Consider the following 57,671-nt stretch of genomic DNA (forward strand, 5'->3'; position numbering starts at 1 on the left):
CAACGGCCAATGATACGGTTATGCAAAGCAAGGGTGTTTGGTCGTCTATGTTTGACCAGATAAATGGCGACAACAGCAAGGTGATTAAAGAAGTGAGCGAATACCAGGCCAAGCTGGACAATGATGTTAACCCTAATTTAAGTGCCCGCAAAAAAATTGTAGGCGACGACCCTGATGTGCAGGACGGCAAACCGTATGGCAATAACGTTTTAAAAAATCCTGATGCTTCGCATGGTACCGGCGTGGCCGGGCTTATAGGCGCTGTCCGCGGTAACGGCTATGGCATTGACGGCGTGGCCGACAACGTACGCATCATGAGCATTAAAGCAGTACCCAACGGCGATGAGTATGATAAGGATATTGCTAACGCGATACGCTACGCGGTTGATAACGGCGCCCGGATCATTAACATGAGCTTTGGCAAAAAGATCTCGCCGCATAAAGACTGGGTAGACGCCGCCTTTAAATATGCTGCTGCTAAAGATGTGTTGCTGGTGCAGGCATCCGGCAATGATAATGAGGATATGGATGTTAAGCCGCAATACCCTAACGATACCTTTGCCGACGGCTCAGCTACCGACGCGGATAACGTGGTATGCGTAGGTGCATCAGGATCGAAAGTTGACGAAAACCTGGCTGCTACCTTCAGCAACTATGGTAAAAAGAATGTGGACGTTTTTGCACCAGGTGCAAAAGTAACCTCAATTGATGCCGACGCCGAGTTTAACACGGCGGATGGTACCAGCTTTGCATCGCCGATTACGGCCGGCATTGCCGCGCTGGTACTGGAGTATTATCCAAACCTGAGCGCCAAACAATTAAAACAGGTTATCCTGGCATCGGCCACGCCGCTAACCGGCACCATGGTTTTAAAACCGGGCAGCAAAACAGATAAAGTTGATTTTACTACGCTATGCAAAACCGGCGGTATTGTAAATGCCTATAAAGCGGTGCAGTTGGCGTCGAAGTTAAAGGGGGAGCGAAAATAGTATTAAAGGTAAGACTGGTAAAGCGGGCCCAGGCCCGCTTTTTTGTTAATGCCGGTTACCGTACAGCCGCAGTTGTGCCCATGTCCGGTAAAAGCGATGTTTTTTCTCCGGGCTTAAACCCGGCCGGGATAGAAAAGTCTTTAGGGCCGGGTGCTTTGGCGCTGAATTTATAGTCCGAAAATGAGATTTTGCGCGTCAGCTGGGTAGTGCCCGACTTTGATGTCGCTGCTTGGTCTGACGCCAGGCCAAGTATCATATTGTCGGCTTTGCTTACAAAAACATATATCCTGTCATACAATTTCTTTGAGCTATTTCCCCACTCAACAAATAATTGATAACAGTCGACGTTGTTGATCGTGGTGTCCGAAAGTATTTGTGTCGTATATCGCGTCTCGTTGATCTTTCTGTTTAACTCGTTTACCAAAGAGTTTAACGGGTCGGCATAGGTCTTATTGGCCTCCCTGGGCTTCATAACATATATACCGTCTTTCAAATAAAGTTCAAGTTGCTGCTTACTATTGCCCACATACTTAAACTTACCATAACTGGCATCACAATCAATCATATAGCTTTCATAGTTATTATCACCCAGCCGGTTGCATAGCGCTACTTTCATTTCGGCGCGCTGATCACTTCCGCCGGAAGGGTCATTGTTTATTTCAGAAACTTTATAACTGATACCCGGGCTATTAGTTATCTTATCTATAGAACTTTGAAGGATTTGCTGCTGGGCTTTAGCTGTAAAAGCAAGTAGTAGGCAAAAGGCTAGTGCGAAGTTTTTAGCTGTTAATATCATCATGAATAAGGTAGTGGCGGTGCAAACATACCATGTTTTGCGGTTTTATTTAAAAGTATTTACCAATTATTATGTAAAAAACCTGATCGGTATACGAAGCAAATTGCATTAGTGTTATATTTGCGTGCAAAAAAAATCATTTAATTAATAAGATGAGAGAAATACAGTTCAGAGAAGCACTTCGCGAAGCAATGCAGGAAGAAATGCGCAACGACGAAACGATATACCTGATGGGCGAAGAGGTTGCCGAATATAACGGTGCCTACAAAGTTAGCCAGGGTATGTTAGACGAGTTTGGCGCTAAACGGGTTATTGATACCCCCATCTCTGAATTGGGCTTTGCCGGGATAGGCATAGGTTCGGCCATGAACGGGTTAAAACCTATTATTGAGTTCATGACGTTTAACTTCTCGTTAGTGGCTATTGACCAGGTGATCAACGGCGCTGCCAAGATCATGTCAATGAGCGGCGGCCAGTTCTCTGTACCTATTGTTTTCCGCGGCCCTACGGGTAATGCGGGTATGCTAAGTTCACAACATAGCCAGTGTTTTGAAAACTGGTATGCCAACTGCCCGGGCTTAAAGGTGGTTGTACCATCAAACCCTGCAGATGCCAAAGGTTTATTAAAATCATGTATTATTGATCCCGATCCTTGTATTTTCATGGAGTCGGAGTTAATGTATGGCGATAAAGGCATGGTTCCTGAAGAAACTTATTATATCCCGATTGGCAAAGCTGCCGTAACCAAAGAAGGTACTGATGTAACTTTGGTAGGTTTTGGCAAGATCATGAAAGTTGTTAACGCAGCCGCTGCCGACCTGGAGAAAGAAGGCATCAGCGCTGAAGTGATCGACTTACGCACCGTGCGCCCTATTGATTACGAAACAGTGATCAACTCGGTTAAAAAAACAAACCGCCTGGTATTGGTTGAAGAAAGCTGGCCATTAGGCTCGATAGCTACCGAGATCGCCTTTAAGGTACAGAAAGATGCATTTGATTATTTAGATGCACCTATCCTACGCATTATGGGTGGCGATGTTCCGTTGCCTTACGCACCAACTTTAATACAAGAGTACCTGCCAAACGCTGATAAAGTTGTTAAAGCTGTTAAAGAAGTAATGTACGTTACCAAATAACGATCAATGAATATTTTAAAAGCCTGTTATTTTTATAGCAGGCTTTTTTTATGCAATATTGTGTACCAATTATTACGCCATGAACATTAAAAAAATTACCGGCTTTTTGATGGCTGCCTTATTGTTAAGCAGCTTTACCCTGTTTGAGCAAAAGCGTGACATCAATATCGTATTTATTGGCGACAGCATTACCTATGGCGCCGGATTGCCTGATCGTGCTACGCAGGCGCCGCCGGCTATCTGTGCCAATTATTTAAAAACGCAGGCAAATATTGGCGCGGTTGAATTTTCAAACCAGGGTCATAGCGGTTATACAACGCTCGACTGGCTGCCGGGCACGCGTGCCTTAAACGATGCCGAGGCCGCCGCAAAAGTATTTGCCAATCAACAGGCGCAACTATTGTTCGCTATCAAGATCGGTACCAATGACAGTGCGGTAAAAGGCACCCATGGCGCCCCGGTGTCGGTAGAAGATTACCGTACAAACCTTAAGATCATCATTGACCGGCTACTGAAAGATTTCCCCGGCTGTAAAATAGTGATCCAGCATCCCATCTGGTACAGCCCCAACACTTACAATGGTTCCATGTACCTGCAGGAGGGCCTTACCCGCCTGCAAACCTATATCCCGGTAATAGATGAACTGGTTAAAACCTACAAAACCGGCAACCCGGAACAGGTTTTTGTTGGTGATACCAAAGGCTTTAAATATTTCGAAAAAAATTACCTGACAGATTTCCAGCCGGAAGATGGCCACCAGGGGATTTTTTATTTGCACCCCAATCCTAAAGGCGCCATAGCGCTGGGCGAATTTTGGGGAAAAGCCATTGCCAGGGTTGTGAAGTAAGAAGGGGTTGCGCTAGAGATTCTTTAACAATGCGTCCAAAAACTGCCCCGCTACTTCAATATGCGGGATATGCTTGCAGTTGTCAAACTCAACCAATTTGCAATCCGGGATCTTCCTGGCAGTCGCCGGGCCTAAAATTTTGTATTGCCCGTGTTTCATCTTTTCCTCCGGGCTTAATAATGCTTTGCCGATAATTGTATTATCCTCCTGGCCAATAAACAAAACCACAGGCACTTTTATCGCCCCAAACTCATAGCAAACCGGCTGCTCATAGATCATGGTATAGGTTAGCGCGGCAACTTTGGCATAACGCGGAAAGTTGGCGCTTTTTGCCGGTCCGGCTGCAATTTTAACCAGGTAATCATAATCAGGGCTCCATTTGGTAAAGTACGATTCGGTGTAATATTTCTTCACGCTTTCGTAGGTGGTTTTTAGCTCGGTTTGATATTCTTCATCAATAGTAACATAAGGCACAAAGGTGCGGTAGTCTTCCAGGCCTATCGGGTCCTCCAGTAAAAGTTTGCTTACCACATCCGGATACATCAGCGTAAACCGCGTGGCCAGCATGCCGCCCATCGAATGGCCCAATAGCGTAACTTTAGCTATCCCCAACCTGTCCAACAACGCTTTATTAAATCGCGCCAGCAAATTAAAGCTGTAGTGAATCAACGCTTTGTCTGATTTACCGAAGCCCGCCTGGTCGGGTACCACTACGCGGTATCCTTTTGCGCCGAGGGCTTTGATAACGCCGCCCCAGTAATAGCCGCCAAAGTTTTTGCCATGAAAAAGCATCACCGTTTTACCGTTAGGGTTGGCTGGCATAACATCCATATAAGCCATTTGGATAGTTTGGCCCCCGGTTTTAACCGGAAAAAATTTAACCGGGTAAGGATATTTTACTTCATTAAGGGTGATGGATAAACTATCTTGCGCCGACGCTTTTAGCAGGCTTATAAAAAGCATGGCTGTTAATAAAATTCTTCGCTTCATATTTCAATTACAGTCAGCACAATTAAAAGTTTGTAACTTGCGCCAAATAACAAACAATGGACGAGTTAACAGTAAAAGACAGTAACGGGAACCAGCTGCATGACGGCGACTCGGTAACGGTTATAAAGAGTTTGAAAGTAAAAGGAGGCGGCACTACCATAAAACAAGGTACAACGGTTAAGAAGATCCGCCTTACAGCTAACAACGAAGAGGTTGATTGCAAGATTGATGGCATGAGCATTGTATTACGTACGGAATTTTTAAGAAAGAAATAATGGCAGGTAAAATGGACGCGTTTGATCAGGCGATCAAACAAATAGGTATAGATAATTCAAGCGAGATCAATGGTGATTTAAAGGATTACTTCCTGGTTTCGAAAAGAGCAGATGGTAGTAATAAGATACAGTGGCAAAAGAATATCTCTACTCACATTCGCCATAAAGTTACAAAACTGGTTAAGCAATATTACGCGACCGAGCCTGTTAAAGTAATGCCTGAGCCCGTTAAGGAACTGGCTAAACCTGTTGAGGTTGAGGCAGCATCTAAGCCTGTTAAGAAGGTTACTAAAGCTGCTAAAGATGTGATTGAGCCTGTTAAGAAGGCTACTAAACCTGCTAAGGATGTGATTGAGCCTGTTAAGAAGGCTGCTAAACCTGCTAAGGATGTGATTGAGCCTGTTAAGAAGGCTGCTAAACCTGCTAAAGATGTGGTTGATGCTGTTAAGAATAAGGTAACTAAACCTGTTAAAGTATAAGTGCCAAATATGCTGGTGGTGGTTATGTTGGTTCCTAAGTTAACTTCGGTAACCATAAAGTGCGTTGTGGTGAGTGATTTGTATATTTTAAAGCCGTGTGACTGCGGTATTACGCTCGTGCCTTTGTAAGTAAATTCTGTAAGATCCCAGATGCCTGCCAGTTTGTTAGTATTAGTTTGAGCTTTTACAAAAAAGCTACTGCAGGTAATTAATAAGACTATAAAATATTTCATGATCAAGGTTTTTTTGGTGACGTAATTGCAGGATTTAAAACCAGGGTTTCAAAAAGTTGGCTAAAATTGGCCGTCAGTACTAAGCTTTACCTATATTTGAAATATAAAGCTGATATCTTCGTTGCTATTGTATAACTACCGATATCGCTTTTAACTACGTTTATCGCCTCGGTAAGGCTTCATATAGTATCTTACATCTTCTTTTTTAATGAAAATTGCAATTTGGTTACGTATAAAATTAAAACGATCTTTTGATAGGATTAAGAATGAAAATTTAAAGAAAAACGCATTACAGGCAATCCCTTTCTGGATAGCTTCAATAATTGCAGGCCTTGCGGCAGTATTGTATACAAAGCTATTTGTTGCCGCCGAGCATCTTACCACCTATGCTTTTAACCAACATTCCTGGTATCTTTTTATACTGTCTCCAATTTGTTTTGTTTTAGCCTGGTGGCTGGTTCATCGTTTTGCACCATATTCAAGGGGGAGCGGTATCCCGCAAGTTATGGCGGCTATTAAAATATCATCGCCACGTTCCAGCAAAGCAGTTGATAAACTTTTAGGGTTACGTATTATTTTCATTAAAGTGTTGTCAAGCCTGGTTATGGCAATTGGCGGCGGGGCAATTGGCCGTGAGGGCCCAACCATACAGATCTCTGCATCAATATATAAATTCGTGTACCAGATTTTACCAAATTGGTGGCCCAAAGTAGCTAAGAAAAATATGATTGTTACGGGGGCCGCGGCCGGTCTTGCTGCTGCATTTAATACCCCGTTGGGGGGGATTGTGTTTGCGATAGAAGAGTTAACAAAAACCCATTTTAGCTACTACAAAACAGCTATATTTTCTTCGGTTATCATAGCCGGGTTATCTGCCCAGGCGCTATTGGGTCCATATTTATACCTGGGTTATCCCAAACTGGACGGATTATCCAATTCCATATTTTTTGGGGTAGCGGTTGTTGCGGTAATTTCCGGCTTGCTGGGCGGCGCAATGTCAAAAATGATTTTAATAATTTTTGAATGGAAAGCCAAATTTAAATTCTCCTATCATCATGTACTATTTGTAGTAGGCTGCTCATTGATACTGGTTACTTTGGCCTGTTTGGTTAGCCAGGATGTATTAGGCTCTGGTAAAGATATTATGCAAAAAACCTTGTTCACATCAGATAAATATGTGAGCTGGTACACACCCATACTTAGAATAATAGGCCCCTTACTCTCGTTTACAACCGGGGCTGCCGGCGGTATATTTGCGCCGGCGTTGGGCGCGGGTGCAAGTGTAGGCTCTTTAGTAGCCAGTTGGTTTAAAGTATCAGATATTGATACTAATATGCTAATTTTATCGGGCATGGTTGGCTTTTTAACAGGAGTAACCCGGTCGCCGTTTACATCGGTTATATTGGTGCTTGAAATGACTAATCGCCATAACGTAATCTTTCACCTGATACTTGCGGGCATGGTTGCCAGTTTGGTGGCAATTATTATTGACAAACATTCTTTATACGATCATCTTAAACTACAATATATTAAAGAGCTAAATATGCCAGAACAAACTGAAATGACAGAGCAGGTGGATCAAGCTGCAAATAAACCAATTTGATATAGATATGCCAGGGGAAGGTTATTTATCAATTAAAAAGCATTATACAGTTTTTAAACACCAGTTGCGGTGGACAGTAATAATAGTACCAGTTGCAGTTGTTATTGGCAGCATGGTTGCTTTTTTTTTATCGCTGTTAAGCTGGGCCATACATTTCCGCTTTGCTCATCCCTGGCTTTTATACCTGTTGCCGGTGGCCGGTACAGCAATTTATTTTTCATACCAGCTTTACGGTAAAAATTCTGAAAAAGGAAATAACCTGATCATAGACGAGATTCATGAACCCGGCGGCGGTGTGCCAAAAAGGATGACCCCTTTGGTATTGCTGACCACCGTTATTACGCACTTATTTGGCGGCTCGGCAGGCAGAGAGGGCACAGCTGTACAAATGGGTGGCAGCATAGCGCAATTTTTTGGTTTGTGGTTTAAATTAAATGCTGTTGATACCGGCATTATACTCACGGCAGGCATAGCGGCAGGTTTTGGCGCCGTATTTGGCACACCGTTAGCCGGTGCGATATTCGCGATAGAAGTTTTAACACAGGGTCGGATCCAATACGCTGCCCTAATACCTTGCCTGGTTGCAGGCATAGTGGCCGATATCACTGTTTCTGCCTGGGGCATTCATCATACGGCTTATCATATTGGTGTTGTACCCGCCGGCTCTGCGTTGTTTACACCCTATATGCATATTGATGTTTTATTGCTAATAAAGGTTGTTATAGCGTCTGTTGCTTTTGGGTTGGCCAGTATGTTGTTTGCAGAAACAGTACATGGGGTTAAAAATATCTTCAATAAATATATTTTTCCTAAATGGGCCATACCCGCATTAGGGGGCCTCATAATTATTGCATTAACCTTTATTATAGGTAAACCCGACTATCTGAGCCTTGGGGTGGATGCAGAATATAGCGGGGCCGTAACTATACCGTCAGCCTTTAACGCCGGTGGCGCCGATACCTGGAGCTGGCTCTGGAAAACTGTTTATACAACTATAACATTAGGCTCGGGTTTTAAGGGTGGAGAGGTTACGCCATTGTTTTTTATCGGTTCCACATTGGGTAATACTTTATCATCCTTATTAAATGCGCCGGTAAGCTTGTTTGCCGCTTTAGGTTTTATAGCGGTTTTTGCGGGGGCTACCAATACGCCGCTGGCCAGTACCTTTATGGGTATTGAACTTTTTGGCAGCGAATATGCCTTGTTTTTTGCGGTAGCCTGTTTTACCGCTTATTTTTTTAGTGGCGACTCGGGCATCTACAGTTCGCAACGTATTGCGGTACCCAAGATCTTTGATGATGCTTCATCAATTGAAAGCATAGCCGAAGCCGAACAAAAAAGGCAGAACTACATGCGCCGCAGGATAGCCAGGTACAAAATAGCCAAAAAGAAATAGTGGTATTGCCGGATCAGAACGTAATTGCTTTTTTACAAAACCCTTGCATTTATATACTATAATTGTGCATTAGTACAGTAAATTTACAAATTATGATATTGGTCATAAATCATAATTAAACCTGGTATTATCTTTACAAAAATTATCACCATGATTGCCTTCATTATTATAAACGTTATTTTCTGCCTGTCGTTTTTAGTGTTTGCCTACCTGAACCTTAATGATATTGACTGGTACTTATGGGTGCCCATATATGTTGCAGTGGCCGCCTGTTGCGGTTTGGCCTGCTTCGGGATGTATTACCCTAAAGTATATTTAGGGCTAACCGCCTTTTACCTGGTCTACGCCGTTAAGCTGTTCTTTGAAAAAGATGGCGTGCGCGACTGGATTGTTAAGTACCGCGCGCCGAGCCTGGTTGAAACCATGCAGGCCGAGAAGCCTTTCATTGAAAATACCCGCGAGTTTTTTGGTTTGCTGATCATATCTGCCGCGCTGATCATTGATTATGTTGTGGTGATACATATTTAATTACAAGGTGGACCAGATCAAATCGATATTAAAAGAAATTTTACAGGTTAATGTTGCCCCCGACGTATTTACCTGGCTGGAAGAAAAACGTCCCCTGAATACCGCGTTTGCCTTGCTGCCGCGTAAAACAGGGAAAGCCGTTGTAAATGTTACTGCCGGCCAATCCGGGCAGCTGGATGCGATCATCCCAGGTTTTACGGTTGATGGCTGGACGATCGACCGCCTGGGTCGTGCTTATCTGTTATTAAATTTAGATACTGCCGATAAAGACGCATACTTCCGCGTAATAGAAAACCTGTTCCTGGCTGCCGAGATGGGCGAGCTGGTTGCCTTATATTCGGCCTTACCGTTACTGGCTTACCCGGAGATCTGGGTTAAACGGTGCTCGGAAGGTATCCGCAGTAATATCGGCAGCGTGTTAGAGGCCATTATGTATTCTAATCCTTATCCCGCCCAAAACCTGGATCAAAGCGCGTGGAATCAGTTGGTTTTAAAAGCATTTTTTACCGATAAGGACATCAACAAAATCATTGGCATTGATACCCGTGCCAATAAAGAACTGGCCTATATCCTGAGCGATTACGCGCACGAGCGCTGGGCCGCCGGCCGCGAAGTCAACCCTAAATCATGGCGCCTGGTTGGTCCGTTTATTGACGACAAGCTTTTTGAAGATATTAAACGTTTATTTGAGGAAGGTAACCTGGCCGACCGCAGGGCCGGTGCATTGGCTGTATCGGCATCAAACTACCAGCCGGCAAGAACGTTATTAAACAAATACCCCGAGCTGGTAACAGCTATTGAAAACAAGAACTTAAGCTGGGATACTTTAACCGGCAACTAAATACAGAAAGCTATGTGTTGTACCCACTCGTTTGAAGAAGTAAAGTCTGAACCACTGTCGCCGCCGGTTAGCCTGGACGGCATAAAAGGGATGAAGTTTTTTGACCCGCATGTGCACATGACATCGCGCACTACGGACGATTACCAGGCCATGGCCGACGCCGGCGTTGTGGCCCTAATTGAGCCCGCTTTTTGGCTGGGCCAGCCGCGTACCGGTATTGATACTTTCAGAGATTATTACAGCAGCCTGATAGGCTGGGAGCGTTTCCGTTCGTCGCAGTTTGGTATTAAGCATTATTGTACCATCGGCTTAAACTCGCGCGAGGCAAATAACGAAGCGCTGGCCGAGCAGGTGATGGAGATATTGCCATTATTTATTTACAAAGAAGGTGTGGTAGGCATTGGCGAGATTGGTTTTGACGACCAAACCCCCGCCGAAGAGAAATATTACCGCGCACAGCTTGAACTGGCAAAAGAAGCCGGCCTGCCGGTGCAGATCCATACCCCGCACCGCGATAAAAAAGGCGGCACCACGCGCAGTATGGATATTGCCATCGAGCATGGCCTTGATCCCCGCATGGTTATCGTCGATCATAACAATGAGGAAACTGTGAAAGAAGTGCTCGACCGTGGTTTCTGGGCGGCATTCACCATTTATCCGTTCACTAAAATGGGGAATGAGCGCATGGTTGATATAGCCAAACAATATGGCCCCGAACGGATCATGGTTAACTCGGCTGCCGACTGGGGCATCAGCGACCCGTTAGCGGTACCAAAAACCGCGGCGCTGATGAAGATCCGCGGGATAAGTGATGCCGATATTGAGTTAATTACCTATCGCAACGCTATCACCGCCTTTGCACAAAGCGGGCAGATTGACGAGAAAGATTTTGCTACTGCCGGCAGCGCTATAGATCAAAGCCAGAAATTTGAAGGCAACACCATTTTACGTGGCGGACAGCAACCGCGCATTGATAAATCATCCATCATCATCAGCTAATTATGGCAGGTAAACTAACCCTATATTTAAGGCTGATGCGCCCGGCCAATATTGTAACCTCGGTTGCCGATGTGCTGGCGGGTATCGCTATATCCGGTTATTTTTACCACCTTACGTTTACTACCGGCAGCTTTTATCCCGTTGTGCTGCTTTGCCTGTCAACCATCGGCTTATACAGCGGCGGCATTGTATTTAACGACGTGTTTGATGCGGAGCTTGACAAAGTTGAACGCCCCGAACGCGCCATCCCCGCCGGACTGGTCAGCTTAAAAGAGGCATCGTTTTTAGGGATTTTCCTTTTATTATGGGGCATTGGTTTTGCTTTCTCCTACAGCAACCATGCCGGCGCATTAGCCGTTGCGATAGCCTTTTTTGCCTTATTATATAATAAGATCAGTAAGCATATTAAATTTATTGGCCCGCTTAATATGGGCTTATGCCGGGGGTTAAACCTGTTATTGGGTATCAGTATTTCGGTACCGATGCTCACGCATTTTTATTACCTGGCTGCGGTGCCCGTCATCTACATTTTCTCTATCACCATGATAAGCCAGGGCGAGGTGCATGGCGGCAATAAGCGTAACCTGTATATTGGCGGGGTGCTGTATGCCATTGTGATAGCAGCTATACTTTACTTTGCTATAAGCCAGCAGCAATCCATAACCATTGGGTTTGTTTTGCCTTTTGCCTGGATGATCTTCCGGCCGCTTTTAAGCGCTATTAAAGACCCGGTTGGTAAAAATATCGGCCTGGCGGTTAAAGCCGGGGTCATCTCTTTAATACTGATGGATGCCGCCTGGGCAGCCGCCTTCGGCGCTATATGGGCCGGCATATTTATTGCCTGCCTGCTGCCGGTTTCTATGTGGTTTGCCAAACGGTTTGCGGTAACGTAAGTTCATCCTGTTAAGCCTTTACGCGCTTGGCTTGCCCCGCTCCTGGCTGCGGAGGCTCATTACTTTTTCCTTGATGAAAAAGTAACAAAAAATCAAGTCAGCAAATAGGCTTCTCTGCGCTCAGGGCCTTTGCCCGGCAGTCCAGGTAAAACCTCGGGCCGCGCCGCTTTTGCGCTGCTATCGCTCGCACTTACCCCACGCTTCAGCAAAATCTGCGAATGCCCTTGCCACCGCACAACCGAACATTGTTTTACCTTCCCTCACCCGAAACTTTTTTGCTGACACTTCGCACAATACCAACATTCTGCTAACGTTACAGATTGGATGCAATGCTCAATTGGGGATTAAACCTTGTTTCATAACTAAAACCGTCAGACGGGCAGCTTCGGGCGAAAGCCGGTAAAACAAACTGGGTGGTGCGGTAGCAAGGGCATTGGTAATTTTGCCTGAAGCGTGGCCTGTGGGTGCGATAGCGGAGGCAAAAGGACCGGGCCCTCGGTTTTACCGGCTTTGCAGCGCATAAGGCCTGTGCGTCAAAGAAGCATCCTGTCTGACTTGATTTTTGGTTACTTTGTATCAAGACAAAGTAACAGCCACCGCGGCAATTGAGCGGGGCAAGCCAGGAGCACATAGGCAATCCCGCGATAGGTTAAAAAATAGGTAGTCGTGACACCTTATAAATTAATCTCCTTTTAATCCTACCTCAATATTTCCGTCAAATTTTAGATATATAGGCGATATTAATTTTATGTTTTAGATATTCGCTTTTAGTTATGGAATATTTGCAGCAGTCGTTTAGTGTAAAGTTTGAGTACAAGGTGTTTTTTACTACGGGGCTTTTTGATTTAACCAATACCGGGTTTGACGCATTTTTGGCGGCAGATTCAACATCCGCCTCGCTAAAAAAAATACTTTTTGTGGTAGATCAGGATGTGCTTAACGCTAACCCTGCGCTGGCTGATAAAATAAGGCGCTATTTCGCTATCCATAAGGCAGCGCAGCTAATCCCCGAAATTATATTGATGCCCGGTGGCGAGGTTGTTAAGAACGACGAAAGCCACTTTAGCAGGTTATTGGATATTATTAACCAATACGGCATCGACCGTCATAGCTACGTTGCGGCTATTGGCGGGGGCTCATTGCTGGATATGGCAGGTTATGCCGCCGCGGTGGCCCATCGCGGGGTAAAGCATATCCGGATACCTACTACCGTGTTATCACAAAATGATTCGGGCGTAGGGGTTAAAAACAGCATTAATTATTTCGGCAAAAAAAATTTCCTGGGCACATTTGTACCGCCGGTAGCAGTTTTTAATGACGACCAGTTTTTATTAACACTTACCGCTCGGGATTACCGCTCGGGCATTGCCGAAGCCATCAAGGTATCGTTAATCAAAGATGCTTCATTTTTTGAATGGCTGGAAAATAACGCGGCCGCCCTGGTGGCCCGCGATATGGACACCATGAAATATTTAATAAAACGCTGTGCCGAATTGCATCTTAATCATATTGCGGGGCTTGACCCGTTTGAAAAAGGGTCGTCCCGGCCGTTGGATTTCGGGCATTGGAGCGCGCATAAGCTGGAGCAGTTAACCAACTTTAAAGTTTTACACGGAGAAGCGGTGGCACTGGGGATAGCACTGGATACGGTTTATTCTAACCTGTCAGGCAGGTTATCGGCGGACGAAACACACCGTGTAATCAACCTGATCAAAAAAATCGGGTTTGAAATAACGCACCCGCTGCTGGAAGTAAGCGGCGAAGACAGCCCGATATTGATAGGCCTGCAGGAGTTTAGGGAACACCTGGGCGGCGAGCTAACCATCATGCTGCTTACCCAAATTGGCGTGGGTATCGAGGTGCATGAGATGGATGCCGGGCTGGTGAAGAAAGCCGGTGAAATATTAAAGAATGAATATGCTGCGTTAAGTGCAGTATAGCTGAATAACCAAATAATCCCCTCCTTGGGAGGGGTGTGTTGGACTGCGCACAGGCAGGCAGGGGGTTTAACGCCAGATCAAACCCCTGCCTCCTCCTTCCCCTCGGGAAGGAATTGCACAATCCCGCGCGTTTATAAGACTACCTAATTTTCAGACATAATGCGAGTAGCTACCGGACATTTAACTTACTGCACTAATATCCACCCCGGCGAAAACTGGCCGTCGCATTTTGCTGCCTTAAAAAATAATTTTTCAAGTATAAAGGCCCGGGTTTCGGCCGGTGGTGCCATGGGCATTGGGTTGCGCCTGTCAAACGTGGCGAGCATCGAATTAGAGAATCCTGCAAGTTTAGCCGGTTTTAAGCAGTGGCTCGCTGATAATGATGCCTATGTTTTTACCATGAATGGTTTTCCTTACGGCGAATTTCATGATACTGCGGTTAAAGACCAGGTACACGCGCCCGACTGGACAACCAGGCTCCGCGTTGACTATACGCTGAGGATGTTCCGCATCCTGGCAGACTTGCTGCCCAAAGGAATGGATGGGGGTATATCAACATCGCCCTTAAGCTATAAACACTGGTATAAAACTACGGGGCAATTAGAACAGGCAAAAATCAGCGCTACCGCCAACATCTTGCTGGTTGCCGAAGAATTAATAAAGACAGGGCTTGAAAAGGGCGTAATTATGCACCTGGACATTGAGCCCGAGCCCGACGGCGTACTGGAAACCGGCGAAGAGTTTATAAATTGGTATGAGAATGTTTTATTGCCGCAGGGCACAGAAAATATCGCCAGAAAATTCAATGTTTCTGCCGGAGAAGCGGCAGAATTAATCAAACAGCACATCACTTTATGTTATGATGTTTGCCACTTTGCCATTGGTTATGAACCGCACCGTCAGGTTATTGACGAGCTGGCTGCCAGGGGGCTTAAGGTTGGCAAAATACAGATCAGCGCTGCGCTTAATGCTTTATTGTCTGAAGATACCGACCTGCGCGAGGATGTGAAAAATGCTTTCGCCAGGTTTGATGAGTCGACTTACCTGCACCAGGTGGTTGCTAAAAAGATAAACGGAAAGCTAATACGCTATCCCGACCTGCCCGAAGCGCTGGCGGATATTGAAAACCCACTGGTAGAGCAATGGCGGGCACATTTTCACGTACCAATATTTACCGAAGAGTATGGCCCGGTGCAGTCAACCCAGGGGGATATCCTGGCGGTGTTGGCGATCCAGAAAGAGCAACCCTTTACCACGCACCTGGAAGTTGAAACCTATACCTGGGGCGTACTGCCCGATGCCAAGAAACTGCCCATTAATGACTCTATTGTACGCGAGTTAAATTGGGTTAAAGATCAATTATAATATTAATCATCATGAAAAAAACGGTTGTAATAGATGTTGTAGGCTTATCAAAATCTGTAATAGGCGAGCATACGCCGTTTTTGAAGAAATACATAGCCGACAGGAATATCACCGTTATTGAACCGGTTTTGCCTGCTGTTACTACATCGGTGCAATCTACTTACCTAACAGGTAAATGGCCGGCAGCTACCGGCATTGTCGGCAACGGCTGGTATGACCGTACAGATGCCGAAGTGAAATTCTGGAAACAATCAAATAAACTGGTTAACGGGGATAAGATCTGGGATAAAGGGAAGCAGGAAGACCCTTCATTTACCAGTGCCAATATGTTTTGGTGGTACAATATGTACTCAACCGCCGACTACTCGGTAACCCCGCGCCCGCAATACCTGGCCGACGGGCGTAAAATGCCTGATTGCTATTCGCAGCCCGCCGAACTGCGCGATGTGCTGCAGGACAAGCTGGGGCAGTTCCCGTTATTTCAATTCTGGGGGCCGGGCGCCAATATTAAATCAACCCAATGGATAGCAGACGCGTCCATGTTGAACGATGACCTGCACAACCCGACGCTAACCACCATTTACCTGCCGCACCTGGACTACTGCCTGCAAAAATTTGGTCCCGACCTGGCAAAGATCAGTAAGGAAGTGAACGAGATTGACGCGGTGGTTGAACAACTGGTCGCTTTTTATAAAAAGAAAGATGCGGAGATCATTATCCTGTCTGAATATGGTATTGCGCCGGTAAATAACCCGGTTCATTTAAACCGGTTGTTCCGCGAAAATAATTTACTGCAGATCCGGGTTGAGCGCGGGCTGGAGCTGCTGGATGCCGGTGCATCAAAAGCTTTTGTGGTTGCTGATCATCAGATAGCGCATATTTATATCAATGACCCGTCGGTTACTGAAAAAGTAACGGCCCTGTTAAAAGGCGTTAAAGGCGTAGAACTGGTATTAGATCGCGCAGCCCAAAAGAAACATCATATAGACCATGAACGTGCCGGCGATATTGTGGTAGTGGCTGATAAAGACAGTTGGTTCACCTACTACTTTTGGCTGAACGATGCGGTAGCGCCGGATTATGCACGCTGCGTTGATATCCACAAAAAGCCGGGCTATGATCCTGTTGAAATGTTTATGACCTCGAAGGGCCGTGCAGCCTACAAGCTGGCCCGCAAGCTGGCCGGTTTCAGGTACGTGATGGATGTGATCCCGCTGGATGCAACGCTGATCAAAGGCTCGCACGGGCGTACCAATATCGCTGATGAATATAAAGCTGTGTTGATAACTGATGATGCGCTGCAGGATGTGCAGCCTACTGATGTTTTTGATGTGATCTGGAAGAGTTTAAAAGGATAACAACCCATCTATTAACTTGCGCTCGTTTATAACGAGCGCTTAACATGGATTAGCATTTACAATGCGATACAATCGCAAGACCATATTAAGCACTCGTTATAAACGAGCGCAAGAAGGATAGTAACTGTTTGACCTGGCTTTGTCCTCAATCACCCCAAATATTGTCTTTTTTGGCCATGATACTTTTGTCAACCGATGTTTATGTTTGTATTTATTAAATATAGCGTCATTATGCCCATTGATTCATGCTTGTCGCGTATGCCTTTAAATATTATATTTGATATCGGGTAAACTATTAAACCACCTAATTACAATTAACATGAGCAAGACAACAATCAACATTATTTACTGGATCTCAACCGTACTGATATTGGGGATGATGCTTTTTTCGGCAGCCTCAAGCTTTATGGACAACCCCGACGGCGCAAAAATGATGGCAGCAATAGGGTACCGGCCTTATGTATTACATCTTTTGGCGGTAGCCAAAGTATTGGGTGTAATAGCAATCCTTACACCGGGTTTTCCGCGGCTTAAAGAATGGGCCTATGCGGGTTTTACGTTTGATCTGATCGGCGCAACCTATTCGTTTTATGCTTCGGGCTTTGCTTTTAAAGACTGGGCCTTTATGCTGGTTTTAATTGCCGTATTGGCGTGCTCGTATATTTTCTATCATAAACGATTAAAGTTAAGCGGCACAACAGCCACGAGCGCGGCATAATTAACCAGGTCGGCCAAAATGAATATCATAGTCACAATTTTTGTGGCTATGAATATTTTTCAGGTCCGTTGCTGTACCCACCGGCAACTATTAAACTATTTTTAGGTGATCCGTATTAAGTGATCCACTCATCAAAAATCAATCAAAAACGGCTGTTTTGCAGTTACTTGATTATCAATAAACTAATTAAGTTTTACACATGGTGATCCGGACGAATAAGGCTGATCCAAAGTGATCCGCTAAAATCATTAAATAGCTTATTATTAAATGGTTAACGTAAAATGGTGATCCGGGTGATCCACTTTTTTAAGTGGATCACCTGCTGGCCTGCGGGTCAGCCGGGTAATCCAAGATATTGATTTTTTTATTACGGCAATCCGTGTAAATTACGGGCTCAATTATAAAGTAAGATGGTCCGTAATTCAATTAGTATTATAGTGTTAATGCTTTGCGTTGGTTTAACAGTAAAGGCGCAACAGGTTAAGGAAATGGCTCCGGGTGTTACCCGCGTAACCCAGGGCGAGGTAGATCAGTTTTCGCCCTATAACCTGCTGCAGGAGAAGCCCAAACTTGCCGCCCTGGGCCAGTTGCCACCGGCAGATCTGGCGGTCGACCCCAAATCCATCCGTATAGAAATTACCCCGCGCGGCGCCATCGTGCATATCCCGTTAGGGAATAGCGAAGAGCTGTATGGCTTTGGTTTGCAGATGAACTCGTTCAGGCAGCGGGGTTTAAAAAGGCGGCCAATTGTAAATGATAACCCGTTAAACGACCTGGGTTTTACCCATGCGCCAACCACCTTTTATTTATCAACCAAAGGGTATGGCATCTTTATCAATACATCGCGCTATACCACTTTTTACTGTGGCACGCACAAGCAGGTAAAAGGCGATGTTAATGTAAATACCGGCAGCGGTAACGCGGCACAATCTGTTGAGGAACTCTATAAAAACACCAATGATAAGTCGGGCGAGGTGATTGTAGATATCCCCGGGGCAAAAGGAGGCGATGTGTTTATTTTTAACGGGCCAACCTTAAAAAATGCCCTGCAACGCTATAACCTGTTTTCGGGCGGCGGGGCCTTACCTGCTATCTGGGGGCTGGGCCTGCAATACCGGATGAAAGGCGAGTCGAAGCAGGATGATGTTTACAATATGGTAAACTATTTCCGCGATAATCATATGCCGGTTGATGTAATTGGGCTGGAGCCCAGGTGGCAGTCGGCCGCATATTCATGCTCGTATGTATGGAACAAGGAGAATTTTCCGGCACCACAGGAGCTGATTGACAAGATGAAGATGCAAGGCATCAAGCTTAATTTATGGGAACATGCTTATGTGGCGCCTGTATCGCCTATTTATGGGGCACTGGCAGGCAGCGCAGGCGACTATAAAGTCTGGAATGGCCTGGTGCCCGACTTTGCCGGCAAAACAGCCCCTGCGATTTTTGCTGATTACCATAAAAAGACCTTTGTTGATAATGGCATAGCCGCTTTTAAAATGGATGAATGCGACAACTCAAACTTAACGGAAGGCGGCGCAGTATGGGCCTTTCCGGAGCTGTCACAATTCCCTTCGGGGATTGACGGCGAGCAAATGCACCAGCAGTTTGGTACGTTGTATTTCCAAACCATGTTTAATATCTACAGGAAAGCAAACAAGCGTTCTTATTTCAGCATCAGGTCTTTAAATGGTCTTGCCTCATCATATCCTGCGGTATTATATAGCGATACTTATGTACAAAAAGAATATATAAGGATGATCAGCAATGCGGGTTTTTCGGGTCTGTTATGGTCGCCCGAGGTTAGAGAATCAGCCAATGTAGCGGAGCTTTGCCGGCGCGCGCAAATCAGCATATTAGCGGCGCAGACGGTATTTGACAGTTGGTATTTAAAAAGCCCGCCTTGGCTGCAATATGATCGGAATAAGAATAATAAGGGCGAAATGTTGCCAAATGCAAAAGAGGTTGAAGCAAAAATACGCACGCTATTAAACTTCAGGATGAGCTTTATACCCTATCTGTATACTGCGTTTGCTAAATATAACCAGGAAGGGGTGCCACCATTCAGGGCATTGGTGGTTGACTATCCCGAGGATAAAAATACCTATAACGTATGGGATGAATACATGATAGGCGACAATGTGCTTGCAGCCCCGCTGACAGACAGCACCTCAACCCGAAGCGTCTATTTACCCGTTGGTAATTGGTATGATTTTAATACCAACAAGGTCTACGCCGGTGGCCGGGCATATACCTTTACAATGGGGTTAGACCAGGTACCGATATTTGTTAAAGAGGGTGCCATATTGCCGCTGGCTAAACCTGTAGAATTTATATCGCCAACAACAATTTTTGATATCACGTGTTACGTATATGGAAAAAACACGTCGCCGGCACAGCTTTTTGAAGACGACGGTGTTACTTTTAATTTTGAGCACAGCAGCTTTAACACTGTAAGCTTAGTTTGGCAAAAGGGAAAAGGTACCGTGACAAGGAGGGGAAATTACAAAAGCAGGCTTTATAATATTAAAGATTGGGCAATCCGTTAATATTAAATGCAGTTTAATTTATAATGCGTTAACTTAATTGCCTTAAAACTTAAAGCTAATACAAAAAAATAAGTTACTTTTATAGCCTTATTCGGTACCCACTAATTAAAATGCAAAAAAAAACACTCCTAAATATCATACTTTTATTTCTGTTTGCCGCGCTTTCCTCGTCATGTGTTAGTAAAAAGGGAATCGCTTATTTTCAAAAAGAAAGCAATGGGTTAGATACTATAAACTTAGTTAAAACATACGTTCCTAAAATACAGCCCGGAGACATATTAACCGTAAATATCAGTTCACTGAGCCCCCTGGCTAGCAGCTTTTTTAATCCATTTGCGGCTAGTAGCGGAGAAAGCAGTGGCGCTACTTCAACACCCCAGCCGGATGTGACAGGTTTTTTAGTAGATAATTTTGGAACTATTGAATTGCCACTTATTGGCACCGTCAAATTGGCCGGCCTAACTACTACACAGGCCAGGGATACCATAAAAAATCGGTTAAAGTTTTATCTTAAAGAGCCAACTGTAAACATCAGATTTGTTAATTATAAAATATCTGTTATGGGCGAAGTAAGTAAACCTGCGGTATATATAATTCCCAATGAAAGGGTTACTTTACCCGAAGCGTTAACTATGGCGGGTGATTTGACCGTATTTGCTAAGCGCGATAAAATTTTGATTATTAGAGATATTAACGGGAAGAAAGAGTTTGGAACGGTTGATTTAAGTAATCGCGAGGTATTTACATCTCCTTATTATTACCTGCATTCGGGCGATTTAATATATGTCGAACCAAGAAAAAGTAAGTTGTCACAAACAAGTGATGTATATAGGATTTTACCGGTTGCATTAAGCGCTGCATCGTTATTGCTGACTCTATATTTAGCAACAAAAAAATAATATAATTATTTAATACATGAATACAAACAATGACTTGAATGTTATTGAAGATGACGAACAACAGGTAAATTTAAAAGAGATTTTATTCAGGTATTTATCTCACTGGAAGTGGATCGTTCTGTCATTAATCGTTTTTCTTTTTTTAGGCTACATAAAGGTTAAAAGTACAACGCCTTTATATTCGATTGAAACCAATATTTTAATAAAACAAGATAAAGGGCGCTCAGGCGGGGGGGATGATCTCTTAAAAAGCTTAGATCTTTTTTCATCAAATAAAGTGATTGATAACGAGGTGCAAATCCTTAAATCATATACTTTAATGGAAAAGGTTGTTAGTGCATTGGATTTAACCACATCTTATTATCAAAATGGGCATACAAGAAAAATTCCTTTATATAAGGATCTTCCTTTTAAAGTCAAAATACTAAAGCCCAAAGGTAACGGTACAGGCTATTTAAAAGTGACTTTATTAAATAGTTTAGAAGCAGATGTAAATGGTAAGAAAATACTACTCAATCAACCTGTACAATCAGATGTAGGATTGATATTGATTACAACAACAGCCAATTCACGTTATTATACTAACGTTGAAATTGATGTGGCTTTTAATAGCACTTTAGGTTTTTACCAGGGTTTTAGCGGAAATTTAACGATAGTGCCAGCAAGCAAAGAGGGTACGGTATTGCTGATATCTTATCAGGATGCGATTCCCAAAAGAGGCGAAGATATTTTAAACAGGCTTGTTTATGAATACAATAGAGCAGCAATAGAGGATAAAAATAAAGTAATATCAAGTACCTTAACCTTTATCGAAGATCGGTTAACTAAATTGGCGGAAGAATTAGGTTCGGCTGAAGAGAAAGTTGAATCTTACAAATCAAGCAACCATATCACTGATATAGGTGCGCAATCGCAGGCATTTTTAACAACTATGCAGGAAAATGACGCAAGCTTAAGTAAAGTAAATATTCAACTTGGAGTATTAAAAAATTTGCAGGCTTATATCCATAATGAAAAAGGCGGGCAATCTAAATTGCCGTCAATGTTAGGGGTAGAAGATGCTACAATTCTTGGATTAGTTGCTCAATTGGCTGATATTCAGCTAAAAAAGCAGAGCCTGTTACAAACTATCCCGGAAACAAATCCAATCGTTCACTCTTTAAATGATCAAATTTCTTCGTTAAAGGATAATATCGATCAGTCCATACAGAATCTTCAATCAGGATTATTAGTAACTAAGCAGCAATTGGCACTTAAAAATGCCAAATTTGAGTCTGTTATTAAAAGTGTTCCGACTAAAGAACGGGGACTGCTTGATGTAATGAGGCAGCAGGACATTAAAAACACCTTGTTTACTTTTTTATTGCAGAAACGCGAAGAACAGGAAATGTCCCTTGCATCCAATTTGGCGGATAGCCGCACCATTGATCCTGCAAGAAGTTCACTATCACCAATCAAACCGGTCCCACAGCAAATCATGATGATTTTCTTCATTATTGGTTTATTGCTCCCTATTGGTATAATTTATATTTTAGGTCTTTTGAATAATAAAATTACAAACAGGTCTGATTTAGAAAAATTAACAAGAGTGCCGGTGCTGGCAGAAATTGGTCACACAGATGATTCTAATCCACTTATTGTTGTGGAAAAGCCGCGTTCTATGATAGCAGAACAAATAAGAGCTTTACGTACCAATCTTCAATTTATAAGTGCAGATGTTGATCATAAGGTATTGCTGTTTACCTCAAACACCAGCGGTGAAGGTAAATCATTTGTATCCCTTAATTTAGGTGCCAGTCTTGCCATGTCAGGAAAAAAAGTAGTTATACTGGAACTCGACCTTAGAAAGCCTAAGTTACATGTGGCCCTTCAAATGGATAACATAAAAGGCCTGTCTAATTATTTAATATCAAATTATTCTTATAAGGAAGTTATTGAGCAAATTCCGCAGCAACCGAATTATTATATGATAACAAGTGGGCCGATACCTCCAAATCCGGCTGAGTTGCTTACGAACGGGCGGATAGAAACTTTGATTAAAGAATTGCAACAGGATTTTGATTATGTAGTTATAGATGCCCCGCCGGTAGGGTTAGTTACAGATGCTCAAATATTGGGCAGATATGCCAATGCGACTATATTTATAGTACGCCATAATTATACCTTTAAAAACCAGATTTTATTTATCAATGATCTGTATAAAAATCAAAAATTCCCAAATCTGAATATTGTATTTAACTCAGTAGACTACTCCGCTGGTTATGGTTATGGCTACGGTTATAGTTATGGTTACGGCTATGGCGGTGGCTATTATCAGGAGGACGATGACAAAAGAAAAAAAAATATTTTTGTTAAATGGTTTGGTAAAAAACGGTAACGAATTATAATAAAGAAATATTAACCCATGTCGCCATCTAATCCTTTTATCGATGTGTCAAACTTTCTAAAAGAGACAGACAGGATCAAGATCGCTGTGATTGGTTTAGGCTACGTAGGTTTGCCTTTAGCAATAGAGTTCGGTAAAAAATTCGACGTATTGGGTTTCGATATCGATGAACGACGAATTGTAGATCTGTTACATGGGCTGGATGCCACCCGCGAGGTTGATATCAGTGATTTAAATCAAATCTCAGAATCAAATAACAGCGGTTTATCCGGATTGAAATTATCATCAGATAAAAATTCACTAAGGGGGTATAACTTATTTATAATTACAGTCCCAACCCCGGTTGATCGGTTCAAATCGCCTGATTTGTCATATTTATTGGCGGCATCAAAAACGGTTGGCGAGGTTTTAAAAAAAAACGACATTGTAATTTATGAGTCAACCGTATATCCCGGTTGTACAGAGGAGGAGTGTGTACCCGTAATTGAAAGCTCATCGGGATTAAAATTTAACGTAGATTTTTTTGTTGGTTATTCTCCGGAGCGGGTAAGTCCGGGCGACAAGATAAATACGCTAACCACTATAAAAAAGGTGACATCCGGGTCTACACCCGAGGTCGCAGAAATAGTTGATCAATTATATAAAACTATCATTAAAGCCGGTACACATAAAGCGCCAAGTATAAAGATTGCCGAAGCTTCAAAGGCTATTGAAAACGCGCAGCGTGATGTAAATATATCATTTGTAAATGAGCTGGCTTTGATATTTGACCGGATGAATATTGATACCAACGATGTTTTAGAAGCAGCAGCAACCAAATGGAATTTTTTAAAATTTAAGCCGGGATTGGTTGGTGGGCATTGCATAGGGGTTGACCCATATTACCTGGCCCACAAAGCAGAATCTTTAGGGTATCATCCGGAAGTAATTTTATCAGGCAGGCGTATAAATGATAATATGGGTATGTTTGTAGCCAATAAGCTGGTAAAGCTTATGATCAATGGCGGGCATAAAATCAAAGGTGCTAAGGTATTGATACTGGGCATAACGTTTAAAGAAAATTGCCCGGATATAAGGAATACCAAAGTAGTTGACATTTATAATGAATTAAGGCAATTTGGTATAACGGTAGACATTTATGACCCTTGGGCTAACGCCAAAGATGTTAAGGATGAATATAAGTTAGATTTGTTGACCAGCTTAAATAGTGATTACGATGGGGTTGTTTTGGCTGTTGCCCATCAGGAGTTTTCTAATTTGGATCTTAATAATATAACGAGTAATAAGAATGCTGTTATTTACGATACAAAAGCATTTTTAAATAGATCTATCGTTAATGGCAGGCTGTAGGATTTTGAAACAATCAATTAGTTCATAGCAGATAGCTGTATATTTAATACCAGTATAAAAACATGAGCCAATTAAAACGCGGGGCATTTTTGTCTTATCTAAATATATTATTAGTAAATGTCGTTGGCTTATTTTTAACCCCTTTTATTGTAAGATCTCTTGGTAATTCTGAATATGGTTTATATAGTTTAATAGGCTCATTAATAGCGTATTTGTCGTTAATGGATTTAGGGCTTAATAATACGATAGTGAGATTTGTCTCTAAATTCCAGGCAGAAAAAGATAAGGAGGGTGAAAGTGTTTTTTTAGGTACAATAATGTCTATCTATTTTTTTATTTCGCTCGTGCTGATACTGATCGGTATGGTATTCTATTTTAGATTAGAACATATTTTTAAAAACTCCCTGTTGCCCTCGCAAATAAAAGAAGCAAAATTAATGTTTCTGATATTGTTATTTGATATTGGTATAGCCTTGCCAAGTGGTAGCTTTTTGGCAATTTGTACTGCCTATGGTAAATTTGTTTTCCCCAAAGTTATTACCATAGGCAGGTATGTTTTAAGAACGATAACCGTATTTACAATTCTTAGTTTAGGTGGCCGCGGTATAGCGTTGGTTATGACTGATACCATCTTTAATATATTAGTAGTTTCGGTCACTTTTTATTATTGTATAAAAAAACTTGGAGTGCGCTTTTCTTTCAAGGAAAGAAATAAAGAAATTATCAAAAATATATTTAGTTATTCTGTCTGGATTTTTTTACTGGCCATAATTCAAAATTTTCAATGGAATACGGGGCAGATTATTTTGGGAATGCACGTTAAAACTTCGGTCATTGCGATTTTTTCTGTGGGGCTAATGTTAGGTGGTTATTTTGGCGCATTTGCTGGGGTTATTAATACTTTACTACTTCCCAAAGCCGCACAAATGCTTTCAGGTAAAGCTAATGCCGACGAATTGACAGCCACAATGATAAAAGTTGGAAGGGCAAACTCCTTCATCTCTTTTTTGATTCTGTCTAACTTTATTTTATTCGGCAAAGAATTCATCAAACTTTGGCTTGGAGATGCTTATGCGTTATCGTGGAATATTGCGTGTGTGATCATGATTGCAACATTTGTACCGCTAACCCAAAGTTTTGGAAACTCTATATTGGAGATTAAAAACAAGATAAAGCCACGTGCTATAGGCATGCTTATATGTATGCTTACAGCAATTATTTGCAGCTATTTTTTAGCCGGAAGCTTTGGGATGTATGGCATTTTATTCCCTATTGCAACGGCAATGATAATTAACACTATAATTAACAACGTATTATTTGTTAATTATTTCGATTTTAAAATTTCAAAATTTTATAAGGAAACCTTTTTGTTTCAAGGAATTTTTACCATTTTATTTTTGTTGGCGGCAAATTTTATTAAGAGACATATAGCCATCTATTCTTGGGTTCAATTTATAACATGGTGTGCTGTTTTTTCTGGTATCTACGTTTTGCTGTTCTTTTTTATTGTGTTAAAAAATGATGAGCGCAGATTAATTTTAAAAAAGACATGATTTTTTCAGATAAGGAGAACATTGTGGCAAATGAAACTACCGTATAAAAAGAATGACTTTTACCTGCTAAACATAAATGAGTTCGTCAACAAGTAACATGATATTAAAATTGAAGATACTTATAGCAAAACAACTTTTGCCTTTTTATAGGTTTTATACAGTCTATATCAACAAATTTCAATACGATCCAGACAATTATAAAGATAGTTTTATATCATTATCAGATAAAGTTGATGGGGTTAAATTAGATCACGCCAGGGAAATTATTTACGTTTTTTGGACTGGTAATAACGACCTCACGGATAATAGACGGAAATCTTTAAAATCATTAGTAGAAAACGCTGGTGTTGCGATAAAACTAGTAACGCCAAATAATTTAACTGAATATATACTGGAGGAATTTCCCTTACATCCAGCTTATGATTACTTGTCGTTAGTTCACAAGGCAGATTATTTGCGTGGTTATTTTATGTTACATTATGGAGGCGGGTATTCAGACATTAAACATTGCCTTGACTCCTGGAAAAATTTATTTATCAAACTAAATGGTGACGATAATAAATGGGTTTTGGGTGTGAGAGAAAAGTATCCAGGCGGAACTATCGATTTAGATAACATACTCGGAAAAGACCTAAAAAAATATTACACAATATTGATTACAAACGGTGCTTATATATATAAACCCAATTCGCCAATCTGTCGAGAATGGATGGATGAGGTTCATCGCAGATTGGATATTTTTTTTCCTGAACTAGTTAAAAATCCGGGAGGAATTTTTGGTGGAGATAACTATCCCATACCTTGGGCGTATATACTTGGCCACGTAATGCAACCCCTGATTTTAAAATATAATGATAAGGTTATTTACCGCAACAAGAAATTATACTCAATAAGTAACTATCGTTAAATAGCAATATGATATTAAGCGTCGTAGTACCTGTCTATAATGTTGAGCGTTATTTAGAAAGATGTTTGGATAGTATTTTAAAACAAACCTACCCAAACCTAGAGATCATACTTGTTAACGACGGCTCAACTGATGATAGTGAACAAATATGTCTGGACTTCGAAAAAAAGGATTTTCGAATAAAGTGCTTTTTGCAAAGCAACAAAGGGCCAGCCGCTGCGCGTAACTTTGGTATTAAGATGGCTAAAGGTGACTATATAGGTTTTATTGATGCCGATGACGAAGTGGACGAGCTAATGTTCCAAAATTTAATGGATATCGCCCTCAAACATGCAGCAGATATTGTAGTTTCAAATATTAATCTGGTAAGTGAAAGGGGTGTTACTATATTAAATAATAAGATCAAAAAGAATACTTTATTAGAGAATGATTATATAAAGAAAAACATTTTGCGCCTTTACTACGAAAATGACTTAGGTAATTTACCGTCAATGGTTAACAAAATCTATTTAACGTCTTTTTTAAAAAAACATCAATTATTAGTTAATGAAAAACGGATGAGAGCTGAAGACTATTGGTTTAATTTTTATGCCTTTAAAGCAGCCGATTCTGTTTATGCAATAGACGTAGCTAACTATCACTACTTTACGCAAAATGAAGGTAGTGTTATGAAAAGTTTTAGAGATAATCAGTTTGATAATTATCTCCTAACCAGAAAAGAATTAATTGAAAATAATGCCACGCTAAAATTTGACATTAATTATCAGGTTTTTGATAAAGAATTTATCGATCATACCAATGAATTTATACTTCTTGCTATTGTAAATGGCAAAAAACATATTGTTTTTGAAGTTTTAAAAAACGAAGAATTTTTAAAAGCCTTTAACAATATTATTCCTGACAGGATGCATACTAAAATTATAAAAGAGTTATTAAAATTCAGATTATATGAGTTTGCCTTCCTCTTGTATAAGCTATGGGCTAAACAGTTAGGCAAATAACGGCCTAATGATTATTAATTAGCGCGGTAAACAAGCTACAATAAACAAAAATTATACCTAATGAAAATATTAATTACAGGCTGTGCTGGATTTATCGGCTTTCATTTAACAGATAAATTGACAAAATTGGGGTACAACGTTGTTGGCTTGGATAATCTTAATGATTATTATGATGCAGAATTGAAAGTAAACAGGCTTAAGCATCTTGGTATTACCGTAACCGGGGATAATGTTGCCATAAAAAGCGATATTTATGACAATCTGAGATTCATAAAAATGAATTTGGAAGACAAAGACCGTCTGCCGGCATTGTTTTTAGAAAACAAATTTGATATTGTGTGTAATCTTGCCGCACAGGCCGGCGTACGTTATAGTATAGAGAAACCCTTTAAATATATAGATAGCAATATTGTAGGGTTTTTAAATGTGTTGGAAGCTTGCAGAAATCATAATGTTACAAAACTAATTTATGCAAGTAGTTCAAGCATTTACGGGATGAGTGAAAACGTTCCGTTCTCAACAAAGGAAGTGGTAGATAAACCTATAAGTTTGTACGCTGCCACAAAAAAAAGCAATGAATTAATGGCCTATACCTATAGCCATTTATTTAATATCAAAACGATAGGCTTGCGTTTTTTTACGGTTTACGGCCCGTGGGGCAGGCCAGACATGGCTATGCATTTATTTACCGACGCAATTTTAAATGGTAAAGCAATAAAAGTTTTTAATGATGGCAAATTATCCAGAGACTTTACTTACATAGATGATATTGTTAGCGGCGTTGTTGCTACCATCACGTTAAATAATCAGAGTGATGACAACTACCAATTGTATAACATTGGTAATAGCCAACCAGTTCAATTAACAGATTTTATTTCTCAAATAGAATTATGCACCGGTAAAAAAGCAATTAAGAATTTTTTGCCAATGCAGCCTGGTGATGTGGAGAAAACTTGGGCTGATATCGAAAGTTTTAAAAATGAATATCATTATGAGCCAAAAACCTCTATCGAAATTGGGGTGAAAAATTATGTACAGTGGCATAAAGCCTATTACAAGCAATAGAATGTTTTTATCAATTATTATTGCAGCTTATAATGTAGAAGATTTTATTGAAAAATGTATCAGGTCATGCTATGTTCAAAATATTTCGACATTATTATTTGAAATCATTGTTGTTAATGACGGATCAACTGATTCTACAACAAAAATTGTTAATGAACTAAAAGCGGACATAACAAACCTGGTGTTAGTTGACCAACCTAATTTGGGTTTAGGCGCTGCCAGAAACACAGGTATTGATCATGCATCGGGAGAATATATTTGGTTGATTGATGGTGATGATTTTATAACTGAAAATATACTTGACGAAATAACTAATGATATTAAAGTTAAGCAACTTGATGTCATGCTGTTAAATTATGCGATTACAGATTTGCACTATACCCACATAAAAACAGTTTACCACGATGATTTTCTTGGAGAAGATATAATCACTGGTGGCCAGTATTATAAGCGGCATTATGATAAAAGTTACAGCTGGCAATTTATTTTCAGGAAAGATATATTTCAAAAGAATGGCCTTACTTTCAAGGAAAAAATAAACATGCAGGATTCCGAAATTTTGCCTAAAATAATGAATCACGTCAATAGGCTTGCATTTTTTAATAAAAGCAGCTATTACTATGTTCAACAACCTAATTCTTTCACCAATTCATCTGACGGTGAAAAACGATATAGATATTTCCAATCTATTATAGTAGTAAAGGAGTCTCTTATAAATTCTTTATCAATAGATAATAATGATCTAAAGCACGGAATAGTTAAAAAAATAAAAAGCCTGGATGATGTAGTATTTAATCATTTGGTCTTTTTTAAATATGATAAATTGATTTTTTCGAAAATAGTTTCTTTGCTAAAAGACAATGGATTTTATCCTTTACAATACGATGCAGAAGGCAAAATGAAGTTAATCAAGTGGGGATTTAACCATCATCCTTTAATTACAAAAAAGCTGATTGACAAAATACAAAATTTAAAAATCACCTTGAATAAAAGCTAAGTGGTAGCTCAAAAAGGCAATGTAATATAAGTTGCAAAAGGTATAGTATAATCGAGCATTAATTTTAATGTTCAATACGGCACTTAAATTATATAATATAACAGGAAATAATGGAAATATCTATCGGGAAATCTAATCAATTAAAAGCGCTGGCCATATTGATGATGCTGTTTTTGCATTTGTTTAACCGCGAATATAAAGGATTGTTTGAACCTCTGATTTTCATCGGTTCAAAACCATTATCCTATTACATTTCATTGTTTTGCGACGCTTGTGTACCAATTTTCTGCTTTGTTAGTGGGTATGGCTTATATTATAAATTTAAAAAAAGCGCATTAAATTATAATAACTCAAATGTTGATCGCATAAAAAAATTATATATCAATTATTGGATAATACTACTGCTGTTTGCCGTGTTACTTGGGGTGATATTAAATAAAGTTGGTTATCCGGGAAGTTTTGTTAAGTTTTTATTAAATTTTACTGCGTTAAATAATTCATATAATGGTGCATGGTGGTTTTTCTTCACTTATATATTGTTGGTTTCTTCGTCCAAAATCATCTATAATTTCATAGATAACTATTCAATAATTATCGTTTTTGGGTTTGGTTTATTTATATATATACTAACGTTTTATTTCAGAGTATACCGTCCGGCGCAATTTAATAATGATATTTTAAACTGGTTTCAGGATCAGGTTTGTTTGTATGGTAACTCTTTACTGCCGTTTATAGCAGGCGGTATTGCGCTAAAGGAAAAATGGAATACAAAAATAACACAAAAAATGATGTCAATTAAGTATAGAAGCCTGATAGCAATTTTTTGTATCACATTATTAATAGTAATTCACGGCATTATACCCAATTTTGTTATTGCACCTTTTTTAGCTATTCCTTTTGTGTTTTTATTTATTCAAATAAAATTGCCGGCTTTTATAAATAAAACATTAGATTATCTTGCTCCGCATGCTACCAACCTGTGGCTAATACATATGTTTTTTTACATCACTTATTTTAAACAATTTATATATAGCCCTAAATTTGTTATCCTTGTGTTTTTCCTTTTGGTTTTATGTTGCTTGCTGTCTTCAATTGTAGTAAATATTATTTACAAGCAGGTTATTAAAAGAGTAAACCTATAATGAAACTGCTTTACATTACAAATGGCATTAACGGCGCTGGTGGGTTAGAACGGGTACTTTCAATTAAAACCAAATACCTGGCTGAAGATTACAGATACGATATAACTATTTTGACACTCAACGAGCTAGTACATGCACCGTTTTATGAATTTTCTGATAAAGTGAAATTGGTTAGTATAAATGTAGGCGGTAATCTTGTTAGTTATATTAAATCTTATATATCAGGTATTAATAAATTAGTTAAAGATTTTGCCCCCGATGTAATTTCGGTTTGCGACGATGGATTAAAAGGATTTTTTATACCAACAATCCTTAAAAAAAATACTGTAATTATTTATGAGCGTCATGTGTCAAAAGAAATTGAGATGCAGGAAGGATTCTCATTGCTAAAGCAAATCAGTGTTAAAATTAAATGGCTATTAATGAATAAACTGGCCAGAAATTTTTCAAAATTTATTGTTCTTACCAATGGAAATATAAAAGAGTGGCCAGGATTGGACAATATTTCTATAATTGCCAATCCTTTATCATTTTATCCTTCACAAAGTAGTTTGTTGAAAAACAAAAAGATAATTGCTGTGGGTAAACATGGCTACCAAAAAGGATTTGATATATTATTGAGATCATGGCAATTGGTACAGCAACTACATCCTGATTGGCAATTAAATATTTATGGTAAAATAGAGCCTGCAGCAAAATTACAGCAATTGGCAAATGAGTTAAAGGTAAATGAAACCGTTTTTTTTTATCCGCCAGAAAAAAATATTCAGGACAAATATCTTCAATCATCTATCTATGTAATGAGTTCTCGTTATGAGGGTTTCGGAATGGTACTTATTGAAGCGATGGCTTGTGGTGTCCCATGCGTCTCTTTTGATTGCAATTATGGGCCGTCAGATATTATTCAAAATGAAATAGACGGCTATGTAGTAGAAAATAGCAACGAAAGAGCTTTGGCTAATAGCATTAATGAATTGATAGCGAAGCCAGATTTGAGAGAAGCAATGGGTGAAAAAGCAAAGCAAAACGTAAAAAGATTTCTTTCGGAAACGATAGTAAAGCAATGGGATGATCTTTTTAATAAATTAGTAAATGAAAATAATTTTTAGCACAGATCAGATTTTTCTTCATGGCGGAATTGAAAAAGCAATAGCTGAGAAGGCAAATTACTTTGCAGATAAGCTTGGCTTTGAAGTAACGATACTAACCAATCAGCAAAAAGGGAAAGATCCAATTTATAAATTAAGCGATAAAATTCAACTAATAGATATTGATATAGATTTAGCCCAAGGCAAAAGTTTTTATTCTTTTTGTAATGTTAAACAAATACCTAAAAATTATACACAAATAAAAAAAGTGTTTTATAATATTGACCCTGATGTGGTCATCGTTTGTAACTATGGTTATGATTTTTATATGATACCATTTTTGCACAAAAAGTCAAAAAAAATAAAAGAGTTTCATTCCTCACGTTATTTTGAATCAACAGACAGGCATGTTACCAAATCTTTCTTTAAACATTCTTATTATAAAATTAATGATTGGGTAGAGTCAAAATACACTCACGTTGTAGTTTTAAATAAAGACGAGGTGCCATACTACAATAGTAATAATGTAGTTGTTATTCCAAATCCTATTAGTGTATCAAACAAACAAGCTTTACTAACCTGCAAAGCTGTAATAGCTGCTGGCAGGATAGCTCCGGTAAAGGGGTTTGACAAACTAATAAAAGCCTGGAAAATAGTTAATCTGTCGGATCCTCAATGGGAACTGCATATTTACGGTGATGACTATTTGCAAACCAGGCAAAAATTAGAAAAGCTAATACATGAAAACGGTTTATCAAGCACTGTTATTTTCAAGGGGACATCATCCGATATGACAGAAACATTTTTAAATTACAGTTTATATGCGATGAGCTCCGTAACAGAGTGCTTCCCAATGGTGTTATTGGAGGCGTTATCCGTAGGTTTACCAATAGTATCTTTTGATTGCCCTAACGGGCCAAGAAATATACTTACCAATCAGGAAGATGGCTTATTGGCTCAGGATCAAAATTCTGCCGATTTGGCTAAGAAACTTTTAGTCCTGATCCAGGATGTAGAAAAAAGAAAGAAGTTTGGTATGCAAGCAAAAATTAACTCTCAAAAATTTGATACTGCTACAGTGATGAAGAATTGGGTTAACTTGTTCAATTAATATGTTTGACTTTATACCTTTACAACAATACGCATTCGTCTATTATATTACTATATTAATTATAGTATCTATAGTGTTTTTAAACACTCAAACTAACAACATAACTTCATTTAGGAATAAGCGCTTTATTACAAATACAAGCATTTTATTAGTTGTATTTACTGTTTTGTATATGGGTTTGCGGCCAATAAGCGGTCGTTATTTTGGCGACACTGCTACATATAATGGATATTTTATGCTTTATAAAAAAGGTGTAGCTATCTTACCCGGCACAGACTATTTATTTCACTTTTTTACTAAAGAATGCGCCCGCATAATGAGTGCGCAAATGTATTTTTTAATTTGTGCGGCGCTCTTTATACTACCTATGTGCTTCGCCAGTAAATTTTGGAGCAAAAAACTATGGGGATATTCATTTTTGTTCTTGGTGACATCCTTCTCGTTTTGGGCCGCCGGAACAAACGGAATGAGGAGCGCTATCGCAACATCATTTGTTTTAATGGCTTTTTCAAGAAAGGGGCTTATAAGTAAAATATTATGGTTTGTGTTAGCGGTTGGTTTTCATAAATCTATGTTGCTAATTGTTGGGGCTTATATAATGACATTATATGTAAAAAATATTGTTTGGTATTTTTATGGTTGGTTGCTTTGCATTCCGTTATCACTGATTATGCCCGGTTTTTGGGAGAATCTGTTTGCTGGATTAATAAGCGATGATCGTGTAAATTATTTAACCAGAGGAAATGCGGAAGGAGAAGGCTTTGCTTACACTGGCTTCCGATGGGACTTTTTAATATATAGTACTATCCCGGTTTGTTTTGCCTATTATTTTATATACAAAAAGAAGTTTATTGATCCTGTTTATTCTCAACTGGTAGGGGTTTACTTAACTACAAATGCTTTTTGGATATTGGTTATTAGAGCAAACTTCTCTAATAGGTTTGCCTATTTATCCTGGTTTATGATGGGGATTATCATATGTTATCCCTTAACTGTAAAGCGTATCTTAAAAAATCAAAATCAAAAAATCGGGTATATTTTAATAGCCTATTTTGCATTTACATTTTTAATGGATGCTATTCATTAGTATTGTGAAAAGCCTAACTGTCTCTACGTTTACTCCTAATGGGCATATTGTTTATACTGATAACTCAAATTACATTTAGATGTGTTGTTAAATTTAGGGAGGATGTTTTAACAGTTTCTAGTATATTAATAAAGGTATCAGGAAACGCACTTAATTCGGTTACAATACTAAAAATAGATTTTCCAATCGCACTTATGAATAATAATAATTAAAATGAAAAAAATACTACTAGTATTTGGCACACGTCCTGAAGCCATTAAAATGGCACCTCTAGTTAAAGAATTTCAAAAAAATGCTAAAGAATTCCAAACAATTATATGTATTTCCGGTCAACATCGCGAAATGCTTGACCAGGTCCTTTCATTGTTTAAAATTGTTGCGGATTTTGATTTGAATATAATGAAGCAAGGGCAAGATCTTTATGATATTACAACCAATGTGTTAATGGGAATGAAAAATGTATTAGAAATGGTCAAGCCTGATTTAGTATTAGTACATGGAGATACTACAACGTCTTTCGCGACTTCATTGGCAGCCTTTTATCAACAGATACCAGTCGCTCATATTGAGGCTGGCCTTAGAACAAACGATATTTATAGTCCTTGGCCAGAAGAATTAAACCGGCAAATTACAAGCAAAATAGCTAAATACCATTTTTCTCCAACTAGCTCCTGTAAAGAGAATTTGATTAAAGAAGGTGTGCCAGATTCAAGTGTTTTTGTTACAGGTAATACTGTTATTGACACCTTGAAAATTGTTGATAATATGATAAATACTGATGCTAGTATCGGTGAAAAAGTTCAATTGTCGTTACAAAATATGGGCTATGATATTAATCGAATGAATCATAATAGAAGGCTAATTTTGATAACAGGACATAGAAGAGAGAATTTCGGAGATGGGTTTCTAAATATATGTAAAGCTATTAAACATCTAGCCGAAAAATTCCCACAAGTTGATTTTGTTTATCCAATGCATCTAAACCAAAATGTAAGGAAGCCTATTAAACTAATTTTTGGAGAATTTAGTGATATTGACAACTTGTTTTTTATAGAGCCATTGGAATATTTGGAATTTGTTTACTTGATGGGGAAAAGCCATTTGATACTAACAGATAGCGGCGGTATCCAGGAAGAAGCTCCTGGCTTGGGCAAACCTGTCCTCGTTATGAGGGATACTACAGAAAGGCCAGAGGCGGTAAAGGCCGGTACAGTGAAATTGGTTGGAACCAATACTGAAAAAATTATAAATGAAGTATCGATGCTTTTAAATGATAGTATATATTATGAATCAATGACTAAAATTGCTAATCCTTATGGTGATGGAACTGCGTCAAAAAAGATATTTAAATTGGTAAAAGAGAATTTATGATTTGTTTTTTAAGATGTGCTCCAGTAAATGCAGATATTCGATTAAAAAAATATATACAAGCGTGTCAAAGTAGAGATATAAATTTTTTTGCTTTAACCTGGGACAGACTAGGCGAAGGGACTCAAGAAATTTATGAAATTCAGTGGGGTAGGTTCGCTCCTTACGGGCAGAGATGGAAAAATTTAATAAATAAAATTTTGTGGCAGTTTTTTATTTTGAAAAATCTAATTAAACATAAGTCAGAGTACAAAGTAATTCACGCTACTAACCTTGAAAATATACTTCCCGCTTTAATAATGAAGCTATTGCTTAAAAAGCGAGTGATTTATGACATATATGATTCTTCCTCTTCAGATTTTTCCAAATCTCTTTTTACAAGCTGGTTGCGTAAACTTGATATATTTTGTATAAAAAAATCTGACCTCCTAATATTAGCCGATAAAAAAAGATTGAAACAAATTAACGTAGACAGCTCAATTTACAAGAGTTTTATGGATATAGAAAATGTACCTAATTTCTCTGATTACGTAGTTTCTAAGAATACCCTAGATTTTCGATTAATTAAATTGAGTTACGTCGGTGTTTTTGATCCACTAAGAGGACTTGAAGAACTTTTAAACTTTGTCAGTAAAAACGAAGGTTTTGTGTTAAACATCGCAGGTAGCGGCACCCTTTTGGAAAAAGTAAAAGAATATAGTTTAAACAATTCCCGAATTACCTATCATGGGACAGTAAAATATGAAGATGGATTAGACATTATGCGGGGAAGCGACTTTATTATTGGAATGTATTATAAAAAAGCATCAAACCATATTTACGCCGCGCCTAATAAATTTTTTGAGGCTTTATATTTAGCAAAGCCGCTAATTACGACTAACGGAACGCTTGTAGGAGACAAAGTAGCCAAATACATGACCGGTTATGCGTTGGAAGAAGGTGAAAGTGAAATATCTGATTTTTTTGAAAAATGTATCAGGGATAAAGAAATTTTCATAAGTGAATATGAAATAATATGTAAGAATGCAGCCGATTTATGGAATAGCTCTTATTCCAACTATTTTGAAAACAGATTGAAAAATGATTATGTGAACTTTATTATTTCATTAAAATGAGCAAAGAAGTTTTAACAATATTTACGGCAACTTATAACAGGGCTTATTGTTTAGATGTAAATTATCAAGCCCTAAAACGGCAGACCAATAAAAATTTTAAATGGCTTATAATTGATGATGGTTCAACCGACTTGACAGAAACGCTTGTAAAAAAGTGGCAGGAAGCAGAGACAGATTTTATAATAGAATATATATACAAGGAAAATGGTGGGTTACATACCGGCTATAATAAAGCAATAGAAATAATAGATACTGAACTGTGCGTTTGTATTGATTCAGACGATTTTATGCCGGATAACGGCGTAGATTTAATTATAAATCATTGGGAATTGCATGGAAATTCTAACTATGCAGGTATTATAGGCTTAGATTTTTTATTAAATGGTAATTCGATTGGAGGCGATTTACCCCCCGTAAAAAGCCTTTTTTTACTTGAGTTAGTGACGAAATATAAGTATAAAGGTGATACAAAAGTTGTTTATAGAACTGAATTACTAAAAAAAGTTGCACCTCAACCAACTTTTAATAATGAGAAAAACTTTAATCCTATATATCTGATGTATCTCGTTGATAGAGAATTGCCATTATTAGTTCTAAATGAAAATTTATGTTTTGTAGACTACCAGGCAAATGGAATGTCTAACGCAATTTTCTCTCAATTTTCAAACAGCCCTAATAGTTTTTCTGCTTTGCGTAAGCTGTATATGACAATGCCTAATGCTCCATTTGTTTATGTTTTTAAACAAAACATGCATTACGTTTCGAGTAATATTTTTGCAAAAAATATTAAATTTATCAAAGAATCTCCAATGAAATTTCTGACTATTACAGCAATTCCTTTTGGGATTTTATTGCATTTTTATATATTATTTAAGTTGAAAAAAAATAATCTTAGCTAATCAATGAGTGAAGTTAATATCGTATTTCAACGAAATATAAACGTACAGGATTTTATCAATTTTAATGTAGAGTCATTCCCTGAAAGAGATGCTCTAACTCAAAAACTAATTACTTTCAGGTATTTTAATCCGCTTAACACTGGCAATTTCATTGAAAACAATGTAATAGCTTTAGATAATGATGGTAAAATATGCGCGCAAGCACTTTATCATCCGGCACGATATTATTTAAAAAATGAACTCCATGATTTTGAATGGGGATTCGATTTATACGTCAGCCCGAATAAGAGAAACGATTCATTAGGCCTTCACCTGTTTGAGTATATAAAGGAAAATAAACACGCGCCTATTTTTGCTTCGGGAGTAGGCGAGAAGGCTTTGAAAATAGAATCTTTTTTTGGATATCACGTTATAGGTTATTTAAAAAAATACTATAAGTTAGTAAACCCTTTTTATTTACTATCAGGATTGATAGTAAAGAGCAATTTAAACAACTCAAGGTATCCTGATAGACTAATCGTAGGAAAAGAGTTTTTTGAAAAAACAAAAGCAATGCAGCAATGGCTGGCTGGTGCGCCTTATAATAACAATTTATTGGAATTTGACAGGTCGCAGCAATTTATGAACTGGCGTTTTTTTTCTGATGATTTTAATTATGCCGTTTATCGGCGTATAGGGGCTAAGCCGTTTTCGCCTCCAATTTATTTTGTAGTAAGAACAGTTAAAATAAAGCACTTAACTTGTCTGTTACTTGTCGATTATAGATACGATACTAAACAAGTGGATGACTTTAAGCTAATAATCAAAGTCGTAAACAAATTAGCGGCTAAGCTTTTACTTCCGGTTGTCGTGACAGGCAGTTCCTTAAAAATAAGTGATGCTGTTTTAGAGTTAAATAATTTTAAAATTACAGGTAAGGACAGGCCAATTATTTGTAATATTAAAGAATACAAACAATATAAAAATGAAATAAAAAACAGGGATTTTATTTTTTCAACGCTTGCAGATTCAGATGGAGAATATTTAATGTGATTGCATAGTTACGTTTGATATTTTAACTCCATATAGATTTGCTTTTAGTATTTTTGTATAAAATTTATATATGGGGTCAAAAATCACTGCAATTGAGTATTGTTTTCCAGAGAAAGAATTGACGAATGACGACCTGTCCATTGAATTTCCAGATTACGATTTTTCTAAAGTAGAAAAAAAAATAGGTGTTAAGGTTAGATATATCGCTGGTCAAAATGAAACAGCTTTAGATTTAGCGATCAGAGCAAGCCTTAAATTACTTGAAAAAATTGACAAAAGTGAAATAGATTTTATTTTATATTGTACACAAAGCCCAGAATATAAGTTACCTACCACAGCCTGTATACTTCAAGATAAATTAGGCTTAAAAACCAACATCGGTGCCCTCGATTTTAATCTTGGGTGCTCTGGGTTTACTTATGGGGTAAGTATGGCAAAAGCCTTAATAAATAGCAAACAGGCAAGTAATGTTTTATTAATTACCGCAGAGACATATTCGAAGTATCTTAACGTGTTAGATAGATCTAATAGATCTATTTTTGGTGATGCTGCCACTGCAACACTTATTTCCTACTCAGATGAAGAAATGATAGGAAACTGTCTTTTTGGTACCGATGGTTCAGGGTATGACAAACTTATTATTAAAAACGGGGGTAGCAAAAATGAATTTAGCTTTAATCCTGAACGCATAAGCTATGGGTCTGGTAATTGCTATACGGACAATGAATTATATATGAATGGACCGGACGTTTTTAACTTTACTATAGATAAAATTCCACCTTTTAGTGAAGAGTTGTTAAAAGTCAATAACTGCGAGAAAGAGACAATCGACCAATACATATTCCACCAGGCTAATGCATTTATGCTTAATTCATTGCGTAAGAAGATGTGTGTTGATACGGATAAATTCTATATCGATTTAAATGAAGGCGGTAATACAGTATCCAGCACTATACCAATTGCGTTAAAAAAATATAGCTTATTAAATTTAGATGATAATGAACAAAACATTATGATTGTGGGTTTTGGCGTTGGGTTGTCGTGGTCAGGTGGAGTAATTAAAATAAAAAATAAATTATAATATAAATAAGCATGAAAACAGAAGAATTTATTGTGCAATTACATGAAGAGCTAGAACTGGAAGTTCCGTTAAATGAAGACACTAATTTAAAGGACCTGGAAGAATGGGACTCGATGGCTGCTATGATTGTGATTGGGTTTGTATCTAATAATTTTAATGTAATATTAAACGCAAACGATATTCAAAATATAACCACAATTTCTTCTTTAATAGACCGTGTGGGCAGGGATAAATTTAACTAAATGTACCAATCATTTACAGGCATAACTATTGACGGCATTGCAAGTTGCGTCCCTAAAAATATTGTATCCAATGATATTTTTTCAGATCTACTGTCTCCAAAAGAGATGAAAATGTTTGAAAAAACTGTCGGTATTAAAGAACGACGGTGGGCAAGTGATGAAATTGCGGCATCTGATTTAGGATATCGTGCGGCGTTGGAGTTATTTGCAGATCCTCAATTTGATAAAGATAAAATCAAATGCCTTATTTTTGTTAGTCAAACATCTGATTATAAAATTCCTTTTACCTCTAATATCCTTCAAAGCCGGTTAGGTTTAGCTTCTGATATTTTGTGTTTGGATATAAATGCAGGTTGTGCCGGTTTTATACAGGGTTTAAGCACTGCATATGCTACAGCTAATAGTATGGAGGAGGGTAGTGTTTTATTGATTATCGCCGAAACATTATCAAAAATACTATCTCCGGATGATCGCAGTACGACAATGCTTTTTGGCGATGCGGCATCTGCAATAATCATCTCAAGAAAATTAGAAACAAGCGTACAAACTTATTTGAATTTTTTTTCGGATGGGAAAAATCATGACGCAATACAAATTCCTGAGGGAGGATTTCGTAACAAAGCCGGCTCAAATCCCCCAAATTTAAAGCTTGTTATGGATGGCTCCAGAGTTTTTGACTTTACACTTAGAGAAATTTCAGCCAGTATTATTGACTTAATTAATTATTCTAAGCAATCTATTGAAAATATCGATTACCTTTTTTTGCATCAGTCAAACGCTTTTATCATAAATCAAATACTTGGGCAACTTGGTGTTTTGAAAGCGCAAGGTCCAATTAATATCCAATCTTTTGGTAACACCAGCGGTGTATCTATTCCTTTATTAATCACAACAAATAAAGACATTTTCCAAGATAAGTCTGTTAAAATATTATGTAGCGGGTACGGTTCTGGATTAACCTGGGGAAACGCAATTTTAGATATAAATGCAGGCACAATATTGAAAAATTTAATTGAATATTAAATGGAAATGGATTTTAAAAATAAAAATTATCTTATCACTGGTGTTACTTCCGGAATTGGAAATGCATTGACAAAAAACCTGTTAAACAGTGGCGCGATAGTGTTTGGTATTGGACGTGACGCCGCGAAGATTGATGATTTATTAACGGGATATCCAAGACAATTTGTGTTCTTAGAGGCTGATTTAAGTAAAGAAATTGATATTGAAAAAAACATTTTAGATTTTATAGATAATAGCGGAAAGTTTGACGGCGTGGTTAATTGTGCAGGTAAAGAGGAGACTCTTCCTATTACAATGTATAATCAGCAAAAACTAAAAGATATTTTTAATGTAAATTTCAACAGCCCTTTTGAAATCATAAGAATCCTAAGCAAAAAGAAATTCAGCAATAATGGTGCATCTTTTATTTTATTAGCCTCAGTTATGGGAGGGCTGGGGCAACCAGGTAAAACAGCCTATTGCGCATCAAAATCAGCACTGCTTGGATTAGTTAGGGCCGCTGCTTTAGAGCTTGCCAGCAGGAGTATAAGGGTAAATGCAATTTCTCCCGGCGTGGTTGATACGCCGATGACTCAAAACCTTTTTAACCAAATTTCTGAAGGCAAAAAAGAAAATATAATCGCTATGCATCCTTTAGGCATTGGTAAAATCGAAGATATTATTCCGTTAATTTTGTTTTTACTTAGCGAAAATAGTCGATGGGTAACCGGACAAGACATGGTGATTGACGGTGGATATTCTATTCAATAAATTAATCATCAACGTTATTTTAACGTTGCGTTTATTATATTCTGTTTATAGTTGAGAATATATTATTGTGTATTCTGATGAAGAAAGAATCTATGCCTAATGCAGTTTAAATAAACAATATGGAAAAAGGGAAATTCGTCATATCACTTGACTTTGAATTACATTGGGGAGGCGTTGAAATTTGGGATTTAAAGGAAAAGAAGGACTATTTTACTAATGCAAGAATAGGTATTCCTAAAATGCTGTCCCTATTTAATCAATACCAAATACATTGTACCTGGGCTACTGTAGGGTTTCTTTTTGCGAAAAATATTGACCAGCTAAGGAAAATAATGCCTGACAACAGGCCCACTTATTCAAATAACGCATTAAATTATTATTCAATAATTGATCAAAATGAGATAGGTTTCAGCGAAGCAGAAGATCCGTTTCACTATGCAGTATCACTCATTGATTTAATATTAAAAACGCCATATCAAGAGCTGGCATCTCATACATTTTGTCATTATTATTGTAATGAAAAGGGACAAAATATTGAGCAATTTGAAGCTGATACTGCGGCAGCCCAAAAAATTGCTATGGAGAATTTTGGCGTAGAACTGAAGTCTCTGGTATTTCCCAGAAACCAATTTAATAAAGAATATCTGGAGGCGGCAAAAAAAAATGGATTCAAAGTGTTTCGTTCAAATCCTAATGTTTGGTTTTGGCAAAAAAATCATGGTCGTTTGTCCCCAATATTTAGAGCAATAGATACGCTGTTCTATATTAGCCGGCCATTATCTTTTAGTCACCAAGAGGTTGTTTTTGAAAACGGGATCATCCAATTACCCGCTTCTCGTTTTTTCAGGCCGTTTATGTATAAAGAAAAATCTATTCGAAAAATAAAGCTGAAAAGAATATTGGACGAGATGACCTATGCCGCAAAAAACAACAATATTTATCATTTATGGTGGCATCCTCACAATTTTGGCAATGCTGTTAAAGAAAATATGGAGGACCTGGAAGTTATCTTGGTACATTACAGAGATTTGAATAGTAAATTTGGTTTTGAATCGAAATCAATGGGTAGTTTTAGTAGACGGTGATGAATAAACTCATTCGAGTTAGTACAATACCATTATCTTTAAATATTTTGCTAAAGGGACAATTAGGCTTTCTTAACAAATATTTTAATGTAATTGCTGTATCTGGTTCAGGTACTGATTTAACAGAGGTGGCAGAAAGAGAGGGAGTACTCACTCACACTATCGATATGCAACGAAGTATTTCGCCATTCAAAGACATCGTATCACTGGTTAAACTTTTTTCCTTTTTTAAGAAAGAAAAGCCACAAATAGTACACTCCATTACGCCTAAAGCCGGGTTATTATCTATGCTGGCTGCGAAGCTTGCCGGTGTTCCAATTCGTATGCATACTTTTACGGGGCTGATATTTCCTACCCGTACCGGGCTGATGCAAAAAATATTGATACAAATGGACAGGCTGCTCTGTGCCTGTGCAACGCATATTTATCCGGAAGGTAACGGAGTAAAGCAAGATCTTATCACCTATAAAATTACCAATAAACCTTTAAAAGTTATCGGTAACGGCAATATAAATGGAATTGACGTTGTGCACTTTTCGGCTAACGCCGTTTCTTTGCAGCAAAAACAAGAGTTGAAAGCTGATTTGGACATAAAAAATAATGACTTCGTTTTTGTTTTTATTGGTAGATTAGTGGCCGATAAAGGTATTAACGAATTAGTAAAAGCCTTTAGCCGGTTTCAAACCGGCAAATTGTTATTAGTTGGGCCTTTAGAGACAGCGTTAGATCCCTTATCGGACAAAACACTGGCCGCTATCAGTTCGGACAAAAACATAATCTCTGTCGGATTTCAAAAGGACATAAGGCCTTATTTAGCAATCAGCAATGTTTTGGTTTTCCCTTCATATCGGGAAGGCTTTCCTAACGTGCCCATGCAGGCGGGCTGTTTTAATTTGCCAAGTATTGTAACAGATATTAATGGCTGTAATGAAATTATTAAAAATGAATTAAACGGATTAATCATTCCGGTTAAAGATGATGCAGCTCTACATAATGCTATGACCTGGTTATTTGAAGACGAAGAACTATACCAAAAACTTAAAGGCAATGCAAGGCAGATGATTGTGGACCGCTTTGAGCAAACTCACCTCTGGGCACTATTATTGCAAGAATATCAAGAACTACTAACTAAGGATGCTCCTATATCGTGATTTTTTTAAACGTGTAATTGATCTTTTAATTTCCGTTTTTGCATTTATTGTTTTATCACCTGTCTATTTGATAGTGATGGTAATGCTTTTAATTGCAAACAATGGCCGTCCGTTTTTTTTTCAACGTCGACCGGGGAAAAATGGCAGGATATTCAAGGTCATCAAGTTTAAAACAATGAATGATCGACGCGACCACACAGGAAAACTATTTCCTGACGTTAACAGACTCACACCTGTAGGTAATTTCGTTCGCAAAACCTCAATAGATGAAATCCCGCAGCTGCTAAATGTCATTAAAGGTGACATGAGCTTAATAGGGCCGCGGCCATTGCTGGTGGAATATTTGCCTTTATATAATAACAAACAAAACCGCCGGCATGAGTTAAGGCCGGGAATAACCGGTTGGGCACAGGTTAACGGTCGGAATGCAATTAGCTGGGAGCAAAAATTTGAGTACGACGTATGGTATGTAGATAATGTTTCTTTTATATTAGATATGAAAATTTTATGGCTTACGGTAATAAAGGTATTTGGATTTGAGGGTATAACTGCCGACGGCCATGCAACTACGGAAAGGTTTAGGGGATCAACATAATGATATATTTATATGGGGCAGGCGGACATGCCAAAGTTATAGCAGAGATATTAGAGGCCTGTCAATTGCCGATTTCGGGCTTTATCAGTGATTTTTCTGATAAAGAAAGTCTATTATCTTATCCCATGCATAAAGCGACTTACGATTTACTGATTGATCAGAATACAAAGATCATTATCAGCATCGGCAGCAATTCTGTTCGTAAAAAGCTGGCATTAAGTTTAAACGCAAACTTTGCTGTTGCTATCCACCCGTCGGCAAATATTTCGAGAAGTTGTGCTATGGGTGATGGTACCGTAGTTATGGCCGGCGTATCGATAAGCAGTAGTGTTACTATAGGCAAACATTCAATAATCAATACTAATTCATCTATAGATCATGATTGTATATTAAGTGATTTTGTCCATATATCGCCTAATGTGGCACTGGGTGGTAGCGTTACCGTTGGTGAGGGAACTCATCTTGGCATAGGCTCCTGTGTAATCCAGGGAATTAAAATTGGTAACTGGGCTACAATTGGTGCCGGTGCGGTAATCATTAACGATGTGCCTGATCATGCCGTTGTAGTTGGAAACCCTGGAAAAATTATAAAATATAACAACGATAACGGTTAGATATGGATCCTAAAATATGGCTTTCAAGCCCTCATATGGGGGAGCATGAATTTTCATTTGTAAAAGAGGCCTTCGATACAAATTGGATTGCCCCGCTTGGCCCTAACGTAGATGGCTTTGAGCGGGACCTTGCGCAATTTACGGGTTCAAAACATGTAGCAGCACTTAGTTCGGGGACTGCGGCTATTCATTTAGCTCTGATCATGCTTGGTGTTAAGGCTGGGGACGAGGTATTATGTCAAAGTTTTACATTTTCAGCCACGGCAAACCCTATTGTTTACCAGGGAGCTACCCCAGTATTCATCGACAGTGAAACCGACACCTGGAATATGTGCCCTGTCCTGCTGGAAGAAGCTATAAAGGACCGCATTAAAAAAGGCAAAAAGCCTAAAGCCATTATTCCTGTACATCTTTATGGGATGCCGGCTAAAATGGACCGTATCATGGCTATAGCAGATCGATATGAAATGCCAGTTATAGAAGATGCCGCCGAAGCGCTTGGATCTAGATTAAACGGCAAAGCGGCGGGTACGTTTGGGCAGTTAGGTGTGTTGTCTTTTAACGGAAATAAAATAATTACCACGAGTGGGGGTGGCGCTTTGATCAGTAATGACGATAATTTAATTGACCAGGCCAGATTTTTAGCAACGCAGGCTCGCGATGCTGCGCCACATTACCAGCACTCACAAATCGGATATAATTATAGAATAAGCAATATCAGCGCCGGAATTGGCCGGGGCCAAATGATGGTCATTGATGAAAGGGTAAAACAACGTCGTCGGGTTTATGAAACCTATGTAAAAAATTTAAGCGATTTTGAAGGTATTACTTTTTTGATTGAGCCGGTAAACTATAAAAGCAATCGCTGGCTTACCACTATTTTGATAGATCCCATAAAAAGTGGTGGGCTTACCAGAGAAACTATAAGATTAATCTTGGAAAAGAAAAATATCGAAGCGCGGCCATTGTGGAAGCCAATGCATACGCAGCCTGTTTTTGAAAATTATCCTGCATACATTAACGGGGTCAGTGAGGCCCTATTCGAACAGGGGCTATGTTTGCCCTCAGGATCTAATCTCAATGATCAACAACTTCAAAAAGTAATAGGGTTAATAAAAAACACCGTTTCAAATGCTGTGAACTGCTGAAATCAGGTGTTATAAAACGTCCTTTTTTTAGGGATTAGGCATAAAAATGTATGAAAAACATCGGAGTTAGATAAACTATCTCTTTTACGATGTATGATGTAACTTTGTTGCGCTATTTGAAAAAATATTAAACAATATGTATATCTTTATGTTTCCTATGTTACCTATTCATGAAAAACAGTATTAACATCTATGAGAAAATATTTATTGTTTGATAAAGTAGTGCCCAGATGGATGATCATGGTATTAGATGTTCTAATTATCACCTGGTCATTTTCCACATCTTATTTTATTGTTAATCGTTTTGAGTTTTTTAATATACTAAGAGGATTTTTCTTTATTTATACGGGTTTATACGTAGCAATAGCCGCATTGGTTATGTTTGCAATGCGCATTCATTCCGGCCTTATCAGGTATTCAAATACGCGTGATATGCTGCGGATATTTGGAGCTGCCTTTATAAGCACATTTGTTTATGCGGTAGTAGCCTATTTATGGATTGTGCCGATTTTAAAAACTGATGCTTTTATGCTTAATCTGGTATTATTGGTTAATTTCTCAGTATCCAGTGCCTTGTTAATTTTGCTTAGGGCGGCAGCAAAAAGTACCTATCATTATATTATAAATTATTCAGTTGGTCAAAAAAGTACCGTGTTAATTTATGGCTCTGATGACAATGCCATTTTGGTTAAACAAGCTTTAGAAAACAGCATTAAATCTAATTTTTCTGTAATTGGTTTTGTTGATAATAACAGCAACAAGATAAATAAAGAAATTAGCGGGTTAATGATCCATAACATTAACAAACTTAGTCTACTCCAGAAAAAGCATAAAGTTGAAAAGTTGATCGTGGTAAACGATCATCTTGACAAAATAGAGAAAAAAATGGCGTTGGAAGAGTGTTTGGCTCTTGGTATACAGGTATTAACTGTTCCTCCGTCTGATCAATGGATTTATGGGAAATTAAATCTTAGCCAGATAAAAGATCTTAAAATTGAAGATCTTTTGCAACGCAAGCCTATTAAAATTGACAGTACCAGTATTTCAAAAGATATTTATGGTAAACGGGTATTAATTACAGGTGCAGCCGGATCTATCGGGTCTGAAATTGTTAAACAGGTATTACGATACAATCCGGCCTTAGTTATTTTGTGCGACCAGGCAGAATCACCATTACATGAAATGCAGCTGGAAGTGGAAGAAGAGTTTCCTGACATAGCTATCAAAATATTTATTGGTGATGTAAGGAGCCATCGGCGCATGTATAGATTATTCAGTAATTTTTATCCGGAAGTAGTTTATCACGCTGCGGCGTATAAACATGTTCCGATGATGGAAGAAAACCCTTCAGTTGCCATAAGGACAAATGTTTTAGGTACAAAACATATTGCTGATCTTTCGATGGAGTTTGGTACTAAAAAGTTTGTTATGGTATCAACAGATAAAGCTGTGAATCCATCAAATATAATGGGCGCTTCGAAACGGATTGCTGAGATTTATATTCAATCTCTTAAAAACAGTGATGTAAATACTTCGGGTACGTGCTTTATAACTACCCGTTTTGGAAATGTACTTGGGTCAAACGGCTCTGTTATTCCCCGATTTCAGGCCCAAATACAAAAAGGAGGCCCTATAACGGTAACGCATCCTGAAATTACGCGGTATTTTATGACTATCCCGGAAGCTGTTCAACTGGTGTTGGAGGCAGGCACAATGGGAATAGGAGGAGAAATATTTACATTTGATATGGGTGAGCCGGTTAAGATAACAGACCTGGCTACTAAAATGATTAAACTTGCCGGTCTGCAGCCTGATAAGGACATTAAAATAATATATACGGGTTTGCGGCCAGGCGAAAAACTATATGAAGAATTGTTGAATCTGGGCGAACACACATTGCCCACACATAATGAAAAGATAAATATATCAAAGGTAATAACTTATCCTTACCAGGAAGTGGCTAATAAAATTGATGAGTTATTGGCTTTAAATCAGGCCGATGATAGCGATATCGCCATAGTTAATAAAATGAAAGAGATTGTTCCGGAGTTCATCAGCAAAAACTCAACATTTGAAATACTAGATAAGAAAAAAACTGTTAAAGGCCCAACGCTTGCGCCTAGTCTTTAAGCATTCCTGCTTAATAAGCCTGTTGTCATCAACCAAGCGTTTTACACACCTGTTCTACTAATTTAGTATAACGACACTAATAGCTTTAGCTTTATCATGCTGTCTTTTGGTGTTTTCAATTATATACACTGATACACTGGGTAAGTTAAAGCTTAATCTGTCGCCTTCACGGAAAATATAATTTGCTTAAGTGGTTTAAAGTTTTTAGTATTGGAAAGTTTTAAATGCTCACCAAAGCAAAAATCCTGACAATAAATTAAACCGATTTTATAAATAAAAAGCTGATGGTCAATGCGTCGTTAAGAGGTGTTGCAGGCTTTAATTTTACTTAAAATAATATTATGCAAAGAAGAATTTTCATGAAAAGTACCGGCTTACTGGGCGCATCAATGTTGCTAAGTAAGATGCCGACATTTGCGCAGGCAGGATACCCTACAGTTAGAGTGGCAAAAAGAAATTTTACCAGTGCTGCTGTTGAAAGCGCTATTACCGAGTTCAGCAGGAACGTAAAAGATAAAGAGCTTACCTGGTTGTTTAACAACTGTTTCCCTAATACGTTAGATACAACCGTAACGTTTACTGAAAAAGCCGGAAAGCCAGATACCTATGTTATTACGGGTGATATTGATGCCATGTGGTTGCGTGACAGCAGTGCGCAGGTGTACCCTTATCTCCACTTTATAAAACAAGATAAAAAACTTCAACAATTGGTAGCTGGTGTGATTAATCATCAGGTTACCTGTGTGCTAAAAGACCCGTATGCTAATGCATTTTATAATGATCCTGATAAAGTAGGAGAGTGGGCGCATGACGAGACAAAAATGCAGCCGGGCCTTCATGAAAGGAAATGGGAGATCGACTCGCTTTGCTATCCAATCAGGCTGGCTTATAAATACTGGAAAGTAACCGGGGATACGAGCCCCTTTGATGCCAAATGGAAGTCGGCAGTTGAGCTTACGTTAAAAACTTTTAAAGAGCAACAGCGCAAACATAGCCAGGGCCCTTATAGTTTTCAACGTAAAACCGCCTGGGCCACTGATGGTGTGCCGATGAATGGTTATGGTTATCCTGTAAAACCAAACGGTCTGATATGCTCTGCTTTCCGCCCAAGCGATGATGCTACCATTTATATGTACCTGGTACCGTCAAATTTCTTTGCAGTTGTAAGTTTGAAACACGCGTCTGAGATGATCAGCGCCATAACCGGGGATACCGCGTTGGCTGCCGAACTTAAAGCGCTGGCCCTTGAGGTTGAAACAGCGTTAAAGAAATATGCTATTATCAATCATCCATCTTACGGCCGCATTTATGCTTACGAAGTTAATGGTTATGGGAGTTTTAACCTGATGGATGATGCAAACGTACCCAGCTTGTTAGGTTTGCCTTATTTAGACGCCATGCCGGTAACTGATCCTGTTTACCAAAATACGCGTAAGCTGTTATTGTCGTCAAATAATCCGTTTTTCTTTAAAGGTAAAGCAGGCGAAGGTATAGGCGGCCCGCATGCAGGGAGAGATATGATATGGCCATTAGGCATTATTATGCGCGGTTTAACCAGTACCAGCGATATTGAAATTAAACAATGTATAGCCATTTTAAAAAGCAGTAATGCAGGTACAGGCTTTATGCACGAATCATTCCATAAAGATGACGCCAGGCACTTTAGCAGACCATGGTTTGCCTGGGCCAATACCTTGTTTGGCGAATTTTTATGGGAAACCTATAAAAATAAGCCACATTTGTTAAGTTAGTAACGATATTGATAAATTGGCTGGCAGAGGTACTGCCAGCCAATTTATTTAATAGATTTTATTTGAATAAATAGTTACAATACTTCAATAATATTTTATGAATTATGGATATACAGGATCCTTATAATTTGTAGTAAATATCATAATAACTCCCCCAAGTATTAGGCTGCTATGAAAGTGCTGGTTTTTGGCCCGTCGGGCTCAGGTAAAACTTATGTGGCAAAGGCTTGAAAAGCTTAGGAGTCAATGCGTTTGATGATGCCGATATAGAGGGCCTTTCAAACTGGTATGACCGCGATGGAAAGATAGTTGCTACACCTATGACGGCTGACGAAACTTTAAACAACCACTACACCTTTTTGTGGAGCAGAAAAACGCTGGCCAAATTTATTGGTCAATATACGGATATTTACGTGTTTGGCGGCTCGGGCAACTTGCCAGGCGTTTTTGATCTTTTTGACCGGATTTATTTTCTGAAAGTAGACCCCGGGCTACAGCGGGACCGATTGCTGAGCCCTTTGCGGCCAACCCCATTAATGGATATCAAGGATGGTGATTTTATAATTTGGGGCGAGTGGTTGGAGCAATTGGCTAAAGAGCGCAATATTCCGTTTATTAACGCGGCCCAGACACCTGTTCAAATTTTTGAACAGATTAGCGGCCAGGATATTTAGGTATCAAATAGGCTTAAATTACAAAGCCTGCGGATCCCGCAGGCTTTGTAATTTTGAAAAGTTTAAATCGTTTGTTTACTGTACAGTGTATTTGTAAACCTGACGTCCAAACTCACCGGCTGCATTAATGCCTTCCACAATAACTTTATACGTCCCAGGGCCATCAGCATTAAAAAAGTTAAATGAGGTTTGTCCGGTTTCATCAGTTTTAATACGGGGGTTCCAGTAAACAGTGGTACGCAGGTCTGGTATCTGCTCGCTACCCGGTTTGTCATATTTAGGCAGGTAAAAGTCACGCATTTTGTTAAATCCTTTAGGGGTGACATTGACGATACTTGGGTTATACTGCTTACGTGTTACACCCAGTTTAGTAAGTATCATAACAGAAGGCCCACCCAGCATATTAACCATAGCCGCGTTGGTCCTTACCACTAATATTTTTGCCACATCTTCCGGCAAGATCCCTCCGTCCAGTATTTCTGATACCGCGCCCGCGCCCTGAACTTTCACGCCGTTAAGGTATACCGAAATTGACGAGTTACCGCTTGCACGAGCGCCTAATTCTTTAAACTCACTCCCATACTGTCCCTGCTCAATAGCTATACCCTGCAGCCGGCCCTGCAATGCCATCCCCAGGGTGGTATATGATGCTACATCGTCTTCACCAAAAGTAATAACCCTATCGGCAGATTCCTCATCAGGTAACTTATACATGCCCTGTGGAGCAATATTTGAAGTGCGTTTAGCTCTTATCGCTTTTATTCTTACTTCTTTTAACCGTTGTACTTTATCTAGTTGCCCGGTTTTTTCGTAAAAGTCATCAAGTTTTCTACCATTTTCAAGATAGGTTTTTAAAGTACCTGAGACATTGGTGGTAACATCAGGCATATTCTTGTTTTTACTTATCCTCATCCTTGGCAGGGTGTCTATAACAAGGATAGTGTGATCGCTGTTTTTTGCTGTCCGGGCCTGTATGGCAAACTTTATGCTATCCTCTAAAAATACTCCGTCAAATGAGAATTTGCCGTCGGTGTCGCTGGTAGTGCTTTTTGCAATCTTTGCCCGTAGTGATAACATAGTAACCGTTGCTCCGGGCAATGGCTTACTGCCAAGGGTTAGTACCCGGCCTGATATTTTGGCCCCTAAACCTTCGGCTTCAAATACGGGTTTCGAATTAGTGGGATTTATAATTTCTTTCCAGGTAAAACGGCGATAACCTTGTGTAAGCATTAAATTATCGAGAGCTTTGTTTACCTCGTCGTTATTATTGGTGAAATAGTAATTCGGTTTCTCAACATATCCCTTCAAATCAGATGTTAGCAGCATATGTGAGAAGATGGTGTTTTCTCCGCTTTCGTCCATCGGTACCCTGGTCTCGTCAATTACCGAGACAGAGAAATTTCCGCCAAGCGTTGCCTGTCCATTGCCATCTTTAGCCGCCAGTTCAATTTTTATAGCCTCTTTACTTTTATAGGTGTTTTTTGAGCTTTTAACACTTAACTGCATTAGGTCATTACTACGTATAAAAGCAACCCTTTCGTTAAGCGGTTCACCATCGCTGTTAAAAATAGTGAACTGGGCAATCCCTGTAGGGAATAATTTTTTCTCTAACCAGATAGAAGTGCTGGCTCTTGCTATTTTAACAGGCGATGCAACAATTACCTCGCCATTGGTTTGTCCAACAAAACTAAGCGTTGGCGCGGCAGCCAACTGTTTTGCAGACGCGCCTATTCTTACCAGTATGCTGTCTTTATTAGGCTGATAGACGCTTAATACAAAACCATCGTCTGATGCCTTGGGTAAAACTATGCCTTTGGTGCTCCCGTCAGGAAAAGTTATTTGCGCGCTGTAGCTCTTTCCGGCTTCAGGCCTTATCAGGAAGCTGCCCATACCGGCGTGTGCAGCTTCAAACTCGGCAATTTGATTATTAGCCTCGTCTACCACTTTACCCTTAATGGCAACACCAAGCCCGTCAACGCCAACGGCTTTAAATGCAAGTCTCGAAGAGACCCCAGCAACCAGACCGCCGCTCTCAGGAAAGAACTGAACGTCGCTTTGGTATAAAGATGCTTTGATCGGGAAATCGCGCATGATAGATTCTTTATTGCTACCTTCAATAATTGTTCGGATATAAGCGCCGCTAAGGTTAACATTTTTATTATTGGGAATAGTTAATGATAGATTTCCCAACGCGTCAGTTTTTGTGGATTTAGTTTCGATAACTTCTTTATTAATGACAATTTGGTATTTCACGCTTTTTTCGGCAAGTGCCCGGCCATCATTGTCTGTGTAGGTTAATAAAGCAGTTAAAGCTTGTTTATTGTTAAGGGTTTTATATTGATAATCAGCCCTGGTAACTATATTGCCGTTGGCCGGATCGCCTACCGTAAAGGTTTTATCAAAAAAGTATTCATCACCGGCATTGCGCATCCATCGTGTGTAGGCTCTTATCCGGTAGCTGCCTGCCCGCAACTCATCGCCCAGCGGGAAATCCCCTACCACCATACCAGTGGTTATCGGCAATTTTAATGTTTTAATCAATGAATCCTGTTCCGTTATTAACTCCACATATAAGGCGCCGCTTAACGCTGATAGCTGGTGCCTGCTGCCTACGGTTACATATCCTTTAAACCATATGGTATCGCCGGTGGCATAGTACGGCTTGTCCATGTGCAGATAAACCTTTTCCTGAGGATTGTTGTCGGTCCACTTTTGAAGTGCCGCTACAAGCTTTTCGACAGGATCATCGCCCTTTGGAATAAATGCAAAAAGCAGTAACAGTGAGCAGATGAGCCCAATGATAATAGGTAGTTTTTTTGATTTCATTATAATTTAGGTATTAGGTTAATTTAAACACAGGCATTTTGTGGATATCGCATCCCAAAATGAACTCGTTAATAATGTAAAAAAACATAAATTAATTGACAGATTAAAAGTATTCTCCAAAAAAGAATGTTATCTGACTGCATTTATATTGTTATTTAACAATACCGTAATAATAATATAATAACTGTAAGGCGAATTTTTTTTGCCCGGTATTGATTTTAACCATTGTACGCCGCCCTGCCAACATAAAACATTGCGTAATATTAATTTTATTCATGCTGTTTTTCTGGTCGCACGAACGATAGTAAACTCGGCCTCTGCGGTCAATAGGCAAATTTTGTTTGCTTTTTTAGTCATTTTTAAGTGTAATGCGGTTATTTTTAGGGTCAAAAGTGGCTTTTTGTTGCTTTTAAAATATTTTCAAGAATATTTTAAAATTTATTTGGGACATATTAAATTTTATTTTGTATCATTGTCAAAGTGAATAGCCACCAGCTTCAGCAGGCGCCTGTTTACCAACCAATTATTATAATATACCAGTTATATTTTTATTGCCCTAATACAATCAATTTATTTACTATTATAAACCAGCTATGATCAAAATTTTACAAAAACCCTTTGGAGTGAATCCTCCCGGCGCTAATTGCCATGATTTTCTGAATAATCGACTGACGAGTGTTGGTCTATATTTTTTTTCAGGTAAATAATAGGCCAAGCAAGCTAAACGATTTCATCTGTATTTTTTTAATATCGGCAAGATATTTCAGCTATAAAGCTGAGATATCGGGCGTTAGTTATTAAAATATTTCTACTACAAACAATTAATAAACAGTTTTTTAATCAGTTAATACTTAATTATCTGTTATGCGCATTATTGCAATTATAACTTTCCTGGGTGTGCTATGTACAACAACGTACTCCTTCGGCAATACGGCTATGTATGCACGTGTCTCAAGTCACACTACAATTAAAGGGGGTGTCCACCTAAAAGGCGCCACCAGAGCGGGACGAGACACTACCCGCAAGGATACAACAACAGCGGATTCGGCTGTAGCCATTTTGCCGCCAAAAAACACTATTGCGAAAAGACTTGAGTCTAAAACCAATTTTGTAGATCCTGTAAAATTATCAACCTTTCCGGCAGTTTCCTTGCAGCAATATTTAAAAGGAGAAGCGGCAGGTGTTTATGTAAGCGAGCCTTCGGGCGAGCCGGGAACAGTTCAAAACATGTTTATACATGGAACATCACAGCCGTTGCTTTCAGCACGCGAAGCGTACGCCACGCAGCCGCTAATTGTTTTAGATGGTGTTGAGCTGGTTTCAGAACACCCTTACGCTTTTGATATCCAGCAGTATCAGTATAACAGGATAGGCCCTGCTACTAATACGCTGGCCACTATCAATATGGCAAATATCGAATCTGTCCAGGTATTAAAAGGATTAGACGCCACTGGTATTTATGGCCCTAAGGGCGCTAACGGCGTTATTGTGCTAACCAGCAAGGGTGCCAGTACTAAAAGGAGGATTACTTTTGATAGCTACGCTGGTGTTATCACTCCTAATTCCGTTACTACTATTAATGGTAGCTTCGAAAATAAGTTTAGAAGACAATTTTATAACAAGTATACTTCAAACGGAGCCTTCTCAGACAGTGATACTTATCCATTGTTTTTAAGTGATTCATTAAACAACGCTTTTTACGGTCCGTCTAACTGGAACGATTTATATTATAACAGCCAGGCTATTTATAGTGTAAACGCAAGTATTAGTGGCGGCGATGAGCGCGCTAACTTTAACTTCCAATTAGGAGATACTAAAAGTGGTGGTGTCGCAGATAAAACTAAACTTGACCGTTACAATGCACGTTTCCTGTTAAATATGAAACCGCTTGATTGGTTTACTTTTAGTGCAATGGTGAGTGCAAATACCCTATTACGTGATCGTAACAAAAACGTTCGTGACAGGTTAGCTCAGGTTAATTACATTCCTGATTTGAGTACGCCGCTGGCACCTAACAAAGACAGGTATGCAGAATACTTATCTCAATTTAACAATGGCTTTGATAAAAACAAATCAAACCTGGTTAACGGCTACGTTAAATTTGGCATTGATCTGGGTAAATTCAAATTTGTTACTTCATTTGATGTAGATTATAATGAAGGTTACCGTGATATATTTTATCCAAGGACCCTAATGCAAACTACTAATTATGCATCAAACTACTTTGGCTACAATCAACGTACCGGTATCAACAACATTGCCACTTACGATTATCAGATAAATGCCGATAACAAATTCAATTTTACTGTTGGCAACCTTTTCCAATTTGATTTTTACAGGTATACTTACGCTTATGCCTATAAAGGAAGCAATGATTTTATCAAGTTAAACTTAATAAACTCTGATCCTTCAAAAACAGACCCAAATTCGCCAGACTATTATTTGCTTCCTACTGTGTTTAAAAAACAGTTGGTGTACAAATTCTTAGATAAAACAAAAAACAATCAAGTTGCTTTTTACGGAAAAGCTGACTACTCTTTTAAAGATAAGTATACGTTATCTTTATTGTTAAGAGCTGATGGTTCTTCCAACCAACAACCAACAGATCGTTGGTTCTACTCACCTGTATTATCTGCAGGCTGGGATCTGAAAAAAGATTTACTTGAAGATGCTAAAAGTCTTTCTGAACTTAACTTACATGCAAGTGTAGGCCGGATGGGCAGATATGAAAACTTTGATAATTACGCTCAAGGGCCGCAATACACAGCATTTATCGGATTTACTGGTAATTTAATTACCCCAGGTTATGATGGTTTGGGTTCGTTAACCCGCCCTTATACCGCTGGCTACGTTCCTTATAATTTAAAATGGGCTTACACAGATCAGGCCAGCCTTGGTTTAGACGCAGCATTTTTGAACAAGCGTTTATATTTAAGCTTAAATGCTTATTACAAACATGATAAAAATATGTTGTTAGGTGTGCCTTCGGCTGCTGAATATGGTTATACATCTGTTATCCAGAATGGTATGGCTATACGCAATACAGGCATTGATGCAACCATCAGCGGAGTTATTTTCCCTTCAGAAAACAAATTCTCTTGGACATCAAGCATTAACATTAACTTAAATCATAACACTTTAACAGCTTTACCCGGCGGCTTGAATCAAATAGTAATCGGTGATAAATTACTTCAGGTTGGAAAGTCTGTTGACAGCTACTGGTTATTAACTAACCAAGGTATTTATAATACAGATGCAGAAGTGCCAACTGTAGGTGGAAAGAAAATGACCTACAATGGTATTGTTATGAAAACTGGCGATCCGAGATGGCAGGATGTAAATGGTGATAACCAAATTACTAATGCCGACCGCACTTTGAAAGGCCATGCTTTACCAACAGTAGCTGGTGGCTGGAGTAACGATATCGGTTATAAAAAATGGACTTTAAGCCTGAATTTCTATTATAACATTGGCCGTCAATTATTAAATCAGGACATGGCAAACAGATTTGACTTTTATAACCGCGAAGGTGTAAATGACATTAACTCTGTAAAGGAAATTACATTTTGGGAGAAAAGAGGAGATTATTCAAAATATCCAATTTACAACCCATCAAGTTCTGTAAATCCTTACCAGGTTAATCAGGATCTGTTCTTAGAAAATGCG

General features: G+C 38.9%; 48 protein-coding genes (2 of these 48 cut by a window edge). 45 read left to right on the forward strand and 3 right to left on the reverse strand.

Going from position 1 to position 57,671, the window contains the following annotated elements; translation table 11 throughout:
- Positions 1–989 carry the 3' portion of a S8 family serine peptidase gene (locus LJ658_RS07740; protein ID WP_230545909.1) on the forward strand. 652 nt of this gene lie to the left of the window's left edge, so the window shows 989 of its 1,641 coding nt (coding positions 653–1,641); its start codon lies off the left edge, out of view; the stop codon is at positions 987–989.
- Between the two features lie 55 nt (positions 990–1,044).
- On the opposite strand, the gene LJ658_RS07745 is transcribed toward LJ658_RS07740, so the two are convergent.
- Complete coding sequence (locus LJ658_RS07745) at positions 1,045–1,788, reverse strand: hypothetical protein (protein ID WP_230545910.1); 744 nt, start codon at positions 1,786–1,788, stop codon at positions 1,045–1,047.
- Between the two features lie 149 nt (positions 1,789–1,937).
- Here LJ658_RS07745 and LJ658_RS07750 point away from each other — a divergent pair, with 149 nt between their 5' ends.
- Both LJ658_RS07750 and LJ658_RS07755 read left to right on the forward strand, forming a co-directional pair.
- Positions 1,938–2,921 (forward strand): pyruvate dehydrogenase complex E1 component subunit beta, encoded by a 984-nt coding sequence (locus LJ658_RS07750; RefSeq protein WP_230545911.1) that lies wholly within the window; start codon positions 1,938–1,940, stop codon positions 2,919–2,921.
- Positions 2,922–3,000: 79 nt separating this feature from the next.
- Positions 3,001–3,768, forward strand: coding sequence for a GDSL-type esterase/lipase family protein (locus LJ658_RS07755; protein WP_230545912.1), 768 nt, complete (start codon positions 3,001–3,003; stop codon positions 3,766–3,768).
- A 12-nt stretch (positions 3,769–3,780) separates the two neighbouring features.
- On the opposite strand, the gene LJ658_RS07760 is transcribed toward LJ658_RS07755, so the two are convergent.
- Positions 3,781–4,758, reverse strand: a complete 978-nt coding sequence (locus LJ658_RS07760) for an alpha/beta fold hydrolase (protein WP_230545913.1) — start codon at positions 4,756–4,758, stop codon at positions 3,781–3,783.
- 56 nt (positions 4,759–4,814) lie between these two features.
- Here LJ658_RS07760 and LJ658_RS07765 point away from each other — a divergent pair, with 56 nt between their 5' ends.
- The 41 genes from LJ658_RS07765 (at position 4,815) to LJ658_RS07965 (ending at position 51,179) form a co-directional block, all read left to right on the forward strand.
- Positions 4,815–5,033 (forward strand): zinc ribbon domain-containing protein YjdM, encoded by a 219-nt coding sequence (locus tag LJ658_RS07765; protein ID WP_230545914.1) that lies wholly within the window; start codon positions 4,815–4,817, stop codon positions 5,031–5,033.
- On the forward strand, positions 5,033–5,512 hold the full coding sequence (locus LJ658_RS07770; protein ID WP_230545915.1) for a hypothetical protein: 480 nt from the start codon (positions 5,033–5,035) through the stop codon (positions 5,510–5,512). The genes LJ658_RS07765 and LJ658_RS07770 overlap by 1 nt, the downstream gene beginning before the upstream one ends.
- A 441-nt stretch (positions 5,513–5,953) precedes the next feature.
- Positions 5,954–7,348, forward strand: coding sequence for a chloride channel protein (locus tag LJ658_RS07775; protein WP_230545916.1), 1,395 nt, complete (start codon positions 5,954–5,956; stop codon positions 7,346–7,348).
- A gap of 7 nt (positions 7,349–7,355) precedes the next feature.
- Positions 7,356–8,744: a voltage-gated chloride channel family protein gene (locus tag LJ658_RS07780; RefSeq protein ID WP_230545917.1), complete on the forward strand. Its 1,389-nt coding sequence runs from the start codon at positions 7,356–7,358 to the stop codon at positions 8,742–8,744.
- A gap of 150 nt (positions 8,745–8,894) precedes the next feature.
- Positions 8,895–9,272, forward strand: coding sequence for a transmembrane 220 family protein (locus tag LJ658_RS07785; protein WP_230545918.1), 378 nt, complete (start codon positions 8,895–8,897; stop codon positions 9,270–9,272).
- 7 nt (positions 9,273–9,279) lie between these two features.
- Complete coding sequence (locus tag LJ658_RS07790; RefSeq protein WP_230545919.1) at positions 9,280–10,113, forward strand: EboA domain-containing protein; 834 nt, start codon at positions 9,280–9,282, stop codon at positions 10,111–10,113.
- A 12-nt stretch (positions 10,114–10,125) separates the two neighbouring features.
- Positions 10,126–11,112, forward strand: a complete 987-nt coding sequence (locus LJ658_RS07795) for a TatD family hydrolase (RefSeq protein ID WP_230545920.1) — start codon at positions 10,126–10,128, stop codon at positions 11,110–11,112.
- Positions 11,113–11,114: 2 nt separating this feature from the next.
- Positions 11,115–12,005, forward strand: coding sequence for a UbiA-like protein EboC (gene eboC / locus LJ658_RS07800; protein WP_230545921.1), 891 nt, complete (start codon positions 11,115–11,117; stop codon positions 12,003–12,005).
- 773 nt (positions 12,006–12,778) lie between these two features.
- On the forward strand, positions 12,779–13,945 hold the full coding sequence (locus LJ658_RS07805) for a 3-dehydroquinate synthase (protein ID WP_230545922.1): 1,167 nt from the start codon (positions 12,779–12,781) through the stop codon (positions 13,943–13,945).
- 159 nt (positions 13,946–14,104) lie between these two features.
- Positions 14,105–15,310, forward strand: coding sequence for a metabolite traffic protein EboE (gene eboE / locus LJ658_RS07810; RefSeq protein ID WP_230545923.1), 1,206 nt, complete (start codon positions 14,105–14,107; stop codon positions 15,308–15,310).
- A gap of 11 nt (positions 15,311–15,321) precedes the next feature.
- Positions 15,322–16,668, forward strand: a complete 1,347-nt coding sequence (locus tag LJ658_RS07815; RefSeq protein WP_230545924.1) for an alkaline phosphatase family protein — start codon at positions 15,322–15,324, stop codon at positions 16,666–16,668.
- A gap of 319 nt (positions 16,669–16,987) precedes the next feature.
- Complete coding sequence (locus tag LJ658_RS07820; protein WP_230545925.1) at positions 16,988–17,386, forward strand: DoxX family protein; 399 nt, start codon at positions 16,988–16,990, stop codon at positions 17,384–17,386.
- Between the two features lie 410 nt (positions 17,387–17,796).
- A complete protein-coding gene (locus tag LJ658_RS07825) occupies positions 17,797–19,935 on the forward strand; it encodes a TIM-barrel domain-containing protein (protein ID WP_230545926.1) in 2,139 nt (712 codons plus the stop codon).
- Between the two features lie 110 nt (positions 19,936–20,045).
- Entirely contained in the window at positions 20,046–20,834 is a 789-nt protein-coding gene (locus tag LJ658_RS07830) for a polysaccharide biosynthesis/export family protein (RefSeq protein ID WP_230545927.1), read from the forward strand.
- Between the two features lie 16 nt (positions 20,835–20,850).
- Positions 20,851–23,211 (forward strand): tyrosine-protein kinase family protein, encoded by a 2,361-nt coding sequence (locus tag LJ658_RS07835; RefSeq protein WP_230545928.1) that lies wholly within the window; start codon positions 20,851–20,853, stop codon positions 23,209–23,211.
- Between the two features lie 27 nt (positions 23,212–23,238).
- Positions 23,239–24,570, forward strand: coding sequence for a nucleotide sugar dehydrogenase (locus LJ658_RS07840; protein ID WP_230545929.1), 1,332 nt, complete (start codon positions 23,239–23,241; stop codon positions 24,568–24,570).
- Positions 24,571–24,632: 62 nt separating this feature from the next.
- On the forward strand, positions 24,633–26,123 hold the full coding sequence (locus tag LJ658_RS07845) for a lipopolysaccharide biosynthesis protein (protein WP_230545930.1): 1,491 nt from the start codon (positions 24,633–24,635) through the stop codon (positions 26,121–26,123).
- Between the two features lie 109 nt (positions 26,124–26,232).
- Positions 26,233–27,030 carry a hypothetical protein gene (locus tag LJ658_RS07850; protein WP_230545931.1) on the forward strand — a complete coding sequence of 266 codons (798 nt, stop codon included), beginning with the start codon at positions 26,233–26,235 and terminating at the stop codon, positions 27,028–27,030.
- 8 nt (positions 27,031–27,038) lie between these two features.
- A complete protein-coding gene (locus LJ658_RS07855) occupies positions 27,039–28,031 on the forward strand; it encodes a glycosyltransferase family 2 protein (protein WP_230545932.1) in 993 nt (330 codons plus the stop codon).
- A 60-nt stretch (positions 28,032–28,091) separates the two neighbouring features.
- Positions 28,092–29,096: an NAD-dependent epimerase/dehydratase family protein gene (locus LJ658_RS07860; protein ID WP_230545933.1), complete on the forward strand. Its 1,005-nt coding sequence runs from the start codon at positions 28,092–28,094 to the stop codon at positions 29,094–29,096.
- Position 29,097: 1 nt separating this feature from the next.
- The gene (locus LJ658_RS07865; RefSeq protein WP_230545934.1) at positions 29,098–30,093 is read left to right on the forward strand and encodes a glycosyltransferase; all 996 of its coding nucleotides are present in this window, start codon (positions 29,098–29,100) and stop codon (positions 30,091–30,093) included.
- Between the two features lie 110 nt (positions 30,094–30,203).
- Entirely contained in the window at positions 30,204–31,235 is a 1,032-nt protein-coding gene (locus LJ658_RS07870) for an acyltransferase family protein (RefSeq protein ID WP_230545935.1), read from the forward strand.
- A complete protein-coding gene (locus LJ658_RS07875; protein ID WP_230545936.1) occupies positions 31,235–32,344 on the forward strand; it encodes a glycosyltransferase family 4 protein in 1,110 nt (369 codons plus the stop codon). Before LJ658_RS07870 ends, LJ658_RS07875 begins: the two co-directional genes overlap by 1 nt.
- The gene (locus tag LJ658_RS07880; RefSeq protein ID WP_230545937.1) at positions 32,328–33,434 is read left to right on the forward strand and encodes a glycosyltransferase family 4 protein; all 1,107 of its coding nucleotides are present in this window, start codon (positions 32,328–32,330) and stop codon (positions 33,432–33,434) included. Before LJ658_RS07875 ends, LJ658_RS07880 begins: the two co-directional genes overlap by 17 nt.
- Before the next feature lies 1 nt (position 33,435).
- The gene (locus LJ658_RS07885) at positions 33,436–34,521 is read left to right on the forward strand and encodes an EpsG family protein (protein WP_230545938.1); all 1,086 of its coding nucleotides are present in this window, start codon (positions 33,436–33,438) and stop codon (positions 34,519–34,521) included.
- A 213-nt stretch (positions 34,522–34,734) separates the two neighbouring features.
- Positions 34,735–35,892, forward strand: coding sequence for a non-hydrolyzing UDP-N-acetylglucosamine 2-epimerase (wecB, locus tag LJ658_RS07890; RefSeq protein WP_230545939.1), 1,158 nt, complete (start codon positions 34,735–34,737; stop codon positions 35,890–35,892).
- Entirely contained in the window at positions 35,889–37,004 is a 1,116-nt protein-coding gene (locus tag LJ658_RS07895) for a hypothetical protein (protein ID WP_230545940.1), read from the forward strand. The genes wecB and LJ658_RS07895 overlap by 4 nt, the downstream gene beginning before the upstream one ends.
- Positions 37,001–37,903 carry a glycosyltransferase family A protein gene (locus LJ658_RS07900; RefSeq protein ID WP_230545941.1) on the forward strand — a complete coding sequence of 301 codons (903 nt, stop codon included), beginning with the start codon at positions 37,001–37,003 and terminating at the stop codon, positions 37,901–37,903. Before LJ658_RS07895 ends, LJ658_RS07900 begins: the two co-directional genes overlap by 4 nt.
- Positions 37,904–37,906: 3 nt before the next feature.
- The gene (locus LJ658_RS07905) at positions 37,907–38,935 is read left to right on the forward strand and encodes a hypothetical protein (protein WP_230545942.1); all 1,029 of its coding nucleotides are present in this window, start codon (positions 37,907–37,909) and stop codon (positions 38,933–38,935) included.
- 70 nt (positions 38,936–39,005) lie between these two features.
- Positions 39,006–40,016, forward strand: a complete 1,011-nt coding sequence (locus LJ658_RS07910) for a 3-oxoacyl-ACP synthase III family protein (protein WP_230545943.1) — start codon at positions 39,006–39,008, stop codon at positions 40,014–40,016.
- Positions 40,017–40,027: 11 nt separating this feature from the next.
- Positions 40,028–40,258 (forward strand): phosphopantetheine-binding protein, encoded by a 231-nt coding sequence (locus tag LJ658_RS07915; protein ID WP_230545944.1) that lies wholly within the window; start codon positions 40,028–40,030, stop codon positions 40,256–40,258.
- The gene (locus tag LJ658_RS07920) at positions 40,259–41,281 is read left to right on the forward strand and encodes a 3-oxoacyl-ACP synthase III family protein (RefSeq protein WP_230545945.1); all 1,023 of its coding nucleotides are present in this window, start codon (positions 40,259–40,261) and stop codon (positions 41,279–41,281) included.
- On the forward strand, positions 41,282–42,031 hold the full coding sequence (locus LJ658_RS07925; protein WP_230545946.1) for an SDR family NAD(P)-dependent oxidoreductase: 750 nt from the start codon (positions 41,282–41,284) through the stop codon (positions 42,029–42,031).
- A gap of 119 nt (positions 42,032–42,150) precedes the next feature.
- Positions 42,151–43,116, forward strand: coding sequence for a polysaccharide deacetylase family protein (locus tag LJ658_RS07930; RefSeq protein ID WP_230545947.1), 966 nt, complete (start codon positions 42,151–42,153; stop codon positions 43,114–43,116).
- The gene (locus LJ658_RS07935) at positions 43,116–44,267 is read left to right on the forward strand and encodes a glycosyltransferase family 4 protein (protein ID WP_230545948.1); all 1,152 of its coding nucleotides are present in this window, start codon (positions 43,116–43,118) and stop codon (positions 44,265–44,267) included. Before LJ658_RS07930 ends, LJ658_RS07935 begins: the two co-directional genes overlap by 1 nt.
- The gene (locus tag LJ658_RS07940; RefSeq protein ID WP_230545949.1) at positions 44,251–44,862 is read left to right on the forward strand and encodes a sugar transferase; all 612 of its coding nucleotides are present in this window, start codon (positions 44,251–44,253) and stop codon (positions 44,860–44,862) included. Before LJ658_RS07935 ends, LJ658_RS07940 begins: the two co-directional genes overlap by 17 nt.
- Entirely contained in the window at positions 44,862–45,476 is a 615-nt protein-coding gene (locus LJ658_RS07945) for an acetyltransferase (RefSeq protein WP_230545950.1), read from the forward strand. The genes LJ658_RS07940 and LJ658_RS07945 overlap by 1 nt, the downstream gene beginning before the upstream one ends.
- A 2-nt stretch (positions 45,477–45,478) precedes the next feature.
- Positions 45,479–46,624, forward strand: a complete 1,146-nt coding sequence (locus tag LJ658_RS07950) for a DegT/DnrJ/EryC1/StrS aminotransferase family protein (protein ID WP_230545951.1) — start codon at positions 45,479–45,481, stop codon at positions 46,622–46,624.
- Positions 46,625–46,816: 192 nt separating this feature from the next.
- Positions 46,817–48,754, forward strand: coding sequence for a nucleoside-diphosphate sugar epimerase/dehydratase (locus tag LJ658_RS07955; RefSeq protein WP_230545952.1), 1,938 nt, complete (start codon positions 46,817–46,819; stop codon positions 48,752–48,754).
- A 341-nt stretch (positions 48,755–49,095) separates the two neighbouring features.
- Positions 49,096–50,505, forward strand: a complete 1,410-nt coding sequence (locus tag LJ658_RS07960) for a glycoside hydrolase family 125 protein (protein ID WP_230545953.1) — start codon at positions 49,096–49,098, stop codon at positions 50,503–50,505.
- Positions 50,506–50,732: 227 nt separating this feature from the next.
- Entirely contained in the window at positions 50,733–51,179 is a 447-nt protein-coding gene (locus tag LJ658_RS07965; protein ID WP_230545954.1) for a hypothetical protein, read from the forward strand.
- Positions 51,180–51,254: 75 nt separating this feature from the next.
- Here LJ658_RS07965 and LJ658_RS07970 read toward each other — a convergent pair whose 3' ends face one another.
- Complete coding sequence (locus tag LJ658_RS07970) at positions 51,255–54,005, reverse strand: carboxypeptidase-like regulatory domain-containing protein (protein WP_230545955.1); 2,751 nt, start codon at positions 54,003–54,005, stop codon at positions 51,255–51,257.
- An 864-nt stretch (positions 54,006–54,869) separates the two neighbouring features.
- Between LJ658_RS07970 and LJ658_RS07975 the strand changes: the two genes are divergently transcribed.
- Positions 54,870–57,671: the 5' portion of a SusC/RagA family TonB-linked outer membrane protein gene (locus LJ658_RS07975; RefSeq protein WP_230545956.1), read on the forward strand. The gene runs 231 nt beyond the window's last position; only the first 2,802 of its 3,033 coding nucleotides appear in the window; its start codon is at positions 54,870–54,872; its stop codon lies off the right edge, out of view.

The organism is Mucilaginibacter sp. UR6-11 (genome assembly GCF_020880695.1).
Lineage (GTDB): Bacteria > Bacteroidota > Bacteroidia > Sphingobacteriales > Sphingobacteriaceae > Mucilaginibacter.

Coding starts and splice junctions, on each gene's coding strand:
- LJ658_RS07945 (WP_230545950.1), top strand. CDS start 44,862: ATGATATATTTATATGGGGCAGGCGGACATGCCAAAGTTATAGCAGAG.
- LJ658_RS07960 (WP_230545953.1), top strand. CDS start 49,096: ATGCAAAGAAGAATTTTCATGAAAAGTACCGGCTTACTGGGCGCATCA.
- wecB (WP_230545939.1), top strand. CDS start 34,735: ATGAAAAAAATACTACTAGTATTTGGCACACGTCCTGAAGCCATTAAA.
- LJ658_RS07895 (WP_230545940.1), top strand. CDS start 35,889: ATGATTTGTTTTTTAAGATGTGCTCCAGTAAATGCAGATATTCGATTA.
- LJ658_RS07765 (WP_230545914.1), top strand. CDS start 4,815: ATGGACGAGTTAACAGTAAAAGACAGTAACGGGAACCAGCTGCATGAC.
- LJ658_RS07905 (WP_230545942.1), top strand. CDS start 37,907: ATGAGTGAAGTTAATATCGTATTTCAACGAAATATAAACGTACAGGAT.
- LJ658_RS07910 (WP_230545943.1), top strand. CDS start 39,006: ATGGGGTCAAAAATCACTGCAATTGAGTATTGTTTTCCAGAGAAAGAA.
- LJ658_RS07855 (WP_230545932.1), top strand. CDS start 27,039: ATGATATTAAGCGTCGTAGTACCTGTCTATAATGTTGAGCGTTATTTA.
- LJ658_RS07845 (WP_230545930.1), top strand. CDS start 24,633: ATGAGCCAATTAAAACGCGGGGCATTTTTGTCTTATCTAAATATATTA.
- LJ658_RS07955 (WP_230545952.1), top strand. CDS start 46,817: ATGAGAAAATATTTATTGTTTGATAAAGTAGTGCCCAGATGGATGATC.
- LJ658_RS07935 (WP_230545948.1), top strand. CDS start 43,116: ATGAATAAACTCATTCGAGTTAGTACAATACCATTATCTTTAAATATT.
- LJ658_RS07885 (WP_230545938.1), top strand. CDS start 33,436: ATGTTTGACTTTATACCTTTACAACAATACGCATTCGTCTATTATATT.
- eboC (WP_230545921.1), top strand. CDS start 11,115: ATGGCAGGTAAACTAACCCTATATTTAAGGCTGATGCGCCCGGCCAAT.
- LJ658_RS07815 (WP_230545924.1), top strand. CDS start 15,322: ATGAAAAAAACGGTTGTAATAGATGTTGTAGGCTTATCAAAATCTGTA.
- LJ658_RS07870 (WP_230545935.1), top strand. CDS start 30,204: ATGGAAATATCTATCGGGAAATCTAATCAATTAAAAGCGCTGGCCATA.
- LJ658_RS07920 (WP_230545945.1), top strand. CDS start 40,259: ATGTACCAATCATTTACAGGCATAACTATTGACGGCATTGCAAGTTGC.
- LJ658_RS07840 (WP_230545929.1), top strand. CDS start 23,239: ATGTCGCCATCTAATCCTTTTATCGATGTGTCAAACTTTCTAAAAGAG.
- LJ658_RS07820 (WP_230545925.1), top strand. CDS start 16,988: ATGAGCAAGACAACAATCAACATTATTTACTGGATCTCAACCGTACTG.
- LJ658_RS07805 (WP_230545922.1), top strand. CDS start 12,779: ATGGAATATTTGCAGCAGTCGTTTAGTGTAAAGTTTGAGTACAAGGTG.
- LJ658_RS07925 (WP_230545946.1), top strand. CDS start 41,282: ATGGAAATGGATTTTAAAAATAAAAATTATCTTATCACTGGTGTTACT.
- LJ658_RS07780 (WP_230545917.1), top strand. CDS start 7,356: ATGCCAGGGGAAGGTTATTTATCAATTAAAAAGCATTATACAGTTTTT.
- LJ658_RS07745 (WP_230545910.1), bottom strand. CDS start 1,788: ATGATGATATTAACAGCTAAAAACTTCGCACTAGCCTTTTGCCTACTA.
- LJ658_RS07770 (WP_230545915.1), top strand. CDS start 5,033: ATGGCAGGTAAAATGGACGCGTTTGATCAGGCGATCAAACAAATAGGT.
- LJ658_RS07860 (WP_230545933.1), top strand. CDS start 28,092: ATGAAAATATTAATTACAGGCTGTGCTGGATTTATCGGCTTTCATTTA.
- LJ658_RS07750 (WP_230545911.1), top strand. CDS start 1,938: ATGAGAGAAATACAGTTCAGAGAAGCACTTCGCGAAGCAATGCAGGAA.
- LJ658_RS07915 (WP_230545944.1), top strand. CDS start 40,028: ATGAAAACAGAAGAATTTATTGTGCAATTACATGAAGAGCTAGAACTG.
- LJ658_RS07795 (WP_230545920.1), top strand. CDS start 10,126: ATGTGTTGTACCCACTCGTTTGAAGAAGTAAAGTCTGAACCACTGTCG.
- LJ658_RS07760 (WP_230545913.1), bottom strand. CDS start 4,758: ATGAAGCGAAGAATTTTATTAACAGCCATGCTTTTTATAAGCCTGCTA.
- LJ658_RS07875 (WP_230545936.1), top strand. CDS start 31,235: ATGAAACTGCTTTACATTACAAATGGCATTAACGGCGCTGGTGGGTTA.
- LJ658_RS07880 (WP_230545937.1), top strand. CDS start 32,328: ATGAAAATAATTTTTAGCACAGATCAGATTTTTCTTCATGGCGGAATT.
- LJ658_RS07830 (WP_230545927.1), top strand. CDS start 20,046: ATGCAAAAAAAAACACTCCTAAATATCATACTTTTATTTCTGTTTGCC.
- LJ658_RS07755 (WP_230545912.1), top strand. CDS start 3,001: ATGAACATTAAAAAAATTACCGGCTTTTTGATGGCTGCCTTATTGTTA.
- LJ658_RS07775 (WP_230545916.1), top strand. CDS start 5,954: ATGAAAATTGCAATTTGGTTACGTATAAAATTAAAACGATCTTTTGAT.
- LJ658_RS07835 (WP_230545928.1), top strand. CDS start 20,851: ATGAATACAAACAATGACTTGAATGTTATTGAAGATGACGAACAACAG.
- LJ658_RS07940 (WP_230545949.1), top strand. CDS start 44,251: ATGCTCCTATATCGTGATTTTTTTAAACGTGTAATTGATCTTTTAATT.
- LJ658_RS07865 (WP_230545934.1), top strand. CDS start 29,098: ATGTTTTTATCAATTATTATTGCAGCTTATAATGTAGAAGATTTTATT.
- eboE (WP_230545923.1), top strand. CDS start 14,105: ATGCGAGTAGCTACCGGACATTTAACTTACTGCACTAATATCCACCCC.
- LJ658_RS07785 (WP_230545918.1), top strand. CDS start 8,895: ATGATTGCCTTCATTATTATAAACGTTATTTTCTGCCTGTCGTTTTTA.
- LJ658_RS07825 (WP_230545926.1), top strand. CDS start 17,797: ATGGTCCGTAATTCAATTAGTATTATAGTGTTAATGCTTTGCGTTGGT.
- LJ658_RS07930 (WP_230545947.1), top strand. CDS start 42,151: ATGGAAAAAGGGAAATTCGTCATATCACTTGACTTTGAATTACATTGG.
- LJ658_RS07900 (WP_230545941.1), top strand. CDS start 37,001: ATGAGCAAAGAAGTTTTAACAATATTTACGGCAACTTATAACAGGGCT.
- LJ658_RS07950 (WP_230545951.1), top strand. CDS start 45,479: ATGGATCCTAAAATATGGCTTTCAAGCCCTCATATGGGGGAGCATGAA.
- LJ658_RS07970 (WP_230545955.1), bottom strand. CDS start 54,005: ATGAAATCAAAAAAACTACCTATTATCATTGGGCTCATCTGCTCACTG.